Genomic DNA, 44378 nt, shown 5'->3' with positions numbered 1-44378 from the left:
CGCCACGGCGCTGCGCAGGTCGGCCGCTAGCGCAGGAGCCCGGCGAGCTACCTGGCGCCGGCTCCGCAAGGGGTGCGCCCGCCCCGGGGGCGTACTGCCGCCCCGGCCGACCTAACCGGCACCGCCTCCCCCTTCTTCTCGACCGCCTGCCTGCACGAGCCCTTTGGAGCCCGAACGATGTCGCACGTCCATTTCCCCGAGTTCAGCCAGTCCGCTCGCACCGTCGTCCTCGAGGCGGAGAGCATCCCCTTCCATGCGGATCCCATCCTCGCGGCGATCGACCGCCATAGCGAGGCGTGGAGCGTGTTTCAGGTCGCCCCCAACGGCGAGACCGCGATGCGCGCCGAGGACGATGCGGACGCTGCTCTGATGGCGCTGCTCGGCACGCCCTGCGCCACCCGCGCCGGTATGCTCTGCCTCGTCCGTCATCTGCGCTGGTTCGCTGCCGAGGAAGCGTCGAACGCTACCAGCCACGGCGACGCCTGGGCCATCGCACAGGCCCGTGAAAGCGACCTGTCCCGCTGCCTGGGCGTGGAGCCGGTCCAGCGCCTGCCCCTGGCTCTGCCGTCCGGACGGCTGATCGGGCCGACGATCGACCTCCGCCCGGCGCCGACGCCCGCGCGTCTCGCGCGCACCTTGGCCGTGGGTGCCGAGTTGCTGGCCGCCGTGGCGATCATTGGCGGCGGCGCTGTCCTCACAGGCCTCGCTTCGCTGCTCTGAGTAACCCGCCGATCGCAACCCATTCGGTCTATCGAGCTATCAAGTTAAGGAGACCACTTCCATGCGTGCAATCAAGCTACTGCAACGTGATCCTGCGAAGCCGACCCTGCGCGAACGGTTCGCGTTGATGAAGGCCAAGGCTGCGGGCCTCACGGCCGAGACAAGCCAGGGCCGCCGCGCGATGCTGGCCGGGTCCGTGGCCGCTGCGCTGCCGTTGCCGGCGCTCGCCGCTACCGTCCAGGTCGGCGACCGCGAGGCCGCATTCCTGGCGCTCGCCCCAAAACTCCTGCCGCTGATCCGCCGCGTCGGCCCCGCGCAGGCCGAGGCCCATCGCCTCTACAGCGCCGGGGATGCTGCGGCCGGGGATTATCCGGGCTGGACCCGTGAGGACACCAGTGCGGTCGATGCTTGGAGTGAGAAGGCCAAGGCAACACGGGACGCCAACGGATATTCGGAGGCGTGGACCTCGGCGAACCATCTCTGCATCGCCCTCGCGCGTCTGGCCGACCCCTACATCAACGAGCCGATGCAGACCCTTCCGGGTATCATGCTCAAGGCCGCGCTCAGCATGTGAGCCGCAGGCCGAGGCGGAGGCACAGCCCAGCACGGTAGACGAGCTTTGTGCGGTTGCGGAGCGCGAGCGCGAGGCCGCAGAAGCGGACGCCCTGAACGACGTGAGCCTAACGAGCGCAGTGTCCTCGGATCTGCGGGCCGCCATCGTGCGGCACGGCGAAGTCATGCAGGCGACGCAGCTTCGATACAACGAGACCGACGAGGAGTTCGACCGCGACGCCGCTGCACAGATCGAGGCCGAGTATGCCGTTGCTCACGCACCTGTTCGGACGCTGGCTGACCTCCGCGCCAAGCTGACGTACCTTGTGCCGATCATCATAGGCGACTTGGCCGATCATACGCACGGTGGGCACCTAACTGCGTTTCAGGAGGATGCGGACCGGCTGTGCCGTCAGGGACTGCCTGCGGGAGGCGGTGCCGCCGATCCCATCCTCGCGGCGATCCATGAGCACAGCGAGGCGCGAGCGGCTTTCACGGCATCCTGCAACCTAGCTGACGAGGTGTGGCGGAAGGAACATGGGCTGGACACGTCCGACGTTGCGATGGTGCCCGCGCGTGCGACGTGGGAAGCCGCTGGCGCCGCAGACACGAAGGCATGGAACGCGGTCTTTCAGACGCCTCCGACGACGCCCGCGGGCCTTGTTGCAGTGATGCAGCACGCCCAGCGCTGGGCGTCAGAGATGGACGGCGTGCATGGCGCTACGGCTCTCGGCGACATCCTCGGGGCCATCGCCGCGAACGCCGAGCGGCTGACGCTATCTCCGCTGGCCGACGAGCCCACCGAGACCGACGAGGAGGCGCAGATCCGGCTGGCGGCAACGCCTTTCACACCCTCTGACCTTCACGGCCCTTGTCCGGTGCCGTCCAACGCGGATTGGATCAGGGATGCGACCGTGACGCTGCCGTGGCTTCGGCATGGGTTCGTGATGGTCTGCTCAAGCCGGGAGCAACTGGCGGACTTCCTGCGCGATCAGCCCGAGAACGAGTTTCACGACCTGATCGCCGGTCTCGGTGTCGCACAACGCAACCTCGCACAGATGGCTCGCCTCGCCGGTGAAGCCCTGGAGCGGGTCACGATTGGAATGGCGATCCTGGCCGAGGAAGAACGACTGTCTGACAAGGGTGGAAAGGTCTGACCATGAGCAACGTCCTCACGTTCACCCCCCGGCCCAAAGTAGCTGTTCCCGTCGAGCCGGAGCCGATGGCGGAGGCGGAGGTTCGCGCCCGTCTCGGCGAGGCCCTGAAAACCGCCCTCGATGCCGCAGACCAAATCATCGCCGTTCTGGACCGTATAGACGGGGACGCGGGCGCCGAGGACGCTGGCGAGGCGGAGCCGGCTCCCATCGTGGCCGAACGAGTCGGCGCGCAGGTTGTGTCCCTGCGCGGGCCTGCTGTGGATCTCCGGCCCTCCGCGCCGGAAATCGTTCTGCAGGACATGCCGGCCGATCCCGACGTGCTCCCGTTCGCCCCGCTCCCGTGGCGCGGCGCTGGCAACGTGGTCGCTGCGGCTGGCGTGGCGCTTCTCAGCATGGTCGGGGGTCGCTGATGCCGACCGCCCTCCCCATCTCGGCCGGGCCTCGGCTGACGCTGCAACAGTCTGCCCGCTTCGGCTGGCTGATGATGCGGGAACGCTACCTGATGCGGCGACTGCAGCGAGCGGCACGGCGACAGGATCGCGTCGGCGTGGATCGCGGCGGCGGACGCCTGCTGCACTTCACCCGGCGCTGGCTCGCCTGCCACGCTGAGATTGCCGCGCTGCTCGGCGAGCCGGAGCGCGAGGATGCCGCTGCGGTGCGAGCCACGTTGGCAGGGTGCATAAAGTAACCCTCATAACCTGTTGTGAAGTCTCTATAATCCTAACTTGCTATCAAGATTGCGAGCCCGCGACATTGCTCCTGGGCTCGCAATCGTTCGTTCAGGATTGCTCGCCATCCTGTGCGCTCGGGATCGGATTGACAGCGTAGCTTGCGGGCTAGATGCGTCGAACGCTCACGGTCTGGATTGCGAGGTATCCCGCGTGCAAGTCATTACGATCGCGGCCCGGAAGGGTGGCGTCGGCAAGACCACCCTTTCCATGCACCTCAGCGTTTTGGCTTCGACGCCGGGCGCACCGGCCCTGTTGCTGGATACGGACCCGCAGCGGTCCCTTGCGTGGTGGCACCGGCTCCGCGAGGCCGACGTTCCAAACCTGATCGAGGCCGATGCGCGCGAGCTGCCTGAATTGATCAAGGCGGCTCGGCGAGAAGGGGTCGGCCGGGTCATCATCGACACGCCCCCGCACGCCGAGGACTCAATACTAGGTGCAATGCGGGTTGCCGATCTCGTCGTTGTCCCCACGCGGCCCGGCCCCCTGGATCTCGCCGCGGTCGCAACCACGCTTGGATTAGCAGAGCGCGTCGGCAAGGTGCCGCTAGCCGTCATCAATCATGCGCCGCCGCGTACCGGCTCGGGCGAGCCATCAATCGTTGCCGAGGCGCGGGCCGCGCTGATCGGAATGGGCGCCATCGTTGCTGAAACCGTCGTCGCCAACCGCGTGAGCATGTCTCATGCGATCCTCACGGGTTCGACGGTCAATGAACATGAGCCCGGTGGGAAGGCTGCTGCCGAAGTCGAGGCGCTGTGGCGCGAGATCGACGCCCTACTGTCCACCCCTGCGAGGAAGTCACGATGAGCGCCGCAAAGCCCCGCCCGACCCTTGATAGCCTCGCCAGCCGGTTCGCTCGGAAGGATGCGCTGGCCGCAGGTCCGCAGGAGACACCGGAAGCTGCCGCTGCCGCCCCTGCATCGGCGGCGTCCCCGCGCGAGGCGGTGAAGGACAGCCGCGTGCAAATCCTGACGCGCGTGGATGCTGCGACCCGGAAGCGCCTCAAGATGATAGCGGTTGAACAGGACCGGACCATTCAGGACATCTGCGAGGAAGCCATCAGGGATTTCGTCGCTCGCCATAGCAAGTGAACGGGACCACGCGACCGCTCGCTATCCTGCTATCAAGTCCACACGATCCCTTGCCATCGGCGCATCCAAGCTGTAACTTTCGATAATAGTTCTTCTCGAAAGTATCGAAGGGGGCAGGTCGGAAGGCCCGCGAAGAAATGAAGCCCGAGCTATATCCGGCCGTAAGCCGCCAGGTTGGCGACACACGCGAGGCAGGCGCGGGGTATCTCCATAACGGGGACACCTTGCCCGCCGAAGCCGCCGCGATCGTCCAGGCGTATCAGCGGGCGAGCAAGGCCGACGCGACGGTGCGGGCCTACACGGCGGATGCCCGCGTGTTTCAGGACTGGTGCGCTCAGTACGGGTTCCGGTCCCTGCCGGCGACGCCTGAGGCCGTGGCGGGGTTCCTCGTCCATGAAGCCGAGGCGGGGCGGTCTACCTCGACCATCGGCCGGCGCTGCGCTGCAATCCGGTACGCGCACAAGCTCGCCAGCCAGCCGGACCCAACCGACGATGAGGGCGTGCGCGCCGCGTCCAAGGGCATTCGACGGCGGATCGGCACGGCTCCGGTCCAGAAGGCTGCCGCAACCGCCGACATCATGGCCGCGATCCTGATGCGGACCCCGGACACCATGACGGGCAAGCGCGACCGCGCTCTGCTGGCGCTCGGGTTCGCGGGCGCCTTTCGCCGGTCCGAACTGGTTGCGCTCGACGTGGCCGACCTCCGCGAGGACACCGAGGGCCTGCGCGTCATGGTCCGGCGGTCGAAGGTCGATCAGGAGGGGCAGGGGTTCGAGAAGGCGATACCGCATGGCCGCTTCATTCGGCCGGTTGCCTTGGTGCACGAATGGCTCGACGCGGCCGGCATCACGGAAGGGCCCCTGTTCCGGCCCGTGTCGCGATCAGGGAACGTGCGCCGCCGGGGTTCGGCGGAGGATGTGGGAACCGAACCCCCGGAGCCTCGCCTGACCACGCAGGCCGTCGCCGACATCGTGAAGCGGTACTGCACAGCGGCCGGGCTCGACGCCTCGACGTTCGGAGCGCACTCGCTACGGGCTGGCTATATCACATCGGCGGCCGAGCGCGGCGCCGACCTCGCCCGGATCATGGATCAATCGGGACACCGCGACCCGCGCACGGTGGTCGGCTACATCCGGCGCGCGAACGCCTTCAAGGGGCACTCGGGAAGTGGGTTTCTCTAAACCGAAGCCTACGTCGGTTCCTTGGCTAGCGCGTCGAGGGCCTGAGCCAGCCCGCGGAACGAAAGCGGGATGGCGACCTCCTGGCCGGTGGCGTTCTTGAAGGTGATGCGGCCGGAACAGTTCGTGCCTCGCGAGCGACGCAGCGCATCCTCCCGCACGCTCGCCCCTGCAACGCAGCCGCTGGGCAGGCAGCGACGCGACGCCAACTCGAAGCCAACCGTGTCCTTCTCGTTGATCAACACCCGTACGCTGCCCGGCAGGGCAACGTCGGGCAGCGGGATGAGGGGAGCTGGGAGATCGAATTACAGTAGTTCGGTCCCGAGTGTCTTGAGCCACAGTTGCTTCCTAAGCAGCCCGCACGGTAGCGAGGAAGCGCCCCACCTCGGCAGCGAGGGTCTCAGCCTGACGCGACAGCTCAGACGCTGCGCCCAGCACCTGGCTCGCCGCAGCTCCCGTCTCCTCCGCCGCACCCGCCACGCCGGCGATGTTGCTCGTGACCTCGCCAGTTCCCATCGCCGCTTGGCTGACGTTGCGCACGATCTCCTGTGTTGCAGCGCCCTGCTCCTCGACCGCCGCCGCGATGGACGTTGCCACGCTGCTGATCTCCTGGATCCGCGCGGCGATGCCACCGATCGCCGTCACGGCTTGACCGGTGGACGCCTGGATGCGTGCGATCTGTCCCGAAATCTCGTCAGTCGCCCGCGCCGTCTGCGACGCAAGCTCTTTGACCTCGGCAGCGACAACCGCGAAGCCCCGTCCAGCCTCACCAGCCCGCGCCGCCTCGATCGTGGCATTCAGCGCCAACAGATTGGTCTGGCCAGCGATGGTGGAGATCATGCCGACCACGTCGCCGATGCGCGATACGGCCGTGCTCAACTCCTGCACCAAAGCGCCGGTTTGATCGGCCTCGGTGACAGCTTGTTGCGCGAGCGCTGCGGAGCCATCGACCTGGCGGCTGATCTCCTGCACGGACGATCCAAGCTCCTCAGCCGCCGCAGCGACCGTGTTGACGTTCGTAGCAGCTTCCTCGGCCGCAGCAGCCACTGTCGTGGACTGGCTAGCGGTCTCGGTTGCGGTGGCGGTCATGGTCTGGGCCGTGGCCTGCAGCTCGGTGGCCGAAGACGAGACCATGCCGATGATGCCGCCGACCGCCGCCTCGAGGCCGTCGGCCATCTGACGCATCCCGGTCTTGCGCTGCTCCTCGGCGGCGAGACGCGCCTGCGCCGTATCCGCCTCTAGCTGGCGAGTGCGGATCAGGTTGTCCTTAAACACCTGCACCGCCGCCGCCATTGCGCCGATCTCGTCGCGACGACGTACCCCAGGGATGGAAGTTGAAGCATCGCCGGATGCTAATTTACCCATTGCAGTCGTCATTTTCTCGATCGGTCGAGCGATGCCTAATATACTGAATATGATTGTTCCGAGAGACGCAATAAGGGTCAGTCCCATAGTCGAATAGGCTAATAATACGGCTGATGCGGCGTTATTAAGTCCCTCTACGGTACTGGCCTTTGCTCCATCCTTATTTAGAGCTACGTCTTGCTGCAATGCTTGTGTAGCTGTTGCATTCAATTTTCCCATCGCAGGGCTTACCATCAGAGATAAAGCCTCTGCTTTTTTGTTTTCTTTCATAAACATAACAATTTGCTGCTCTTGCAGTTCGTATTGTCTCCAGATCGATAAGAATTTATCGTAGAGTTCTTTCTCCTGAGCAGAGCTTATTAGTTTCTCATATGATGCTTGAAGGTCTGATAACCGTTTTTTGCTATCGCTGAGGGCTGCTTCGTTTTGATGAAAATCATCTGCCGAGTCTGAGGCAACAACAAAGCGATACATCTTTACGCGAAAATCCCGCGTAGCAGTATTTATTTCTTGAATTAAGTTCGTGGACGGCAACCAGTTGGTAGAAACGTCAGTCATATTAGCCTGAATGCTCGATAGCTTTGCGATACCAATCGCACCCTGACCGAGAGTAACAACCGCAAGGAACCCAATCGAACCCAGCAGAACCGTTTTTAGCGATAGGCGCATATCTGAACTCAGGAGCATACGAATTGCTGAAGCGGAAGTCATTATGCCGCTATATTTGGTTAAGCATCTATTAACAAAATAATAGCTTGTGCACAACAATTTGTCAAACGGTGCAATGACCCGCAATTTAATATCATGGGCCATTTTCAAACGAGAGATTTGTATTTCATAGAAGCGAGCCATTTATAGAAGTTTTCTTCAAAAAATCTACTTTTGCAAGGCGGTGGAACGATGTCTGCGGGTCCGCGATTGGGTGTTCCGAACTTGTAAGGAGCCCCCTGTGCATCGCCACCTGACCTCAGTCGCCTTTGTGACGCTCGCGCTGGCGGGCTCGGCAGTCGCCCAGACCACAGTCACCGGCAACCCGGCTCCCGACGCGAAATCAAGCGGCAAGTCCGGTGGTCAGGAGGCGGTTACACGTCCCAACACCGACAAGCCCGATGTCAATCACCCGGGGACAACCCGTGCGGCGACGAACGCCAAGCTGGAAGCAGGGGCCAACAGCTTCACGGAAAATGAAACGCATAAGCGCCTTGAAGATGCTGGCTACAAGGACGTGAAGGGTCTGAAAAAGGACGACAAGGGCATCTGGCGTGGCGACGCGATGCTCAACGGAAAGCCGGTCAAGGTCGGGCTCGACTTCAAAGGCAACGTCGCGGCTCAGTGAGCGCGACTGCCGGTTCTCTCGATCACATCAGGACACTCATCATGGCACAGCAAACCATTACCGCTCTTTTCGATGATTACGATGCAGCCAGCGCAGCCGTGGCTAAGCTTGAGTCGACTGGCATCCCGCACGGTGACATCAGCGTCGTCAGCAACAACGAGAAAGACCGCCACGCAGGTCGTGTCGGCGTTGGCAATCATGCCGGTACAGCGGATAAGGCGGAGAAGGCTGCAGGCACGGGTGCATCGCTCGGTACGGTGCTAGGCGGAGGAGCCGGCCTGCTTGCCGGTCTCGGCCTACTCGCCATCCCCGGCGTTGGACCAGTGGTTGCCGCCGGTTGGCTGGTGGCCACGCTGACGGGCGCCGGCATCGGTGCGGCTGCAGGCGGGCTCGTCGGCGGGCTGACGGGTGCCGGCCTCAACGAAGCCGACGCACACACCTACTCGGAGGGCGTCCGCCGTGGCGGAACACTCGTGACGGTGCGGGCTGATGAGGCTCATGCCGTAGCGGCAATGAACATCCTCGAAGAGCACGGCTCCATCGATGTCGACGAGCGTTCCAAGGGCTGGCAGTCGGAAGGTTGGACTGCTCCGACGGCGACCGCGACTGAAACGCCTGCGGCAGGGCTTGCCGATGGTCGGACGCGGGTCCGGGCCTATCCGACCACCTCAGTCTGAGTGACAAACCCTGCCGCTTTCTCACATGAGCGGCAGGGGCTCCGCCTCAATGCTCCGTGACATGCCGCGCTGCCCACTCGTCTGCCGTCAGTTCCGGGCCGGTGACGCAGAGCACGCCGTTCGCGACGATGTCGAAGGGGGCAGTATCACCATCATTAAAAGTGCCGCCGCGGTTGCCAATTCCGGCGGCACTCCGAAAGCTGTTGCCAGCATCACCGATCCTGCATCGTCAATCCGGTATCTCGGCCGCTAGCCAGAAGCAGTCGTCGATCGGTTTGGTGTAGCGGAGAGGCGCGGCGTTCTTACGGACGCTTTTCGAGGCCTGAGTAAGCGCATCCTCGATCGGTGCGCCCTCGATCATGAGCAGGATTGTTTCGCTGATGATTTCGGATCGAATATCGTCGGGCAAGCTCGTCGAGACGGCGCACGTCACAGTCGCTAGCAAGTCGTGGCCGTCCCCCCTCGGAGAAGCGGTCGCTAAAACTGATCCGCTTGGTCGTACCGGTTCAGGTTGCTTTGTCGCCTGGCGTATCGCCCGGGTAGTCCTACGACTGGATTTCGCCCGACGCCCTTGATCGTGGAATGCTGCCGCACAGGGCGAAACGTTGCGACCAGTAGGCGGGGAGCAAAATTTTTGAGGCTTGCTTCTCCAGACTCGGGTAGGCTTACCGCACTGCAAGCACGCCGGCTCCTGTAAAGGGCTCTCCCCAATTGCGACGCAGGATACTTTTGCCGAAATGGCGGCTTTCGCGGCTTTGGCCTTGGCCCTCGCACTCTTTCTTATCTCTTCGACACGCCGGTCTCGAAAACGGGCCGCACAGGTGTAACCAGCGTCGGTCTTAGGAAACGAACAAAACTTCTGCGGCCTGCCTTGCCAGATCCGTGTCGGCTTCCCGCAGAACTGGCATTTCGGTGGTTCAACTGGCTCGAACGGGGGCGCGTCTACGGCCCCCGCTTGCGCCGGCCCTCTCGCTGGTTCTGCCACCGCAGGGGCAGACACGGGCGCGAAAGTCCAAAGAGCCCGGAGCCCCGCAGCGTCTGCGGCGTGCGCCTTTGCCATAGCTGCCTGATAGGCCATTTGCTGTTGCGCCACGGCGGCCCACCGCGCTGCACGAGCAGCTTCCTCTTCAGCGGATTGAATAAGCCAATTGGCCTCAATTGGATTGCGAGGCATCATAACCGAAAGCCCTCCCATGTGGTGAGGGTCTTAGGATGCGATACTCAGTCGATATCGGCCATGACAGCCGTATGCTGTTCTAATCGTAGCGAGGTAACCTTGGGCACTGGCATGCTGCGCCGGACATTTGCCGGAGCCGTGAGGTGTCCAGTGACGCACTTTGGAGCTGATTTGAGACTTGAAATGTGATCTGCCGTTGCCGAGTGGGCGCGGTTAGATCACGTTGAGGGGATGGCGCCGAACGATCGTCCAGCGAATGAGAACGGGAAGCCGGTCGCGCCACGCTCGATGGCCGACCGGGTTGAGTTCGTCGTCTCGATTGTCTTGATAGCCGCGTGGTGCATTGCCGCTTGGTTATACTTGAAGCCGGAAGGATGGACGGCAATCGCGATCGGAATTACGATTGCCTTTGTCAGTTCCGTCGCCGCCGCCCTCTATCGCCTCGTCGTCCACGGGCGGGCCTAGGGCAGCATTCCGGCCCGCTGCGGCGCACGTCCCCGCAGAAATTCATCGAGCTTGTTGACGGGCGCGTTGTCGTTCGTTGGCGCCACGGGCCCGCGGTTATAGACAGGGGCCGCGGTCTCGGGCGCCACGTCGCTGACGGCGCCGAAAAGCCGGTTCACGGGTCCGGCCTGTGCGGTGCCGAGCGCACGGTCGATCAGGCGGTTGGACAGCCCTTCGGACCGCAACACCGAACTAGCGAGACGGCCCGCGCCGAACCCGGCCGCTGCGCTCGCCATCGCAGGCCCGGCGATGCCCGGTGCAAGGTTGGCAAGCTGCGGGGCGAAATGGTTGAGGCCCATCGCGGCACCCGCCGCACCGCCGGCCATCTGCCCAGCCTGCGTGAGCTTGGTCAGGGTATCCTTCGCTGCGATCCGCTCGGCTGTGCCCGAGGATGGCGGCTCTTTCAGGAAGCGCTGCCCGATCCGGGCAAGCTCGCCGAGGTCGCCACCACCCGTGTAGGCAGCGCGCGGACCGGAGTCCCGGCCGATCCGGTGCCGGTGTTCAACGCCATCGCCGACGCGGCGGCGACCGCTGAGGCGTACAGCCGGACCGCCCGCGAGTTCGCAGACCTCGGCGACGTGAGGGGCGTGCTCTACGCCGTGCGTTGCGCCAGCGCGGCAATCTTGTCCGCAGCCGACCTTACCGGCGAGCTGCGCCCCTCCCGACAGAACGGGGGGCAGCAGGCATGACCATCCAGCTATCCCGCCAGCAGCGCCGCACCATGCAACGGCTCGCCAACGAGGCTGACAAGGCAATCGAGGGCGACCGCCGATTTTTCGCTAGGCACCCGAGCCGGGAATACCGCGTCCGCCTAATTAGCAAGGCCGAGCAGAGGCAAACCGAACTCATCGAGGGCGGAACCTTCAACCTGACGGCTGCCACTCCGGCCGCCTTCATCGCCCTCAAACAGGTCGCCCCCGGCGTCCGCCTCAAGGTCGTCGTCTTCGGCCCCGCCGAGGCGATTGGGGAGGAGCTTGGCGAAGCCGACGCGCGGAATGTCTTCGAGGGGTACGCCGACAAGCACCCCCAGATCCGCGCGCAGGAGCGGATGATGCGGCTGGCTATGGCCCGGCCAGACAGCCCCTACCGCGACGGGGGTAAGCCATGACCCGCACCTGTCCGAGCTGCGCCGCGTGGCGCCCGTGGGGAACGCAGCGCGTCTCCCGCGGGGACGGCCCTGTCACTAACGAGCCGGTGGGCCAATGCCGCGCCCGACCGCCGACGATCGAACCCGAGAGCTTCAGCGGCACGAACGCGGACTGGCCCATCGTCGGAAGTGACGACTGGTGCCTCGATTACCGCCCCCATCAGAACCCCGTCGCGCGCCCCGGCGCGGCGCCTTCATCATCACGCCATGAGGGCCGCGAAGCATGACGGCGACCACAGCAGAACGCTACGTCCCGACCGGGGCCGCGAAGCAGGCGGTCGAAGGCCACGAGACCGAGATCTTGGGAGCCCTCGGCATCCCGTGGCGGGAGAGCCAGCGCGGCCACATCACCTGCCCGTTCCCCGGCCACGGGGGCACGGACGATTGGCGTTGGGACGCTAGCAAGCGCAAGGGCTACTGCACCTGCAAAAAGGGCTTCTCGATTTTCGATGCCGTCATCGAGATGGACGGCGGCGATATCGAGGGCGCTAAGCTCCGCTGTGTCGAAATCATCGGCCGTGACGACCTGATCCGCACCAAGAGCGGAGAGGACGGGGCATTCCAGAAGACCGACGCCGCGAGCCTGCTGAGCGCTCCGGCCGCCCGCCGCGACGACACGCTGCCCGGCGCCTATCTGGCGCACCGGCTCGGGGTCGAGGCCGCCGCCGTGCTGATGCCGACCACGCCCGTGGTCGGTTTCCAGGCGCTCGCGTACTTCGACCCGCCGAAGGGCAAGGGCACTGGCAAGCCCGTGAAGGCCGGCGAGTGGCCCTGCGCCGTGTTCGGCACCGTAGACGCGGAGAGGCGCCAGCACGCCCATCGGATCTACCTCGCCCCCGGCGGCAACGGGAAGGCCGACCTCGGAACGGATGCGTCCGGCTACACCCGCGACCCGAAGAAGTCGGCCAAGCGCGTCGGCGAGGATAGCACCGCCGGCCGCTCAGTTATCTGGGGTGATGTCGCCCGCGCGCCTTGGTGCATCGTCGCGGAGGGTATCGAGACGGCCGCAGCCGTCGCCTACGCCTTCCGCGTCGAGATCGAGGCCAGCGAGGTCGCGGTGGCGTCGGCGATCAATGCCGGCGGCATTGAGGCGTTCGCGCCCTGGCCCGCCACGAAGCGCGTCACCATTGCCGCCGACCGCGACGAGGCCGCCAAGATCACCCGGCCGACCCCGACCCGCAGGGGCGAGCGCGCCGCTCGAGTGTTCGGCATCCGCAACCGGGCGCGCGTCGCCACCGCCATCGCGATTGCAGGCACGCCCGGCACCGCTTCCGACTGGCTCGACGTTCATGCGGAACACGGCACCGAGGCCGTCCGCGCAGGCATCATCACAGCCGTTGCCTACGTCCCAACTCCGGAGGAGATCGAGGAGGAGCGCGAGCGGACCGAAGGTGTCGCGTCGCTGCGCCAGGTCGAGCGCGACTATCCGCTGCCGACCCTCGATAGCTTCCGCCTCGCCTACCAGCGCACCGAGGCTGGGCGGATCAAGGTCCACCAGTTTGTGAAGGTTGGCGACGAGATCGTTGCCCAGCCGATCGCGACACCGTTCGGCGTGGTGGCCCGGCTCCGTCATGCCGACGACGGCGACACCTACGGCCTGCGCCTTGTGGTCGAGGATATGGGGGGCAAGCGTCGTGAGATCGACGTGGACCGCGCCGCCTTCGCTCGCCAGGGCGCGGCCGACACCCGCGCGATGCTGTTTGAGGCCGGGATGCGGTCTGAGAATGACGGCGAGCTGACGGCCGTCAAAGCACTTAAGGCGGCCGACCCCGATGCGGAAATCGTCGTGTTCCGGCGTCCCGGCTGGCATGAGCTTGCAGGCGTCGAGGATCGATTTTTCGTCTGCCCGTCCGGCAGGGTAATCGGGGCGCCGGCCGACTCCCTGCCCGAGCTTTCGGTGAACGCTCGCATCCGCCCCGGCATTGCGACCGGCGGCACCCTTGAAGGGTGGAAGGCTGCCGTAGGCGCAGCCGCCAGCGTCCCCCGGTGCGAGCACTGGATCATCGGCACGATCGCCGGGTTCGCGGCGCCGCTGCTCTCGCTCGTCGGCCTCGATACGTGCGGGGTCAACCTCTCTGGCATCACCTCCGGCGGGAAGACGACGGCGCAACGGCTCGCAGTCTCGGTGTGGTGCCGGGCCGCCCTGGATCAGCGCGACAGCCTGTTGCAGAGCGCCAGGGCGACCGCGAACGGCGTCGAGATGATGGCCGCGCGCTCGAACGGCAGCGTCCTCGCGATGGACGAACTCGGCCACGTCAACGGCAAGGAGTTGGGCAAGATCATCTACTCGCTGGCCTCGGGTGTCGGCAAAGCCAGGATGACCGCAGACGCGCAGCTCAGGGCATCGCACACCTGGTCAACCTTCATCATCCTGTCGGCCGAGAAGTCGCTTGAGGAAAAGGTCCGGGGCGACGGTGGCGAGTGGTACGGCGGGATGGCCGCCCGCATCCCTGACATCGACATCTCAGGCGTCGATCGGGCCGTAGATCACGCCGTCATGGCGAAGATCCAGGCGGTAGACCGGAACTTCGGACACGCCGGCCCCGCCTTCGTTGAGGCCATGATTGAGGCCGGCATTCATCAGCAGGCGCAGACGATCCGGGCCGGCATCAATACCGCGGCGAGCAAGATCGCAGGCGAGGGCGCCGACGGCGCTATGGTGCGCGCCGCAAGCCCGTTCGCGATCCTGCTGACCGCCGGACGGATGGCGCGGCAGTTCGGGTTGCTTCCGGCGGGGATGGATATTGACGGCGCGATCCGGTGGGCGTGGGCGCGCTTCCAGAAATCGACGGATGCCGTCGCCTTGGACCCCGAGACCCAGGCCGTCACCAACCTGCGGGCTTGGGTCGCCGAGCGGTGGGGCTCTGACATCCAAGCCATCGACCCAGAGGAGGGCGCTCGGGCAACCAATCGGAACGCCCTCGGCTGGTACGACGACGATGCGGTCTACATTCCCGCGCACCGGATCCGCGTGGTCATGGCGGGCACGATCCAGGTCGTCCAGATCGCCCCCGACGTGTGGAGCCAGGTCTGCGTTCTCCGCGCTCAGTGCCGAGGCCCCAGCAACTGTCGCAGGCTCCAGGACTCGATGCAGCAGCTTGCCATGCCAGACCCAGACAACTCATCCCAGGGACACGACTGACCTGCGCCGCCTACCACCCAAGCCCGAGCGCCCGCGTATCCTCGCTGGGCGTGGCCGTATGCAGCTTTCCAATCAGCACCATCAGCGCCGCGAGTGCGGCCGCCCGCGGTTCCGTCGTTCCTGCCTTCGGCTGGTCGAGCGCTGCTGCGAAGGCCACCGATGCCACCACAGCCTCTGCGATCGCCATGTCGAGTGCGGGTACGACGACGACACGACGCTTCAGGCTCGCTGCCGTGCTGGACGCCGCTGAGGTCACCACTTGGCGCATCCCCAGCGTGCCGGTTTCCACGGCCGTCATCCATGGGAGCATGACCGTTTCGAGCAATGGCGGCAGGCCGGCGGTTTCCAGAAGGTGCGCCATCAACCTTTTGTCCCAAACTACCATTCGCTCGTTGGCACGCGCACTGTATCTGGCAAGGCGTCATGGCCAAGCTGAAACCGCATCAAGGACGCAGCCATGACTCCTCGCGAACGCGCCGCTTACAACGCTGGCCTCCGCGCTGCCATCCACGCCGCCCGCACCGCTGCGATCACGATGGAGACCGCGCCCGGTTCGACCGACGTGCGCAAGCAAGCTGCTGTCGCCGCGCTCTACGCCTTCGCCGAGAGTGCCGAGGCGCTGGCCCTCACATCAAGTCCGGACGCATCGTCCCGCTGCATTCCCGCTGAATTTGCAGCGGGAGAGACCATCTCTGATCTTGGTGTCAACACCACCGCAACCGTGTAGAATTGAGCATGACCACACGAGGCAAAGCATTCGAGCCAGGCCAGTCCGGCAACCCAGCCGGCAAAGCCAAGGGCACGCGTCACCGCACGACGCTGGCGATGGAAGCCCTGCTCGACGGCGAGGCCGAGGCGCTGACCCGCAAGGCGATCGAACTCGCCCTGGACGGCGACGGCCCAGCACTGCGCCTATGCATGGACCGCTTGTGCCCGCCCCGGAAGGATCGGCCTGTCACCTTCGACATGCCGGACATCCTGACGGCCAACGACGTGCGGACCGCCACGGGCGCTATCGTGCGGGCGGTCGCGGCCGGAGACCTCACGCCCGACGAGGCCGGCGCCGTTGCCGGCGTGATCGAGCTTCACCGCCGGTCGATCGAGACCAGCGACATCGCCGCCCGCCTCGACGCGATTGAGGCCCAGCTACAGTCCACCAAGGGAGCCCCGAATGCGTGACCTCAACCGACGCCTCGCCCGGATCGAGGAACAGGCCGCGGCACAGACCGGCACAGCCTTGGTCCGCATGTTCTTCGAGCCTCGCCCTTGTGACGACCCGGAAGCCTTCGCCCGTCAGTGCGATGCCGAAGCCGGAGCCGCGCAGGTCGTCGTCATCCGGTTCGTGAAGCCGGGCGATGTCATCCGAGAGGGAGCGCTACAGTGACCGATCCCGCCGCCGATCCCGCCTGCCTATTCGATGTGGTCGCCGATCGCGAGGCTGCACCCTTGGTCCCGCTCACGGGCGGCCAGGTGTCCGACTTCGTGCGGATCGAACTGCTGCGGACCCTACTGCACACGCAGTACGCCGTCGCCGACCTGATGAACTGCGTTCGCGCCTGCCCGGACGACAACGAGACCGCCGACAACATCGCGGGCGTGATCGGAGCGACGATGATGCACGCAGGCACCCTGCTCACGCGATTGCAGAACACGCGGGAGTGCCAGGGGCAGGGCTGATCTGCCAGGTCGTCGGTCTACAGCTTCACTTTCCGGATCGGGTACGCGGTCACGAAATGCGCGTCGCCGAGCGGGTCTTGGCGCCAGACGGACCGCACGAGGGGCATGCTTCGATCTGGCGCCATGATCGGCCCCTCGAACAGCATGACGATATCGCCGTCCTCATCAACGATCGTCTGGGCCGCGCCGCCGATCGTGCGATGGGTATAGAGGGCGTCGGCAAGGGCTTCCGGGTTGTCCAGTCGGAAGCCCCGTGAGGTGAAGAATTTTGCCTTCGATCCACCTACGGGATGGTTGAGATCGAGTAGGTAGTTGGTGATTTTCCGACGATCAATGTACCAGTGCTCGGGCCATTGAGGCGGGTTCTTCACAGTTCCGGACGCCGGATGAGTTGAAGCTGTTCCGGGCGCACCTTGCAGAGGGCGCCCTCCGGCTCCGCGAACTCAACCTCGTAGGCAGCGCCTTCGCGCCAGATGCCGACGATGGTCCCCTCGGAGCCAGCCGGGATCGTGTCGCCATCCAGACTCTTCGCCTCAACGGTCAGCACAACGCCATCGAGGTCCTGAAGGGCCTCCGCTCGATGCGAACTGTCGCGCAGCATGTAGAACGGTTCGAACGACATGGGCTGGAAACTACGCCTGATCCGATCGGTTGCAAAGCGCTGAGAGTGCCGGCTTCAGCACCTGCGCAGCCCTACTGTCCGCCGCCTTCCCTACGCGCTTTGACCGTGTTGTTGCTCTCATAGGCGGCCACGGCCGCCACCGGGATGCGGTACAGCTTCCCGTCCTCCACGAGGGCGCTGAAGGCGACTGGATTGAGCCTGCGCGGCGGGTAGGCGTAGGGGTCGATCATGATGCTTGCCGCCTCGCACGGATCATCCAGGCATCGCGGTCTGCGCGCGCCAGGGCCAACTCCCCCTGCAATTCTTCGATACGGGCGTGCATCTCGCCGGCATCGACGGCGGTCTCGATCAGGAGTTCCTGCGCCTCGGCGAGGGCTGCGCGCAACTCGGCGATCTCGGTCGCGAGCGCCAGGATCAAAGCCGTCGTCTCGTCGCTCATCCTTCAGCAACCCATCTGATCCACCGTGGACGCCGCCGCATCCGCGGCCAGCAGGTCGCTCGATCTGTTGCGGCGGTCCTGTTTGCCCCTTCAAGCAGGGCCGCCAATTTCGAGGCTTCAAGCGGGCCATAAGCCGGTGTGGCGGTTCCTGTTCCCCGCATCACCGACCTTCACGCGATCACCCGGCCCGAGGCTTCACGGGTACGATGCAGGGAACTGGCCCGCATCAACCTGTCATCGCGTACTCTGTCTGCTGAGCAGCCTGCCGGCGTTCGCGACCGCCGCGGCGCGCGTGCGTCGAGAGGCAGGCGACATAGCACCTCACGAAGTCCGAGACGCGTCCGTCATGTCGAACGCCCCCTGTGCGGCCATCGCATAGCTTGGGCCGCCTCAGTCTGCCACAGCACGCTTGCGGTGATGTTCGGGGAAAGGCGCAGGGTCGCAGGTAGGCCGTACTGGCTGGCGCTCCTGTGCATACGGAGTCATACGGGCGGCAAAATCCGATGAATTGGCCTCAGAATGAGGACAGCAGCGCAATAAAAGTGTAAGTTCGCAGAGTGAATGATCGAGATGTCAGAGCGGCAGTACTGAACTGGCTGGACGAGGTCCATGCCGGCCAGAACAACACGCTCATTGTCCAAGAGATGGGGATTTGGTCAGGCTCCGTACGGGTCGATGTCGCCGTCATAAATGGTGAACTGCAAGGCTTTGAGCTGAAAAGCGCCCGTGACACGTTAGAGCGGCTACCGTTCCAAGCCGATCTCTACAGCCAAGTTTTTGACCGTGTGACGCTTGTTGTCGCCGAGAAGCATGCGGAAAAGGCTTCTCGGATCGTTCCTGAGTGGTGGGGCCTTTCGATCGCGACGAATAGCGGTGGGACGCCTGTGATGCTTTCGCTGGGACGCGAGGCTGTTCGGAACCCGGACCTGAAACCTATTCAGATCGCACGGCTCCTATGGCGCCCCGAGGCTTTAGCGCTCCTTGATCGCCACGGCTTATCGAAAGGGTTCCGCAGCAAACCAGGCGACATCCTCGCCGGTCGGCTCGCCGCAGAGCTTCCCTTGGATATCCTACGAGATGAGGTGCGTGCCGTTCTTAAGGCGCGTTCCGGCTGGCTACGGAAGGTGGTTGCAGACGACCGAGGCATGCCGGTTGAACGCGATGCTGACCCAGGTTTCGCGGTTTCCTGACGATCCGACCCCTGCCTGCCCCGCAATCTGCTGGATGCGTTGATCCCCCCAGCATCCAGGCATCGGACCGAAGCTCGCATGTGCGATCAGCGCTTGTGCATGCCCATGGTACTGCACGGTCATGTGCTGACCTCGAACGCCTCGCGTCGTCACCCCCTTGCGGATGAACCAATCGTTCGGGAGCGCATAGCGCGGGGTCACGGTTGCATTTGCCATCGCATAGCCCGGCGGTTCGGTCAGATCGCGGTGCAACACCCCGTGATCCCCAAAGTGAAGCTCCGGGAATGAGGGTGCGACTGCGTTCCAGAGTTGCCAGCACCGCCGCGGCACTACGTTCGGCCCTGGATTGAGAGAACCTGCGTCTTTGGGCGCAGAGGAGGATACCAGCGTGACCGAGCGCCAGCCGGGCAAAGTGGCGGCGTTTTGCTGAAGCGCCCCAATGACGACAGGTGCGAGCAATCCTGGGGAGAAGTCGGCGACGTGGCCCGCATCAATCAAAAGATCGGTGTCTTGGGTGGGGTAGCCGAACTGTCCCAGCCATTGAGCGGCCGAGCCGAGCAGTTCCAGCGGAACCCTCAGCACCAGCCCTGGGCCGTACAGGTTGAGGGCTGCGGCTACGGCGGTGGGATAAGGCCCTACCGCCCCAACGTCGATGACCGGGATGACAGCCACTCCGGCATTCCCGAGCAAATTGAAGAGTGCGGTAAAAGCCAAAGCAGAACTGTCGCTTGCTGATCGAAAGGCGCCGTCTAACGCAACAGGCAACCCAGCCCAAGCGGCATTCAGATCAGTAGCAAAGGTAGCTGATACCTTCGACATAATCTGGAATATTGGAAATATTCTCAGTTTTTCGTTGGGTTGCAAGTTTGATAGTGCTTCCAGTTCTCCAGACTTTGCTTTGAGAATCGGAACATACTGAAACTGTTTCCCGGTTTGCCCGAGGTTAGTTGTGACGCCCACAGCACGCTTCCTGTCTGATTCGGACGACAGCATAGCGCAACCTGAGGATTGTCGAACAAGCTATATTCTCCAATCCCGTCAATCTGAAACTGTCCGTGATGCCGAACGCTCGCGTGCAGCTACCGCATGGCTCGCACCGGTTCCGCCACCCGCGCCGTTGCTCGCAAGGCTCTGGCGTGAAAGCGACCCTGCCGTTCCGGCAGCTTCTTTGACGGTGCCGCTGGCTTTGCTTTCCCCGAACTTAACACCCCCTTATCCGTGGGGCGCACGCTTTTGCACCCACCCCCCTCGACCGAGAGCCGGCGTCCGCGTCGCAACCACGCCTGCCATTCTCGGCTGATGATGCGCAGCAGGTTCGGATCGGACTTCCTTCCCTCGTGCCGCCGCTCCTGGATCGTCAGCAGGCCATCGCCCTCGGCGAGGCGGATCGCGGCCTGGGCCAGCCGGCGGCACACACCAGCACGCGCTGCGATGGCGTCGATGCAGAGCCCACACACGCCCTTGCCGGCTACCTCGTCGCCGACGATGCGCAGCACCGCGAGTTGCCCGGTCGTAAACCTGCTGGCGAGGGCCGGCGGCATCGGGCCGGAGCAGGCCAGCAGCCGGCGGCGGTCTCGCGAGGCTGATCTATCAGGCGAGACAGCCGCTCGCCGGGGCGGGAACAGGCTCGCCCGGCCGGCGGGGATGCCAACGGGCCGGATACCCTCTCGGATCGCGCTGCGGCGCCCGTGGAGGCGTTCGGCGAGCGCCTGGGCCTCCGTGTCGCCCAAGGCGCCTGACCCGTGCCCCTGCCACACCTGGCGCGATAGCTCGTCCATCTGCGCAAGCGTTCGCGCGCCGTCGATCGCGGCGGCTATGGTCGCGTGAAACATCGTCCTCGGTCCCTCACGGGCCGCGGGCAGGGTCCAGGCAAAGCCTTCCCGTTGACGGAAACACGTTCCGTCTTGACTCCCGAGGGGGAGCTATGGCTTGTGAGGGGAAGCGACTCGGCCCTCACAAGGCCTCAGGTTTCGACGGCGCCGCCCTGCCAGGGGTTAGGCGCCGTTGGCTTTTCAGGGGTCTATTCCGCGGCTTCGATCTCCTGATGCCGGCTCACGACTCGCCACAGGGCGCGCAGAGGCCGGACATGGCATGTCGGCCAGCCCGCACGGTTAAGTCAACGCCGCCCAGCCACTGAACCCGGCCAACTGCCCCTGGTGGACCTCACGCGAATAATGACGAGGCGCAATCCGGGCCTGTAGCTTCCGGCGATCATGCAATCGCCAGGGAGCTAGCTGATCTGCTGTAGCGGGGCCGCTAAGCGATGCAGCACCCAATCTGCTCCGCGAGGGCTCTGACTCTCTCTAAATTGTTGCGGCACCGAGTGGCACCTGCGGTCGATCCAATGGCGTCCAAGGCCGCGCCTCGCTCCCGATACCAGCGGGCGAGCGACAACAGGCGTGCTACGCGATCTCCGGCAGGTAGGCCCATCATCTCGACAGCGGTAGGAATGCGGTAGTTTCTCATGCTGCCCCGGCGTTAGGTCAGCGCTTCGGGATATGTCCCAGGAACGCCAGATCGCCCCGCACAGCCTGTTTGAGATGAGACCGCACCGCGCTCATCCGCTGGGACCGCGAGGATACTGCGAGTGATGATCGAGGTGAGTTTGAGCATGGCGTGGTCCTGAGCCGGTCGATAGCGTAGCAAAGACGTCTAGACTGTGATGCGGCATGCCGGACACAGGGAACAGTTGATCGCGCCGCTTTTCCTATGCCCTCCTATCCCGAAAACTCGGTTGGATCCGATTAGATGGAATGACAAATGGTATTGAGCACAAGCGCCAGCGATGGGTGATTGCATATTTTGTTTTGACTATCGCTATAGCTACTCCATCAATATCTGCGGAAAAGCCAGCAGGTGTTCTATCGCTGCGGAGATTTGAGTTACTTGATAATCTATCGGGATCTCAAAGCTCGTCTGAGCTAAATTTTTATCTTATGACCCTTACGGACAGCCTTTCACTTTCAAATCGATATCTTGAGAACGATCGGAAGCCGAGAATTTTCTGTTCTGACCAACCAATATCAATCGAGCAGCTTCGAGGCATTGTACGAGAACGGATTAAATCTCTGGCAAAGCTGGGACGGGACGCCGAACAAGCCAAGGAGCGAACTGGCGTGGTGATCGCTGTCATTCAGAAGCTGCGCGAAACGTATCCCTGCAAGTAGCCCCGTGCTGCAAAGATCAAGTTTGGTGTCCATGCGTTAAGCGCATAAAAATGTTAATTTATGCCGATTTCTATCTCTCCGGCACATGCGGCACCCATTCTTGCATGGACACAATCTCACGAAAGCGTGATGTCGTTGTCTAAAAACATATCTCCGACGTTGCTGGGATATTTCTGAGGCTTGAGATGGTCTAGGTCCTGGCTGTCCTAGCTCGGATTGTTCTCCGCGCCAGGGTGAGTGCCGCGTTCCCGACACCCATAAAAAGACCGCCGGTTGCAGACCATAATCCGAAGAAAAGTCGCCTTTGGGCACGTGCTTATAAGGCGGGGCATCATCGCTTCTACGCGCCTGCGTGCCGCTTGTACGGATGGTCAGCCGGCTGTTCCCCCTGAGGAGGAAGCTATGACTCAACAACATTTTCGTCTGAACAACGACGCCGAAGACGCCGAGGCAGCGCCGCGCAAACTCGATCTCGTAGCCGGACGCCGCGCCTTCATCCAGACTTTGGGGCTCGGCATTGCCGGCACCGCGTTGTTCGGCGCGGATGCCAGTCGCCCTGCCGCCGCCCAGTCCATCACCGATGCTGACATTTTTAATTTCGCGCTGAACCTTGAGTACCTCGAAGCAGAGTTCTACCTGCGTGCATCGGTTGGCCAGGGCCTCGCTGACGCGGAAGTCAGCGGCACTGGAACCCTCGGCCCGGTCTCTGGCGGCCGCGCAGTTCCGTTTCAGTCACAAGTCATAGCCAACTACGCCAACGAGATCGCTCGTGACGAGCGCCTGCACGTCAACACGCTGCGTGCAGCACTCGGCAGCAACGCCGTCGCTCGCCCGGCAATCGATCTCGGTTTCGCCTTCACCATCGCCGCGCGTGCCGCTGGACTTGCGGGTCCGAACGACACCTTCGACGCCTTCGCCAACGAGACGAACTTCCTGCTTGCGGCCTTTATCTTCGAGGATGTCGGCGTGACCGCCTATCACGGTGCTGCCCCGCTCATTAAGGATCCCGCAAACCTCTCTGGCGCCGCGGGCATCCTGGCTGTCGAGGCTTACCACGCCGGCATCATCCGTACGGTGCTCTACAGCCGCGGGCTATTCAGTCAGGCTCAGGCTATCTCCACCGCGCGCGACTCGCTCGACGGGCCTGGCAAGGCGGACGAGGGGATCGGTGATGCGACGACCTCGAAGCTCGTGCCGCTCGACTCGGCGGGCGTTGCTTATCAGCGTACACCGAAGCAAGTGCTCAGCATCGTCTACCTGAACGCTGGCGCTCAGCCGAACGGCTTCTTCCCGAAGGGCCTGAACGGCAACCTGCGTTAGAACGTCAAACGGTCGGAAGGAGCCATCCCGCTCCTTCCGGCACCTATCTCGGCGTAAAGGCTCATCGCCCCGCCACCATCCCAAAGAGTGCTACGCCGGCCGCCGAGACGACGTTGCCCCTGCCGCCCCATGGGAGGGGCGCGAACGGGATCACCGAGTACTCAGCCACCGAGACCGGCAGCGGGCGAGATCGACCGGTTGCTGACCGGCGCTCCGTGCCCCTATTCGAGCGCCATAATCCGATCCGACCTCGCCCTTCGCGTCGCCGCCCTGAACCCGCATCTCTACGATAAGGACTGCGTGGCGCTGGTCGATGCCATTCTCGGTCGCATCTCGGATGCGCTGTTGGCTGGTGATCGGGTGGAAATCCGTGGGTTCGGGTCGTTCACGGTGAAGGAGCGGCCTGCGCGACAGGGGCACAACCCAAAAACGGGGGCCCGGATCGTGGTGCCGGCCAAGACCGCGCTTGTCTTCAAGGCCGGCAAAGACATGCGGGACCGGCTGAACCCGGAGGCGAGGGCGACGGAGTCGTGAGCGACGATCCCTTCCACGAAGCAGCCGAAGCCCTACGCACGATCGGCCGGAACGTCGAGCCGACGGGCGACGACCTGGGCTTATGGCTGGTGGACGGGAAACAGCTCTGCGACGCTGATCTGCTTGCGCTCACCCGTCTTCTAGGGCTGCTGGCCGGCTCTGAGACGATCCATTGATGCCTCCTCACATGCGCCGCAGCCGGCTCCCCCTCTACCTGATCGGTGCAGGCCTCGTGCTCATGGTCATTGCCGAGACCTGGGTGCGGACGCTGTGATGGGCTCAGCTAGAACCGGCCGGATGGGGCGGACCGCGACAGCTACCGGCGACCGAAAACAGCGTTGCGCCGCCCCGCCCGCGCCCCTATCCCCGCCGGCCCACAGCCGACGAGACTAGCTGTTAGACTTCGCAAATGACGGGAATTGCTCAGCATTCGCGGCTACCAAGGTATTTTCTATCAAATGTATAGCCGGCGACCGCGCAAATAAGGCGATTTAGAGGATAGCGACACGTATATCATTTGGAACGGTTTACTGCGTGGCGGTCTTTCTTGTAAAACCGCCCATTGTTTTTTCTGGGTGATCACAGGAAAAACCATGCGTGTCATGAAAGATTTCTGCCGATCATGTGGCATAGAAATAATAATTTATGTTGGTACGGACTGTATGATCACGCAGGCCGCTCATAAGGATCGGAAACAGCATTGTAACTGCAAGTCGGATGAGAAGTGCCCGATGGTCACCTTGTCAATGGTAGCCCATGGGTGCGAACCGATGCCGCTGAAAGGGGCGCGTCCTAAGACCTTGCATCAGGATCAGCCTCGAGTTGATGGCAACGGACCGAAGCAGGGCTACGCTGTTGGATCTGCATCGACTACCGCAGGGCGCTGATGATTAACGCCCGCCGCGTCGAGGCGTCCGGCGACACCTGGATCCGGTACGGCAATCAGATGTTCCGGCGGAACCGACCGGGGCGTCCTGTTGGCGTTCCAGTGTGGCAGGCCGTACGATAGGCAGCAGGCCCGCCCCCCCCGACCTGATCGCGAGGGACGGGTGCCAGCTCGGTCAGCAGCGGTTCGGTCCTGAGCCCGGCTTGAAGGCACGGTGCCTCGGGTCAGTTACCAGCAGGTCAACGGGGCCGGGCTTTGAAACGCCTCGTGGCACACCGCTATTCCCTCGCGGCCGGCTTGCCCTTCGCCTGCATCTGCGCCTGAACCCTGTGGGCCATAGCCCTGATCCGGTCCTTGCTGGCGTGCCGGTCGTACCCTCGTGCAACCAGCCCATCGACCAAGCGGCGGGAAATTACCACGACCGCTTTGCTATCGAGCACGAGCACGTCGAGGTAGGCCGCCATCAGCACGGCCGACACGTCATCGCGCTCGGGCGTCTTGGCCTCAGCCAGCTTCGCCCGATAATTGGCTTGGTAGTCCTGCTGCTTCTGCTTCCGGCGCCGGTATCGCGCCAGGTCCTGCTGATCGTGCCAGTCCATCGCACAAGGCTCCTCTGTCGCTTGTGCTGATGGATCATCGCCAGAACGTAGAAAGTCGGGAGCGAAAAACGTGACTCTACGTACTTTAACCTCGGCCTGACTACAGTCCGTCGATATGCTCTTGGCAGCCCCCGAAAACCCGGTGAGCACACCCGGTTTCGGTCTTGGTATCTTATAGGGGGTGATCGGGTGAGATCACGGGGTGAGCATAGGCGGTGAGATTGACGCTGGGCATGGTCCACGAACAGGCAGCCGGTTACCCCAACAGCGCAAGGAGCTCGTCGTCGGTTGGAGACTGCCTCTCATCGATCCCGTGGCGGTCCCATCGGATGACACCATGGCCGAGGTGGATCGCCTGGGCGCCGCAAACCCGCATGAACGTCAGTAGGGACATGCTGCAATAAGCTGCCGCCTGCGACCGGCGCATGAGGCGCGGCCAGTTGGGGAGGGGTTCGCGCTCGCGCGTCGCAACAGGGGCAAACAGCAGCGAAGCCAAGAGCGAGGCGTAAGAGTCTCACAAATGAACCCCAAGATCGATTTTAAGGCCCATACAGCGGCAAAAGATTGAGGCCGGCGGTGTGGCTCCCAAAAGCCGCCCAAAGCCGCCCACGGGCCTCTAATGCGAAAATCAGGCGCTTCGAGCGCTGACTCGGCTTGACGGCCTGAGGGATTTCGGTAGGCTACCGGTTGGACCAGCGAATACTGGTCCAGAAACGACAAAAGCCGGGGTTCAGAGCCCGGCTCTTGTCTCAACCGCACTGGCTCCGAAAGGCTTGCGGCTGTCGTGGCAACAACACGCACTCTATGCGTGCTCGACTGCTTGTCAAGTTTTTCGGGCCCTTTTTGGGACCCCGATCAATGGCAAAAGCTCGACGTACCCCCTGCCACCGCCTCACCTACGAGGAGGCCGTGCAGGTCCATCTCCGCCTCATGAGTCATGAGATGTACAGCCGGATTGCGGCTGATTACGACGTGAACCAGGGGAGGGTCGCCGACGTGAAGTTCGGCCGCCTGCACCTCGGAAGCTACGACGAGGCGGTTCGCCGCCGGTCTACTTGAGGAGGCGGCAAAATGGCTAAATCGCCTCCGCCCAGGCAGACTTCTTCGAAGGTCTCCACGCTCGCTTCAAAGGTACTGTCTGGTTCTGTGAACCCGACGAAGGCACAGGTGAAAACCCTTGCCGCCTGTGCCTTGGGGCAGGATCAAACCAAGGGGCAGAAGCCCCGATAGTAAGTTACCCGCCGGGTAACGAACGAAAGGCACCCCTGGTAAGGGCGTGCCTTTCTTATTGGCGCATACAACTTCAGTCACGGGTCGGGAAGGGTTTAAGCTCGCGCGTCATCGCGCCGGCCGACGAGGCGGAACACGAGTATCCAGGGCGTCCAGCCACTCGTCGATCGAGCGAGCGCCGGGCTCCCCCTTGCGGCGGTCAATCCATCGGTCGAGGTCACGGCGGTCATACCGCTGCACGGTGTCGGTGCCGAACCGGATCGGGCGCACGTCGCATTCCCGCTGAAAAAGGACCGCCGAGAGGCCGCAGTACGATGCCGCCTGCGCCCTGGTGAGTAGGCGCGCGGCGGGAAGGGGCACCGCCTGCCGCGTCATACTCAACTGAACACGCTGTTGCAGTCCGAGACGATCCGCAGGAGGTGGTTCGCTAACATGATGATCTCGAACGCTTCGTCGGGATCATCGAGAGCGACCCGCCGATGCGACTGCGGGTTCTTGTAGGCAGCGATAGCGCCAGCGAACAGCGCGGACCGCCCTTCCTGCTCTGCAAGGGGCGCCTTCTTGTCCCTGAGATTACCCTTTTTCGGGTCGAACGCGGTGCGCATCAGGTGCACCCCGATCTCGGTGGCCGGCAGGTTGGCTGCCTCTCGGACAGCGATCTCAACCGCCTTCATGGCCTCGAACACCGCCGTGTCGTACTTCCCGCGGTGGAACAGGCTCCACACGTCCTCACGGATAGCAGGGTGCAACGCCTCCTTCGGCAGCATGCGAGTGCTCAGGCCGAGTTGTGGTTGCGCCGCGATCCGCCGCCCCTTCCGGCTGACCTGTCGGTTCGTCGGGTGGAACTCCTCGCCGCCACCCGTCAGGTTGACCAGAACCGGCATGAGAAGTCCTTCCCTCTCAAGCCAGGCCCATGCTTCCGCGATGGCTTCCTTGACCTCGGGGTGGCGATCGGCTGGGTACGGACTCCTGGAGCCAAGCCGGCCATCCGCGTACTGAACAGTCGCGAAGGCGAACCCGAGGAAGGTTTGAAGGGCGAGAGGCATCCCTGGCATTGTCGAGGGTCGCGCCAGGGTCGGCAGCAGCCTCAAACCGATCTCGTCCGGCTCCAAGGCCAGAAGTATGTCGGCTTCGTCAGGCAATCCCTCGAAGTGCATGCCCGGCTCTATCCCTCCGCGCCGCCGTCGTTCTCGCTCGTAAGTTGATCGGGGCGCAGGCCCTCGTCCGGCTTGGCGTCCTGTCGGTCTCGAAACCTGACGCCGGCCCCGCCTCCGTTCTCGGGCGTGAACTCGATCCCACCGGCCTCAAGGGCCTGCCGTAGGTCGTCGGTCGTTCGCTCCCGAGCGGGACGCTTCCCTGTCTCAAAATCCGCAATCGTCGCCCGAGACACCTTGCTCTCGCGGGCAAGGTCTTCGCGCGTCCAATCCAGCAGCGCCCGTGCGGCTCGGCACTGAGCCCCAGAAATAGGTTTTTCGTCGTAAATCATAAAAAACAGCTTGCTGCGGACCTGATATCAGATTATATAACTGAAATCAGACGAACCGCAAGGCCACCCGATGCGCTACGCCAACCTCATCCCTCACTCGCACATCGCCCGCACTGCCGATCCGCGCCTGACCGCCGATGCCCGCCGCGCTTTCATCATCACGAAGGCCGCCGTCGTCGCCTCGACCGAGAGCGCCAAGCGCTTCGCCGCCACCGTCGCCCCGCTGGTCAACCGCGACGGCACGTTCGACCGCTTCGCCATCATGCGTGCTGCCATCCGTTCGGCCCAGGCCCGCATGGAAGTGACCGGCGACGCCTGGGGCGTGTGCATGTCCTACGCGCTCAAGGGCGCCTGGGCCGCCGCCAAGGCTTCCCGTGCCTACCGCGCGCACTGAGGTCGGACCGATGGCCTCCGACCTGATCCGCTCCCCTGCCGTCCGCCTGCTGCACGCCCGGCAGGATCACGCGATCTGCCTGCGCCTTGCGGCATCCTACCGCCAGCGCATCGCGGCCGGCGAGACCGACCAGCGCGCGGCCCATGCCTGGGCGCTTGGCAACGCCCGCCGCTGGCGCCTCGTCGCCGCCGAACTGAGCGAGGCGCGCTAATGGCCGCCCTGCCCCGCCGAACCGTCCTCGGCGCCTTCCTCGTCGTTGTGTCCTCGCGGGTGCCGGCCATAGCCTTCGACCGGGTGCTGCCGGCGATCCGTTGGGCCGAGAAAGCCGATGCTGCCTATCTCGCCTCGGGCCGTGTCGCGGCCGATCTCGCCGACGCAGGGTTGCCGATGCCCGCCGGCTGGCGCGCATACCGGGCTTCCCTGGCCCATGTGCGTTGGCTGGCCCGCCTCGACCTCTACGCCCTGACGCCGACTACGCCCGAGACCGCCGCGGCGCTGGCCGCCTATCACACGGCGCGGGGCGAGCGGGCCGGTAGCGCAGGCGCCCGCCGAGCTGCCCGCCGCCGGCTCCGCAAGGTGTTCGCCCGCCCCGGGGCCGTGCTGCCGCCCCGGCCGACCTAACCGGCACCGCCTCCCCCTTCTTCTCGACCGCCTGCCCTCACGAGCCCTTTGGAGCCCGAACGATGTCGCACGTCCATTTCCCCGATTTCAGCCAGTCCCTTCGCCCCGTCGTCCTCGACGCGGAGCGCATCCCCCTCCATGCGGACCCCATCCTCGCGGCGATCGAGCGTCATTCCGAGGCATGGAGCGTGTTTCAGGTCGCCCCCAACGGCGAGACCGCGATGCGCGCCGAGGACGATGCGGACGCCGCTCTTATGGCGCTGCTCGGCACGCCCTGCGCTACCCGCGCCGGTATGCTCTGCCTGATCCGCCATCTGCGCTGGTTCCTGGCCGAGGAGGCATCCAACGCTGACAGCCACGGCGATGCTTGGGCCATTGCGCAGGCCCGTGAGGCCGACCTGTCCCACTGCCTGGGCGTGGAGCCGGTCCAGCGCCTGCCCTTGGCCCTGCCGTCCGGCCGCCTGATCGGGCCGACGATTGATCTGCGCCCAGCGCCGACGCCCGCGCGTCTCGCGCGCACCCTGCCCGTGGGTGCCGAGCTACTGGCCGCCCTCGTCGTCATCGGCGATGGCGCTGTCCTCACGGGCCTCGCCTCGCTGCTCTGAGTAACCCGCCGATCGCAACCCATTCGGTCTATCGAGCTATCAAGTTAAGGAAAACACTTCAATGCGTGCAATCAAGCTACTGCAACGTGATCCTGCGAAGCCGAGCCTGCGCGAGCGGTTCGCGTTGATGAAGGCCAAGGCCGCGGGCCTCGCGGCCGAGACGAGCCAGGGCCGCCGCGCCATGCTAGCCGGGTCCGTGGCCGCCGCCCTACCGCTGCCGGCGCTCGCCGCAACAGTACGGGCCAGCGCTCGCGAGGCCGAGTTCTTGGCGCTCGCCCCCAAACTCCTGCCACTGATCCGCCGCGTCGGCCCCGCGCAGGACGAGGCCCATCGCCTCTACAGCGCCGGGGATGCTGCGGCCGGGGATTATCCGGGCTGGACCCGTGAAGACACCAGTGCAGCCGATGCCTGGAGTGAGAAGGCCAAGGCGACGCGGGACGCCAACGGATATGACGAGGCATGGGCCTCGGCTAACACACTCTCCATCGCCCTCGCGCGTCTGGCCGATCCCTACGTCAACGAGCCGATGCAGACCTTACCGGGCATCATGCTCAAGGTCGCGCTCGCCGATTTGAGCGAATGGTGGGGTGAGAGCGCCTTGACCGACGTGTCCCGGCTCGCGGCCGAGCACTTCGGCCTGCCCGCCCCGGAGCCGTTTTTTCAAGAGCTTGTAGAGGCCGGCGTCGAGCCGGACGACGAGGACGAAGACGACGACGCTACCTCCGCCACTTCGCCGATTGCCTGAGGGGAGCGCGCATCATGACCAAGCTCAACAACGCTCGCCCGCAAGCCCAGCCGGCCGCCTCGCACGCCGATCAACGCGACCGGGCCGCTCGCCTCCGCGACACCGCCGGGCGGTTCACCAAAAGCCAGGATGGCGCATCTCCGGCCCCCGTCAGCGACAGGCAGGACGCTCCCGATCCCGCCCTTGCAGCGATCCAGACGCACGTCGCGGCCAGCGCTGCTTTCTTAGAGGCCTGCAACCTTGCTGATGAGGCGTGGCGCCGTGAGCAAGGCCTGGATACGTCCGAGGAAGCGATGGCGTCCGCTCGTGCGGGTTGGGAGGCTGCGAACCACGCGGAAGTGATGGCGTGGCACGCGGTAGCCGAGACGCGGCCGACGACCTTCGCGGGGTTCGCGGCGAAGGTCAGACATCTGCAAAAATGGGGCATCGAGAACGACGCGGCGGAAGGTGCTCCGTCTCTCGAAAGCGTTCTGGAAGCCGTGGCTGCGGATGCAGAACGGTTAATCCAATCCCAGCCTAGTCCAGGCGATCGGCCCGCCACTGTCGAGGGCTCGGCACCCATCGACTTCAAGGCGAATGATCCTGGCGTCCCGCTCCGTAGCGCGGAAGAATGGGCTGGTATCTCGCAACACGCGCTCGGCCTGTGCGTCGCCGATCGCCTTCTCCGCATGGAGAAGCCCGAAATGGTCTCCTTCGTTGAAGGGATCGTGTCTGAGACCGGAAAGATTGAGCCGCTCCTCGACTTGATGGGGCTGGTTCGGGATACGCGGGAAGCGATGGAGGCCCTGGCTGATATGGCGAGGGCAACCGAGGCCCGGCTATTCATCGCCACATCCGCTGTGATCGTTTCGCCCACATCCACGGAAGCTTGACGATGAGCAACGTTCTTACATTCGCCCCGCGGCCCAAAATGGTCGCTCCCGTCGAGCCGGCACCGATGGGGGAGGCGGAAATCCGCACCTGCCTCGGCGAGGCCCTGCAAACCGCCCTCGATGCTGCCGATCACATCATCGCCGTGCTGGATCGCATGGAGGGTGAGATTAAGGCCGAGAATAGCGCCGACGCTGCGCCTGCTTGTGTCGCACCTGAGAGCAGAGTCGTGTGGTTGCGCAAAAATGATAGTGTCCGCGAGGCAGAAGCGCCCGAGACCGCCGCGACAGATGTAGCCGCTGCGCACGCAGGCCCCTCATGGGGCGCCCGAGGGAACATTGTTTCAGATACCAGCGGGGCGCCGCTTGATATGGTGGCGGGAGGGGGGCGCTAACGATCTGCTGATCGCGAGGTGCCGGATCACTGCGGCGAGGCAATCGCTTGGTTCAGGGCCTCGCGGATCGACAGGATGAAGTCTCTATCCTTTGTCTGTAGAGCGCGGCGTTCGCCAGCGTTGGTGACAAGATTGAGGGTGTATTCGTTCTTCCCCTTGATAATTGCGAACAGGCCCAAAGCAGCCATGCCGAGGCCAATCAAAGCTGCGGCGACCTGGCCAGTCGTAAGAAAGCCTACGCCAATCAAAAGGAAGACGGCACCGATCACCTTGTCGGCACCGAAACGGTTCTCGCTAATCGAGAAAGAACTGAGCGCTCGGATCGGGTAGGTCACACCATTGATGACAGCTTTGGCGCTGTCGATCCGAACGCCGCGGTCATCAAGCAGGTAGGGTGAGGACATGACTCGCCGCGGATCTGCAAACTAAGGTAGCGCCACCGTAGATTGCCGCCCTACTCATAGATGTATCCCCTCGGTCACACTCTCACCGCGCTCTACGCTTTATTCCGACAGGACGTTTCTCCGAGTCCGCAACGGATGGTTTGCGGACCTTCAATCGGAACGGGCACTCGGTCTCAACGTCGTGCCGCAGCGCGTTCGAGTCGGGCGGCAGTGTCCTTCGTGATGGCACTGCCATGTCCGAAGCAAACCGCCTGCGGGGCGAGGGCAGCAAGCTTGCGCTGGCTCCGCCGTCCCTCTCCCTCGTCCTCGAAGCCGACAGGATCGCCGAGGCCCAGGTTGTTCATGAACACGTCGCCCGCAATAAGCAGCCGTTGGCCCTGCCACAGGAACCCGACCTGACCCGCACAGTGGCCTGGGAGATGAACCGCCCGCAGGCCGCCCGCAAGCGGCAGCGTCTCACCGTCTGCGATGTGCTGGTCGATGCGGAACGGCTCCATGCGCTCATCCGGCTTCCAGACGAGGCGGAACAGGAGGCTCGGCAACCAGCCGCGACCCGGTGTCATGGTCCGGAACGGGCCGCCACTCTCAGCCAAGGGCACGTCAGCAACGTGCATGTAGGTTCGCGCGCTGGTCGCCCGCACGAGTGCGGCGGCACTACCGATGTGATCGGGATGACCATGTGTGAAGACGAGGTGCTTGAGGTCGTTCGGCTTGCGCCCGAGCTTGCCGACCGCTGCCAGCACGGTGTCTGTCTTGCCGGGGAAGCCCGCGTCGATGAGGACGAGGTCCGGCCCGGCATCGAGCAACACCGCGTTGGCATTGCCCATCGGCACGAGGTAGGCGCCGTCGATGATCTTTTTCAAGGTCGTGATCCGATACGCTTGCGGCGGCTTGCTCGTAGCCCGGACGCGAAGGTCCGAGAAGGGTCGAAAGCGGAAGCCATTAGCGGCTTTGGCCCATCCCAGCTTGGTGTTCACCGGGCAGTCCATCATCAAGACCCGCCCCGGCTCGCGCGCACCAGACCGCTACGCGGCTGCTGCCGTAGGCATATAGCTCGAAACGCCCTAAGCAACGTACTTTGCTATCACGCTAAGGATGCACGCTCCTACGGATGAAGTTCACTATGCCCGTACCGCGCTTGTGGCGTTGCGCGGTACGGCGATTAGGCGACTGGAGGCTTGCCGTGCTTGGTGAGCACGTCGTTGATGGCTTCGGTCATCACGTCCTGAAGGGTACGCTCGCGATCAAGGGCGACCATCTTGAGTGCCTTCCAAGCTTCGGGACGGGCTCGAACCAAGATGCCCTTGCGCCCATCGGCTTGCCGGGCGGGAGCGCTGTTCCCGGCAGCTTCGGTCTCGCGCGATGGCTCTGTCGTGCTGGCCCCCGTCTCGGCTGCGACCTCGACCGGCTTTGCGGCGAGCCTGGACCCCAGGTTTGCGAAGCTCGGCTTCTTGCTCAACGCTTTTTCCCTTCCTTGATCCTGAGCGCTCGGCGGGTCTCCTGCCACAGGTCGCTGACCTCTGAAGCGGCGGTGCTGCCGGGCTCGAATTCTCCGACTGCCTGCCCGCTCGCCAGCGCGTGAGCGAACGCAGCCCTCGTAGTGATCTGCCCGGCCCATGGGGTCGCGCCCATCCCGAACAGCGCTTCGCGCGCCTCGGTCACGACATGGGCCGGCGTGATGCCTCGACGCGGCGGGGCCGAGTTGATGACGGGCAGGACCGGCTTGTTGATGGCCCGCGCCATTTCGAGGGTCGCGGCGACGGCGGCGATGTCGAACACCGCCGGCCGGAATGGGATCACAGCGAGGTCTGCGACCCGGAGTGCCGCGGCGATGTCGGCGGTGTTGTGAGGCGGGGTGTCTATGAAGACCCAGCCAACCCCGTCGCGCTTTGCAGCCTCAATCGTCTCAGGTAGGTCGCGCGCCTCGCACTTCACGAGGACGGGCGTCTCTGCCTGCCGGAGTTCATGCCATAGGGCGAGGCTGCCTTGTGGGTCCGTGTCAATCAGGACGGCGGGCGCGTTTGGCGCATCGGCGTAGACCGAGAGGTGAGCGCAGAGCGTGCTCTTCCCGCTGCCGCCCTTCCGGCTCGTGAAGGCAACAACCTTCATGGCTGCCCACCGACGAGCGGCCCCCAGGACGTGCAATCGAGATCGGGCGGCTGCGTGCCCTTGCTCTCGATGCGAACACAGTAGGTCATGCGGTGCGTCCAACGATCATGGAGGCGGTAGCTCGCGCTGCTGCTGCCGGCGACGACCTCGTACCGCCATAGGTAGGCGTTCGCTATCGCAGCGACGGCACCAATGCCGATGATAGCCAGTGCGATGACTCGCAACGCTCGTACCCCTGTACCTCGCTGCGCACCTACCGCAGCATCGTGAAACAGAAGTAAAGCCGTTTCCCCGTTCATCGGCAGGCCCGTATTTTTGTACGTTGCTATCATCGTAGCGCCGTAGATACCTATTGCGCTGCGCCCCTATCGGTCGTAGCTTTCGATAAGTGGTGTTCTCGAAAGTATCGCAAGGGCAGACCGAAAGGGCCGTGAAGGAATGAAGCCCGAGCTATACCGCAGCCGAGCAAGTCGCCAAGTTGGCGACATGAATGCAGATGCCAGCTTGGCGCCTGCATCGGACGTGGCCGCCAACATGGCGCCGACGTTGCACGGCGTGGCAGCCACATCGCCCAGCGGTCTCGCCAACTTGGCGACTCCTGCTAGCCTCCCCGCCGAGGCCGCTGCGATCGTCCAGGCGTATCAGCGGGCGAGCAAGGCCGACGCGACGGTGCGGGCCTATACCGGCGACGCACGGGTGTTTTAGGATTGGTGCGCTCAGTACGGGTTCCGATCCCTGCCGGCGACGCCGGAGACCGTAGCTGGGTTCCTCGTCCACGAGGCGGAGGCTGGGCGGTCGGCATCGACCATCGGCCGGCGCTGCGCCGCGATCCGGTACGCGCACAAGCTCGCTGGCCAGCCGGACCCGACCGACGACGAGGGCGTGCGAGCGGCGAGCAAGGGCATTCGACGCAGGATCGGCACGGCACCGACCCAGAAGGCTGCCGCGACCGCCGACATCATGGCCGCGATCCTGATGCGGACGCCGGACACCCTGACGGGCAAGCGCGATCGGGCGCTGCTGGCGCTTGGGTTCGCTGGCGCCTTCCACCGGTCTGAGCTTGTCGCGCTCGACGTGGCGGATCTGCGCGAGGATGCCAAAGGGCTGCGCGTCATGGTGCGCCGGTCCAAGGTCGATCAAGAGGGGCGCGGGCTCGAAAAGGCTATTCCCCACGGGCGTTTCATCCGGCCCGTTGCACTAGTGCGGGAATGGCTCGATGCCGCTGGGATCACGGAAGGCCCCCTGTTCCGGCCGGTGTCGCGGTCGGGGAACGTGCGCCGTAGGGGTTCGGCGGAGGATGTAGGAACCGAACTCTCTGAGCCTCGACTGACAACCCAGGCCGTCGCCGACATCATCAAGCGGTACTGCACGGCTGCCGGGCTCGATGCCTCGACGTTCGGGGCGCACTCGCTGCGGGCCGGCTACATCACGTCAGCCGCCGAGCGCGGCGCCGACCTTGCCCGCATCATGGATCAGTCGGGACACCGCGATCCGCGAACGGTCGTCGGCTACATCCGGCGCGCGAACGCCTTCAAGGGGCATTCGGGGAGCGGGTTTCTCTAACCCAAAGCCTACGCCGGTTCCTTGGCCAGCGCATCGAGGGCCTGGGCCAGCCCGCGGAATGAGAGCGGGATGGCGATGTCCTGGCCGGCGGCGTTCTTGAGGGTGATGCGTCCGGGCTCAGCCGAGCCGCGCCAACGGCGCAGCACATCCTCGCGCACGCTCGCCTCCGCCACGCAACCGCCAGGCAAGCAGCGCCGCCAGGCCAGCTCGAAGCCCACCGTGTCCTTCTCGTCGGCCAGCACCCGTACGCTGCCCGGCAGGGCGACGTTAGGCGGCAGGATCGCGGTGACCTGCAATGGCTCGCTCGCCGAGATCCGTCCGATGGCGATCTGCGCGATCGGCTGGGCCTGACCCTGCACCTGCATGGTCTGGGCCGCCTCGCAGATCCGCACCGGCTTGTCGCCGCCGCCGCGCTGGCAACGCAGCACCCAATCGCCGAAGCTCGCCGTGGTGCTGCCAGGCTCCGTCGGCACCGGGGCAGGTTTAGCCGTAGCCGCCGGCGCCGGTTTGCCGCCCTGTGCGAGGGCGAGCGCGCCTGGAAGCGCGGCAGGGCCGGCGCAGAGCAGTCCGAGGGCTACGAGGCGGGTGGCGATCGCAGGCATGACGGGATCTCGGTTCGATTGAAATAAGAACGGCCCACGCAGGAGGATGCGTGGGCCGTGATGTTGTCTGATGGTCCGGTCCTAGAACCGGACGTTGAAGTTGCCCTTGACGCCGTGGTCCTGGGCACGGGGGCCGACCTGGCCGGTGTAGTTCAGCCCGATCGTGGCCGCCGAGGTCACCTGCCAGTCGAGGCCGGCCGAGGTCACCAGCGCGTCCCGGTCGATCGGCACGCCCGAGGCGATGAAGCTCGGCCCACCCGCGCCGAAGCTCAGAAGCGCCGCCGGCACCACGTCGCCGAAGGCCCGGCGGTAGCCGATCAGGCCGCGGGCGACGAGCGGACGGTTGTCCCCGAACGCATCGCCGAGCACGAACTGGCCCTGGAGGCCGGCGGTGGCGGTTTGGATGTCGTAGTCGCGGCCGGCCACCGTCAGCGCCGCGATCCCGCCCTGCTCGGTCAGGCCGTCGCGACGGATGTGGATCGCCGCCCCGCCCGCGAACGGCTCGACGTAGCCGGTCGCCGTGCCGATGCGGTAGCCGACCTCGCCGAAGCCCTGCACCGTCTCGCCGCCGGCCTTGCCCGACAGGCTCTGCGAGAAGCCGGGGAACGCGGCCGTCCGTCGTGCCGCCAGCTCGTTGCCGGCATAGGCTGCACCGAGCCGGACCTGGAGCGGTCCGACCGGGCCGCGGGCGTAGACCGCCCCGTAGGCGCTCTCCACCGTACCCGAGGACAGCCGGCCGGTGACGTCGAACCCGGTGAAGCTGTAGCCGCCGGCCACGCCGACCCGCCACGCCGACAGGTCCGCACCGGCGCCCGTCAGGCCCGACAACGCAGTCTCGGCCCCGAGCACGAAGCCGCTGGTCTGGCGCGACAGCCCGGCGGCGTTGCCGTTCGAGGCGGTGTTGCCGAAGGCGCCGAACGCCTGGCCCCAGACTGCGTAGGCCGGCACCACGAGCTGCGTCGGCACCGCCGAGAGCGTGGGTGCGCGGCCCGGCAGGTCGGCGGTGTAGGTCCCCGGCAGGGTCGAGCCCGGCGCGAAGCGCTGGCCGACGCTGCCGGGCGCACCGAAGCCGCCGGCAAAGCCGTTGCTCTCGCCGAAGCGCAGGTGATCGAGGATGGTCTCGCGCACGAACGTGGCGCCCTCGAACATCGTCGTCACCGCGCTGGCGTAGACCTCACCCGACAGAGCATTGAACGCCTGGCGTGACTGCGCAGCCGAGAGCACCGCGATCGCGTCGTAGATCGGCGTGCCGACTCCGAGCGCCTGGGCGGCGGCGGCGACGTTGGCCTGGTTGCGGGTCTGCGCCGTGGCGCCGAAGGCCAGGTCGTTGCGGGCGAGGCGCAGGTAAGCGTCGTTGGCGTCGTAGGTCAGGAACGGCGTCAGGAAGGCGAAGTTCGAGGTCACGCCCGCGAACCGCCCGGTCAGGCCGCCGGCCGCCGTCAGGATGGTGTAGCGCGTGCTCGGCGCATACGCCCCCGTGCCGGCGGTGACCTGAACCGTGCCGCCCTGCAGCGTGGCGGTGCCGGTGCTCGCGATGCGGTCGGACTGCCCGGCCGCATTGGCATCGACCCGGTAGATCGACTGGCTGGCAAACAGCACGTTGCCGTTGACGGTCAGCGTGCCGAGGCTGCCGACCGCGGTGCTGGTCCCCGGCGCGACGATCGCACCGGATTGGGCGACGAGGCCGCCGATGGTCCCAGTGCCGCCGACGACCGCAGCGTTGGCCACGGTGACCACCGTGTTGGCGAGGCGGCCGTTGACCACGAACCCACCCGTGGCGACCGTGGCCGGGCCCGAGAGGGTGCCGGTGCCGGTGTAGGTCAGCGTGCCGGCACCCTGCTTGACGAAGCGGCCGGTGCCGTTCAGCGCGCTGCCGAGCGTGGCGTCGGCGGCCTGATCGATCACCAGCGCCGCGTTGTTGGTGATGGCACCCGAACCGAGCCCGGCGGCTGCCGTCACGAGTGTCCCCGCGCCGACCGTGGTGCCGCCCGAGTAGGTGTTGGTGCCGGTGAGCGTCAGCGTCCCGGTGCCGAGCTTGGTCAGGCTGGTGGCCGAGCCGCCGTCGACGATCGTGCCGGCGTAGGCCGTCGAGCTGTTGTCGCCGTTGGTGGCGAGCGCGCCGTTGCGCAGGATCGCCCCACCGTTGCTGCCCGAGAGCGAGCCGACGGTGAACGCCGTGCCGCCGAGATCGACCGTGCCGTTGTTGGTCAGCCCGGTCACCCCGGCAAGCGGGCCGGTGAGGACGAAGCTGCCGCCCGCCGCATTGGTCACCGCCCCGGCGATCCGGCCCGACGCGGTGATCGCGCCGGCGTTCGTCACTGCCCCGTTGATCGTGCCGGAGGTGGCCAGGCTGCCGCCGGTCACCGCCACCGCGCCGTTGATCGTGCCGGTGTTCGTCGCGGTACCGGCACTGTTGGAAAGCCCGCCGTTCAGCGTGCCGGCATTGCCGAACCCGCCGGCGTTGGCGACGCCGCCGTTGAGCGTGCCGGTGTTGGACAGCGTCCCGGCATTGGAGACCGGCGCGGAGGCCGTGGTCCAGGTGCCGGTGTTGGTCAGCGTGCCGCCGGCGTCGTTGCGGGCGTTGCCCTGCCACAGGCCGGCATTGCTCACGCTGCCGGTGTTGGCCGTGAGGTTGCCGGTCCACGCGCCGGTGGTGCGGTTGGCGATCGTGCCCGGGGCGGCGTTGCTCACGTCGGCGTTGTAGCGGCCGTCGTTGACCACGCTGCCGGTATTGGCCAGCGCGTCGGTGATCGTGCCGCCCTGCGCCACCGCGATCGAGCCGGAATTGACGATCCCGGCCGGCGCCGTGAGGCTGCCGCCCGAAGCCACCGTCAGGCTACCGGCATTGGTGAGCAAGCCGGCGATCCCGTAGGCGCCCGAGCCCGTGACCGCCAGCGTGGCGCCACCGGCATTGCGGAACGTGCCATTGCTTGCCACGTTGCCCGTCACCGTGAACGTGCCGGCGTTGTTGGCGATGGCCCCGTCGATGCGCCCGGCCGACGCCGTCACCGTGCCGGTGTTGCTCAGCCCGTCCGCGATCGTGCCGGAGGTGGTCAGCGTGCCGCTGTTGGCGACCCCGCCGTTCAGGCTGCCTGTGTTGTTGGTGCTGCCCGCGTTGGTCAGAGCGCCCGCCACGCTGCCGCTGTTGGCAAACGTCGCGGCGTTGGCCACCGGGCCGGCGAGCGAGCCGGTGTTGGCCAGCGCGCCGGCCGACACCGTGGTGGTCCCGGTGTAGGTGTTGGCCCCGGACAACGTGAACGTGCCGGTCCCGACCTTGATCAGCCCGCCGGTGCCGGAGATCGTGCCGGCATAGGTGGTCGAGGCGTTGCTTCCGCCGGTGGTCAGGATGCCCGAGGCCAGCGTCACGCTGCCCGCGCCGGCGAGCGAGGCGATGGTCTGGTTGAAGCTCGCCAGGTCCATCCGCGCCCCGGGCGCGATGGTCACCGTGGAACCCGCCGAGAACGCGTTGACCGCGCCGGCCTGCAGCGTCCCGGCGTTGATCGCGGTCGCGCCGGTGTAGCCGTTGGCGCCCGACAGGGTCAGCATGCCGGCCCCGACCTTGGTCAACGCGGTGGCACCCGTGATCTGTCCGGCATAGGCCGACGACGTGCCGTCCGAGCCCGTCTGCAGCGTGCCGCCGTTGGCGATCGTGGCGGCCGCCGTCGAACCAGCCAGCGAGCCGACGCTCAGGCTGTTGCCGCCGAGGTCGATCGCGCCGTCATTGGTAAGGCGGCCGATGCCGGTGAGCCCACCGGTCACCGTGAACGTGCCGCCGGCCTGGTTGGCGACATCGCCGTTGATCTGGCCCTGCGCGTTCACCGTCCCGGCGTTGCTCAGCGTGCCGTTGACGATCCCGGTGGTGGTGAAGGTCCCGGCCAGGATCGCCGCGGCGCCGTCGATGGTGCCGGTGTTGGTGGTGGTGCCGGCCAGGTTGGTCAGCCCGCCGCCGATCATGCCGGCGTTGGTCAGCGTGCCCGTGTTGGCCGCCGTCCCAGTGATCGTCCCGGTGTTGCCGGCCGAGCCGGCGTTGCTGAGGTTGCCCGTCACCGTGCCAGCGTTGGCGAAGGTCGCGTTATTGGCCACGTTCGAGCTGATCGAGCCGCCGCCGGCGATGACGAGCGTACCCGCCTGCACCGTGGTGGCGCCGGTGTAGCTGCTCGCCCCCGTGAGCGTCAGCGTGCCCGCCCCGAGCTTGACCAGGCCGATCGTTCCGCCCGTGCTGGTCAGCGCGTTGGCGATGGTGGCACCGACGTTCGTGTCGACGTTGACGAAGCTCTGGCCCGGCGTGGTGAAGGGGTCGCCGGTGAGGTTGAGCGTGCCGGTGCCGGCAAGCTGGAAGCCGTCCACGGTGAACTGCAGCCCCTGCAGGTTCTGCGCGCCCGCCACCGTGACCGTGCCGGCCGTCGTGCCGAAGATCCCGACGCCCGAGCGCCAGACGTCGTTGACCTGCCCGCCCGGCAGCGTCGTCCAGTTCGTGGTGGTGGAGTTCCAGGTCCCCGTGCCGCCCTGGGGACCGGCCGTGGCGCCAGTGGTGTCGGTGCCGTCGAAGTACTGCACTGACTGGTTGCCGTTGGTCAGCAGCACGTTCACCTGGTTCGGGATGGTGGTGTAGACCAGCGCTGAGGTGCCGGCGCTCGGCGTGGTCACCGTGCCGAACCCGCCCGTCAGTGTGCCGCCGTAGTTGTACAGCTGGTAGGCGCCCGAGACCGGTGCGGTCGCCGCGTTGCTGGCCGCCACGAGGTTGAGCGTGCCGGCGAGCGCCAGGTTACCGCCGACGTTGATCAGGTCGTTGCTCGCCCCGCCGACGAAGCCCGGCGCGCCGAGCTCGTACAGCGAGGTCGAGGCCGCGTTCAGGGTGTAGTTGCCGGCCACCGTCAGCGTGCCGGGCGAGTTGCCAGCCGAGACCGTGCCGCCGTTGACCACTACTGAGCCGGCGATGGTGCCCGAGCCGTGCAGCGTGCCGCCCGTGTTGACGTTGACGACCGCCGCGTTGCCGGCCGTGTCGCCGAACACCGCACCCGTCGCACCGGGCCCGCCCACCGACAAGATGCCGGCGTTGACATTGGCCGTGCCGGTGAACTGACCGTTGGTCGCCGAGTTCGTGCCGTTGAGGATCGTCGTGCCGCTGCTGTTCTGATTGAGCACGCCCGCGCCGGTGACGGTGTTGGCGAGCGTGATCGCACCGGTGTTGGTGAGGTCCAGCACGCTCGGGCCGTTGCCGCCGTTCGCGGCCGCGTTCACGATCGCGATGTTACCGGTCAGCGTGCCAGGCATGTCGCCGATCACCAGCGTGCCGCCATCGATCTGCACCGCATTGGCGCCGGCGCCACCCGTGGTGGCGATGGTGCCGTTGTTGGTGAGCCCCGCCGTACCGGTGCCCGCCACCCGCAGGCCGATCGCCCCCTGCACCGTGGTGCCGGCCGCCACCGTCGCGGTGTTGCTTGCGCTGTTGCCGGTCAAGAAGATGCCGGTGTTGCCCGCGCCGCCGGCCGCGATGGCGCCGTTGGCAGTGACCGCCACCGCACCCGTCGTCCCCGTCGCCATCACGCCCGACCCGTTCGTCGTTGTGATCGCCCCCGCCGACACGGTGACCGTACCCGCGCCTGCCGTGATTGCCCGAACGCCGGCGGCGACCGTGCTGACAGCGCCTGTGGAGTTCACAAGGATGGTGCCGGCACTTGCTGCGTTGGCAATCTGCGCGTCGATGCCGATGCTTCCGGCCGCCGTCGTTGTGATTGTGCCAGCGCCTGTTACCGAGACCGCGCCAGTGCCGGCGCCCTGAGAGTAGGCGCGCACACCCTGGTTGCGAGACAGGATCGACCCGTCGGCAGCAACGGACAGGGTCCCGGAACCGGTTGCCGTGGCGAAGATACCGGATTGCGGCGCAGTTCCACTCCCGATCGTACCGCTCACGGAGGTCGTCACGGTGACGTTGCCGGCGCCTCCGCTCGACTGGGCAACGATTGCGTTCGTAAAGGCGCCACCCGTCACCGAGATCGCACCCGTATTGCTCACGGAAATACCTCCCGTACCGGACGTGATCGCGTTGATGGCCGTTCCGCCCGTCGCACCGGTTGCGTGCTGCAAGGCTGCCGCGTTGTTGACAGTAATCAACCCGCCAGAGTTGGTCGCGTTGATCGCGGTGGCACCCGCCCCACTCTGGATCGTGCCGCCTCCGGTGTTGACGGTGACCGCCCCGGCATTGGCCGTCGCGTTGATCGCAGTACCGCCCGCAGTGACGTTGCCGACCGCAATCGGTAGGCTCGCCGTGCCGACCGTCACATTGCCGCTTCCGGCCGTCGTCGCGTTGATGCCGGTCGTTCCGGCGGTCACAGTTCCCGAACGGGTGATCAGAACATTCCCAGCATTGCCTGCTCCGGTGATCGCTGCATCAATACCGATCGTGCCACTCGTCCCGCCTGTGCCGGCGACAGTGATGGCCGTGTTACCGATACCGGGACCTGCACCGGTCTGTCGGACGTAGATGCCTGCCTGCCCCGTGCCCGTCACGGTGCCCACCCCGTCGATGCTGATAGTGCCCGTACCGCTCTGGGTCGTGCTGATGCCGCGGCCGGAGTTGGTGCTGATGGCCCCGCCCGCCACGATGCTGATCGCGCCGGCGCCGCTCACTGTGACGTTGATGCCGTTCGAGGCGCCTGCAACAGGCCCGAGAGGGTTCGCTGCGGTGCCAAGCGTAACGCTACCTGGGCCGTTGTCGGAATGAATACCCTCCTCGGTCATACCGGTAATCGAGCCGTTCCCCGTGATGAGGAGGTCGCCCGTACCCGTGCCGTTACCGGAGAAAATGCCGTACTGACCAACGATAGTGCCTGTGTTCGAGATCGTGCTGCCGGTTCTCACATAGATGCCGCTGGCGCCGCCATTACGACCCGTGATTGTGCCGGTGTTGTTGACCGTTCCGCCGTCGACCCGGACGCCGTCCTCGACACCCGATGACGTCGGGGTAATCGTGCCGTTGTTAGTAAAAGTCGCGCCGCCGGCGACGTAGACGGCGTTTGCGTTGCTGCCCGCATCGAAGGGCAAACCGGCTGTTGTGAGCGTGCCACCCGATCCCAGCACGAGCGTGCCGGCGTTCGCCTCCAGTGTCACGCTATTGAGTGCGCCGGTGAGCGTCTGCGTACCTGGACCGATCTTGGCGAGCACGCCGGTTGTATTGCCGTTGATCGTGCCGGCGTAGGTGCCGTTCGTGGTGTTGTCGCCGCCCACCGTCAGCGTCGTGCCGGCGGCGATGTTGATCGTGCTGCTGGCGTTTCCTCCCGCAAGCGAGCCGATCGTCTCGCCGGTCTGGGTCTGCAGCGTCGCCGCCGTGCCCGCGGTATTGCCAAACGTCACCCGGCTGATGTCGGCGAGGGCGGTACCCGCTGCGTTGTTCAGTACGAGAGTGCCGGCATTGATCGTCGTCGTGCCAGTGTAAGTGTTGACGCCCGTCAGCGTAATCGCGGCGTCAGCTCCGCTGTTGGCGATAATAATGTTACCGGGCGTACCAGCGACAACGTTGGAGAAAACACCAGAAAATATTGAGTTGTTTCCAGCGAGATCAATGGTGTTAGTCAATGCATTCGTGAGGGTGAAGCTTTGTGCGTAGGTTGCACCCACTTGGTCGAGTTGGAGCGTGCCCCCCTCGAACCGAGGATTGAACGTTACATCAAGATTACTGGTGAGGTAGACGTTGCCCGCACCGGTGATGTTGTTGGCGGAGATGACGACGAGCCCGTTGCCCGTCTGGACGCCGGCCGTCAGGGCGGTGTTGCGCGCACCGGCATCGACGTAGGAGCCGCCGCCGCCGCCGCTGGCTCCCCGACCAGGGTTACCGTCGCCGCCGCCACCGCCGCTATAGCCGCCGCCACCGCCGCCGCCGTCATAGCTGCCGCCGCCGCCGCCGCCGAAGCCGCCATCGCCGCCGAAAGTCCCGCCACTGCCGCCCGCGAGACCCGCCCCGTAGCCGGCGCCACCGAAGCCACCGCCTTGGGAGTTCGTGACGCTCGCGCCGCTGGTCGTTGCCGGCGGTGGCGGTGGTGCGGGTTATTCGGCAAGCACGGGCGGTGGGGCCGGGCAGGCTACGACGGACGGTGAAGCCGGCGTGAGTGAGAATGGCCTCACCGGCGGTGCCGCCGGTACGAATGGCG

The 44378-nt window shown here is 65.5% G+C and carries 51 protein-coding genes and 1 pseudogene; 31 read left to right on the top strand and 21 right to left on the bottom strand.

From position 1 onward, the window contains the following. Positions 1 to 177: 177 nt before the first annotated feature. From MKK55_RS28960 to MKK55_RS28925, 8 genes are all read left to right on the top strand, one after another. On the top strand, positions 178 to 720 hold the full coding sequence (locus tag MKK55_RS28960) for a hypothetical protein (RefSeq protein ID WP_243939148.1): 543 nt from the start codon (positions 178 to 180) through the stop codon (positions 718 to 720). A 61-nt stretch (positions 721 to 781) separates the two neighbouring features. Next, a complete protein-coding gene (locus tag MKK55_RS28955) occupies positions 782 to 1294 on the top strand; it encodes a hypothetical protein (RefSeq protein WP_243939147.1) in 513 nt (170 codons plus the stop codon). Positions 1295 to 1412: 118 nt separating this feature from the next. After that, complete coding sequence (locus MKK55_RS28950; RefSeq protein ID WP_243939146.1) at positions 1413 to 2429, top strand: hypothetical protein; 1017 nt, start codon at positions 1413 to 1415, stop codon at positions 2427 to 2429. A gap of 2 nt (positions 2430 to 2431) precedes the next feature. Continuing rightward, the gene (locus MKK55_RS28945; RefSeq protein ID WP_243939145.1) at positions 2432 to 2839 is read left to right on the top strand and encodes a hypothetical protein; all 408 of its coding nucleotides are present in this window, start codon (positions 2432 to 2434) and stop codon (positions 2837 to 2839) included. Beyond that, on the top strand, positions 2839 to 3117 hold the full coding sequence (locus MKK55_RS28940) for a hypothetical protein (RefSeq protein WP_243939144.1): 279 nt from the start codon (positions 2839 to 2841) through the stop codon (positions 3115 to 3117). The genes MKK55_RS28945 and MKK55_RS28940 overlap by 1 nt, the downstream gene beginning before the upstream one ends. Before the next feature lie 193 nt (positions 3118 to 3310). Beyond that, positions 3311 to 3964, top strand: coding sequence for a ParA family protein (locus MKK55_RS28935; protein WP_243939143.1), 654 nt, complete (start codon positions 3311 to 3313; stop codon positions 3962 to 3964). Next, entirely contained in the window at positions 3961 to 4248 is a 288-nt protein-coding gene (locus MKK55_RS28930; protein WP_243939142.1) for a ribbon-helix-helix domain-containing protein, read from the top strand. Before MKK55_RS28935 ends, MKK55_RS28930 begins: the two co-directional genes overlap by 4 nt. 137 nt (positions 4249 to 4385) lie before the next feature. After that, on the top strand, positions 4386 to 5429 hold the full coding sequence (locus tag MKK55_RS28925) for a site-specific integrase (RefSeq protein WP_243939141.1): 1044 nt from the start codon (positions 4386 to 4388) through the stop codon (positions 5427 to 5429). 8 nt (positions 5430 to 5437) lie between these two features. Here MKK55_RS28925 and MKK55_RS28920 read toward each other — a convergent pair whose 3' ends face one another. Further along, positions 5438 to 5689, bottom strand: a complete 252-nt coding sequence (locus MKK55_RS28920) for an invasion associated locus B family protein (RefSeq protein WP_279596417.1) — start codon at positions 5687 to 5689, stop codon at positions 5438 to 5440. A gap of 85 nt (positions 5690 to 5774) precedes the next feature. Continuing rightward, positions 5775 to 7460 carry a methyl-accepting chemotaxis protein gene (locus MKK55_RS28915; protein WP_243939150.1) on the bottom strand — a complete coding sequence of 562 codons (1686 nt, stop codon included), beginning with the start codon at positions 7458 to 7460 and terminating at the stop codon, positions 5775 to 5777. A 280-nt stretch (positions 7461 to 7740) separates the two neighbouring features. On the opposite strand from MKK55_RS28915, the gene MKK55_RS28910 reads away from it, so the two are divergent. Both MKK55_RS28910 and MKK55_RS28905 read left to right on the top strand, forming a co-directional pair. After that, entirely contained in the window at positions 7741 to 8127 is a 387-nt protein-coding gene (locus tag MKK55_RS28910; RefSeq protein ID WP_243939139.1) for a hypothetical protein, read from the top strand. A gap of 41 nt (positions 8128 to 8168) precedes the next feature. Continuing rightward, on the top strand, positions 8169 to 8804 hold the full coding sequence (locus MKK55_RS28905; RefSeq protein ID WP_243939138.1) for a hypothetical protein: 636 nt from the start codon (positions 8169 to 8171) through the stop codon (positions 8802 to 8804). 229 nt (positions 8805 to 9033) lie between these two features. Here MKK55_RS28905 and MKK55_RS28900 read toward each other — a convergent pair whose 3' ends face one another. Continuing rightward, the gene (locus tag MKK55_RS28900; protein WP_243939137.1) at positions 9034 to 9213 is read right to left on the bottom strand and encodes a hypothetical protein; all 180 of its coding nucleotides are present in this window, start codon (positions 9211 to 9213) and stop codon (positions 9034 to 9036) included. 999 nt (positions 9214 to 10212) lie between these two features. Between MKK55_RS28900 and MKK55_RS28895 the strand changes: the two genes are divergently transcribed. After that, the gene (locus MKK55_RS28895; protein WP_243939136.1) at positions 10213 to 10446 is read left to right on the top strand and encodes a hypothetical protein; all 234 of its coding nucleotides are present in this window, start codon (positions 10213 to 10215) and stop codon (positions 10444 to 10446) included. On the opposite strand, the gene MKK55_RS28890 is transcribed toward MKK55_RS28895, so the two are convergent. Beyond that, complete coding sequence (locus tag MKK55_RS28890; RefSeq protein ID WP_243939135.1) at positions 10443 to 10784, bottom strand: hypothetical protein; 342 nt, start codon at positions 10782 to 10784, stop codon at positions 10443 to 10445. The two genes, MKK55_RS28895 and MKK55_RS28890, sit on opposite strands and share 4 nt — an antisense overlap. Here MKK55_RS28890 and MKK55_RS28885 point away from each other — a divergent pair. The 3 genes from MKK55_RS28885 (at position 10770) to MKK55_RS28875 (ending at position 14774) form a co-directional block, all read left to right on the top strand. Further along, the gene (locus tag MKK55_RS28885; RefSeq protein ID WP_243939134.1) at positions 10770 to 11174 is read left to right on the top strand and encodes a hypothetical protein; all 405 of its coding nucleotides are present in this window, start codon (positions 10770 to 10772) and stop codon (positions 11172 to 11174) included. The genes MKK55_RS28890 and MKK55_RS28885 overlap by 15 nt on opposite strands. Then, a complete protein-coding gene (locus MKK55_RS28880; protein ID WP_243939133.1) occupies positions 11171 to 11593 on the top strand; it encodes a hypothetical protein in 423 nt (140 codons plus the stop codon). Before MKK55_RS28885 ends, MKK55_RS28880 begins: the two co-directional genes overlap by 4 nt. A 262-nt stretch (positions 11594 to 11855) precedes the next feature. Beyond that, on the top strand, positions 11856 to 14774 hold the full coding sequence (locus tag MKK55_RS28875; RefSeq protein WP_243939132.1) for a DUF927 domain-containing protein: 2919 nt from the start codon (positions 11856 to 11858) through the stop codon (positions 14772 to 14774). Between the two features lie 10 nt (positions 14775 to 14784). Here the strand turns inward: MKK55_RS28875 and MKK55_RS28870 are convergent, their stop codons facing one another. Further along, complete coding sequence (locus tag MKK55_RS28870) at positions 14785 to 15135, bottom strand: hypothetical protein (RefSeq protein ID WP_243939131.1); 351 nt, start codon at positions 15133 to 15135, stop codon at positions 14785 to 14787. 96 nt (positions 15136 to 15231) lie between these two features. Here MKK55_RS28870 and MKK55_RS28865 point away from each other — a divergent pair, with 96 nt between their 5' ends. The 4 genes from MKK55_RS28865 to MKK55_RS28850 are packed head-to-tail and all read left to right on the top strand — an operon-like array spanning position 15232 to position 16451. Beyond that, the gene (locus tag MKK55_RS28865) at positions 15232 to 15501 is read left to right on the top strand and encodes a hypothetical protein (protein WP_243939130.1); all 270 of its coding nucleotides are present in this window, start codon (positions 15232 to 15234) and stop codon (positions 15499 to 15501) included. Between the two features lie 8 nt (positions 15502 to 15509). Further along, positions 15510 to 15953, top strand: coding sequence for a DUF5681 domain-containing protein (locus MKK55_RS28860; RefSeq protein WP_243939129.1), 444 nt, complete (start codon positions 15510 to 15512; stop codon positions 15951 to 15953). Further along, positions 15946 to 16158, top strand: a complete 213-nt coding sequence (locus MKK55_RS28855) for a hypothetical protein (RefSeq protein ID WP_243939128.1) — start codon at positions 15946 to 15948, stop codon at positions 16156 to 16158. Before MKK55_RS28860 ends, MKK55_RS28855 begins: the two co-directional genes overlap by 8 nt. After that, positions 16155 to 16451: a hypothetical protein gene (locus MKK55_RS28850; protein ID WP_243939127.1), complete on the top strand. Its 297-nt coding sequence runs from the start codon at positions 16155 to 16157 to the stop codon at positions 16449 to 16451. The genes MKK55_RS28855 and MKK55_RS28850 overlap by 4 nt, the downstream gene beginning before the upstream one ends. Positions 16452 to 16468: 17 nt before the next feature. On the opposite strand, the gene MKK55_RS28845 is transcribed toward MKK55_RS28850, so the two are convergent. From MKK55_RS28845 to MKK55_RS28830, 4 genes are all read right to left on the bottom strand, one after another. After that, complete coding sequence (locus tag MKK55_RS28845; protein WP_243939126.1) at positions 16469 to 16822, bottom strand: DUF6883 domain-containing protein; 354 nt, start codon at positions 16820 to 16822, stop codon at positions 16469 to 16471. Further along, the gene (locus MKK55_RS28840) at positions 16819 to 17073 is read right to left on the bottom strand and encodes a DUF4926 domain-containing protein (protein WP_243939125.1); all 255 of its coding nucleotides are present in this window, start codon (positions 17071 to 17073) and stop codon (positions 16819 to 16821) included. Before MKK55_RS28840 ends, MKK55_RS28845 begins: the two co-directional genes overlap by 4 nt. Positions 17074 to 17144: 71 nt before the next feature. Beyond that, positions 17145 to 17303: a hypothetical protein gene (locus MKK55_RS28835; protein WP_243939124.1), complete on the bottom strand. Its 159-nt coding sequence runs from the start codon at positions 17301 to 17303 to the stop codon at positions 17145 to 17147. After that, positions 17300 to 17512, bottom strand: a complete 213-nt coding sequence (locus MKK55_RS28830; protein ID WP_243939123.1) for a hypothetical protein — start codon at positions 17510 to 17512, stop codon at positions 17300 to 17302. The genes MKK55_RS28835 and MKK55_RS28830 overlap by 4 nt, the downstream gene beginning before the upstream one ends. A gap of 557 nt (positions 17513 to 18069) precedes the next feature. Between MKK55_RS28830 and MKK55_RS28825 the strand changes: the two genes are divergently transcribed. Next, positions 18070 to 18702: a sce7726 family protein gene (locus MKK55_RS28825; protein WP_243939122.1), complete on the top strand. Its 633-nt coding sequence runs from the start codon at positions 18070 to 18072 to the stop codon at positions 18700 to 18702. Here the strand turns inward: MKK55_RS28825 and MKK55_RS28820 are convergent. Then, positions 18628 to 19695 (bottom strand): beta family protein, encoded by a 1068-nt coding sequence (locus tag MKK55_RS28820; RefSeq protein WP_243939121.1) that lies wholly within the window; start codon positions 19693 to 19695, stop codon positions 18628 to 18630. The two genes, MKK55_RS28825 and MKK55_RS28820, sit on opposite strands and share 75 nt — an antisense overlap. 86 nt (positions 19696 to 19781) lie before the next feature. Beyond that, the gene (locus MKK55_RS28815; protein ID WP_243939120.1) at positions 19782 to 20534 is read right to left on the bottom strand and encodes a hypothetical protein; all 753 of its coding nucleotides are present in this window, start codon (positions 20532 to 20534) and stop codon (positions 19782 to 19784) included. 1737 nt (positions 20535 to 22271) lie between these two features. Between MKK55_RS28815 and MKK55_RS28810 the strand changes: the two genes are divergently transcribed. From MKK55_RS28810 to MKK55_RS28800, 3 genes are all read left to right on the top strand, one after another. After that, positions 22272 to 23189 carry a ferritin-like domain-containing protein gene (locus MKK55_RS28810; protein WP_243939119.1) on the top strand — a complete coding sequence of 306 codons (918 nt, stop codon included), beginning with the start codon at positions 22272 to 22274 and terminating at the stop codon, positions 23187 to 23189. 234 nt (positions 23190 to 23423) lie between these two features. Then, entirely contained in the window at positions 23424 to 23723 is a 300-nt protein-coding gene (locus MKK55_RS28805) for an HU family DNA-binding protein (RefSeq protein WP_243939149.1), read from the top strand. Then, a complete protein-coding gene (locus tag MKK55_RS28800) occupies positions 23720 to 23899 on the top strand; it encodes a hypothetical protein (RefSeq protein ID WP_243939118.1) in 180 nt (59 codons plus the stop codon). The genes MKK55_RS28805 and MKK55_RS28800 overlap by 4 nt, the downstream gene beginning before the upstream one ends. Before the next feature lie 988 nt (positions 23900 to 24887). On the opposite strand, the gene MKK55_RS28795 is transcribed toward MKK55_RS28800, so the two are convergent. The 3 genes from MKK55_RS28795 to MKK55_RS28785 form a co-directional block, all read right to left on the bottom strand. After that, complete coding sequence (locus tag MKK55_RS28795; protein WP_243939117.1) at positions 24888 to 25208, bottom strand: hypothetical protein; 321 nt, start codon at positions 25206 to 25208, stop codon at positions 24888 to 24890. 1607 nt (positions 25209 to 26815) lie between these two features. Continuing rightward, positions 26816 to 27595: a TIGR02391 family protein gene (locus MKK55_RS28790; protein WP_243939116.1), complete on the bottom strand. Its 780-nt coding sequence runs from the start codon at positions 27593 to 27595 to the stop codon at positions 26816 to 26818. Between the two features lie 8 nt (positions 27596 to 27603). Next, entirely contained in the window at positions 27604 to 27924 is a 321-nt protein-coding gene (locus MKK55_RS28785) for a multiprotein-bridging factor 1 family protein (protein WP_243939115.1), read from the bottom strand. Positions 27925 to 27994: 70 nt separating this feature from the next. Here MKK55_RS28785 and MKK55_RS28780 point away from each other — a divergent pair, with 70 nt between their 5' ends. The 7 genes from MKK55_RS28780 (at position 27995) to MKK55_RS28750 (ending at position 31553) form a co-directional block, all read left to right on the top strand. Next, positions 27995 to 28318, top strand: coding sequence for a hypothetical protein (locus MKK55_RS28780; RefSeq protein ID WP_243939114.1), 324 nt, complete (start codon positions 27995 to 27997; stop codon positions 28316 to 28318). 10 nt (positions 28319 to 28328) lie between these two features. Further along, on the top strand, positions 28329 to 28529 hold the full coding sequence (locus tag MKK55_RS28775; protein WP_243939113.1) for a hypothetical protein: 201 nt from the start codon (positions 28329 to 28331) through the stop codon (positions 28527 to 28529). Then, entirely contained in the window at positions 28529 to 28939 is a 411-nt protein-coding gene (locus MKK55_RS28770) for a penicillin-binding protein (protein ID WP_243939112.1), read from the top strand. The genes MKK55_RS28775 and MKK55_RS28770 overlap by 1 nt, the downstream gene beginning before the upstream one ends. Before the next feature lie 62 nt (positions 28940 to 29001). Further along, a complete protein-coding gene (locus MKK55_RS28765; protein ID WP_243939111.1) occupies positions 29002 to 29544 on the top strand; it encodes a hypothetical protein in 543 nt (180 codons plus the stop codon). A 61-nt stretch (positions 29545 to 29605) separates the two neighbouring features. Then, positions 29606 to 30289, top strand: a complete 684-nt coding sequence (locus MKK55_RS28760) for a hypothetical protein (RefSeq protein WP_243939110.1) — start codon at positions 29606 to 29608, stop codon at positions 30287 to 30289. Between the two features lie 14 nt (positions 30290 to 30303). Beyond that, positions 30304 to 31161: a hypothetical protein gene (locus MKK55_RS28755; RefSeq protein WP_243939109.1), complete on the top strand. Its 858-nt coding sequence runs from the start codon at positions 30304 to 30306 to the stop codon at positions 31159 to 31161. A gap of 2 nt (positions 31162 to 31163) precedes the next feature. After that, on the top strand, positions 31164 to 31553 hold the full coding sequence (locus MKK55_RS28750; protein WP_243939108.1) for a hypothetical protein: 390 nt from the start codon (positions 31164 to 31166) through the stop codon (positions 31551 to 31553). 26 nt (positions 31554 to 31579) lie between these two features. On the opposite strand, the gene MKK55_RS28745 is transcribed toward MKK55_RS28750, so the two are convergent. The 4 genes from MKK55_RS28745 to MKK55_RS28730 form a co-directional block, all read right to left on the bottom strand. Beyond that, positions 31580 to 31957 carry a DUF6232 family protein gene (locus MKK55_RS28745; RefSeq protein ID WP_243939107.1) on the bottom strand — a complete coding sequence of 126 codons (378 nt, stop codon included), beginning with the start codon at positions 31955 to 31957 and terminating at the stop codon, positions 31580 to 31582. A 173-nt stretch (positions 31958 to 32130) separates the two neighbouring features. Continuing rightward, the gene (locus MKK55_RS28740; RefSeq protein WP_243939106.1) at positions 32131 to 32934 is read right to left on the bottom strand and encodes an MBL fold metallo-hydrolase; all 804 of its coding nucleotides are present in this window, start codon (positions 32932 to 32934) and stop codon (positions 32131 to 32133) included. A 185-nt stretch (positions 32935 to 33119) separates the two neighbouring features. Continuing rightward, the gene (locus MKK55_RS28735; RefSeq protein WP_243939105.1) at positions 33120 to 33416 is read right to left on the bottom strand and encodes a ribbon-helix-helix domain-containing protein; all 297 of its coding nucleotides are present in this window, start codon (positions 33414 to 33416) and stop codon (positions 33120 to 33122) included. Next, complete coding sequence (locus MKK55_RS28730; protein ID WP_243939104.1) at positions 33413 to 34066, bottom strand: AAA family ATPase; 654 nt, start codon at positions 34064 to 34066, stop codon at positions 33413 to 33415. Before MKK55_RS28730 ends, MKK55_RS28735 begins: the two co-directional genes overlap by 4 nt. A gap of 960 nt (positions 34067 to 35026) precedes the next feature. Here MKK55_RS28730 and MKK55_RS28725 point away from each other — a divergent pair. Beyond that, positions 35027 to 35629 (top strand): site-specific integrase, encoded by a 603-nt coding sequence (locus tag MKK55_RS28725; protein ID WP_243939103.1) that lies wholly within the window; start codon positions 35027 to 35029, stop codon positions 35627 to 35629. 8 nt (positions 35630 to 35637) lie between these two features. Here the strand turns inward: MKK55_RS28725 and MKK55_RS28720 are convergent, their stop codons facing one another. The 3 genes and pseudogenes from MKK55_RS28720 to MKK55_RS29440 all read right to left on the bottom strand — a co-directional run. Continuing rightward, entirely contained in the window at positions 35638 to 36231 is a 594-nt protein-coding gene (locus MKK55_RS28720; RefSeq protein ID WP_243939102.1) for an invasion associated locus B family protein, read from the bottom strand. Positions 36232 to 36312: 81 nt separating this feature from the next. Further along, on the bottom strand, positions 36313 to 43584 hold the full coding sequence (locus MKK55_RS28715; RefSeq protein WP_243939101.1) for an autotransporter-associated beta strand repeat-containing protein: 7272 nt from the start codon (positions 43582 to 43584) through the stop codon (positions 36313 to 36315). Positions 43585 to 43626: 42 nt separating this feature from the next. After that, positions 43627 to 43848: pseudogene (locus MKK55_RS29440) on the bottom strand (autotransporter-associated beta strand repeat-containing protein); the annotation flags it as partial. On the opposite strand from MKK55_RS29440, the gene MKK55_RS29180 reads away from it, so the two are divergent. Then, a complete protein-coding gene (locus MKK55_RS29180) occupies positions 43849 to 44325 on the top strand; it encodes a hypothetical protein (RefSeq protein WP_279596411.1) in 477 nt (158 codons plus the stop codon). It abuts the pseudogene before it with no gap. The last annotated feature ends 53 nt before the right edge of the window (positions 44326 to 44378 follow it).

It is taken from the genome of Methylobacterium sp. J-059 (genome assembly GCF_022829485.1).
In the GTDB taxonomy this organism is placed as follows: Bacteria; Pseudomonadota; Alphaproteobacteria; order Rhizobiales; family Beijerinckiaceae; genus Methylobacterium.
This window is presented reverse-complemented; position numbering and strand designations above follow the sequence as displayed.

What these genes read in the sequence shown, in the direction of transcription:
- MKK55_RS28960 (WP_243939148.1), top strand. Translation starts at nt 178, where the DNA reads ATGTCGCACGTCCATTTCCCCGAGTTCAGCCAGTCCGCTCGCACCGTC.
- MKK55_RS28955 (WP_243939147.1), top strand. Translation starts at nt 782, where the DNA reads ATGCGTGCAATCAAGCTACTGCAACGTGATCCTGCGAAGCCGACCCTG.
- MKK55_RS28945 (WP_243939145.1), top strand. Translation starts at nt 2,432, where the DNA reads ATGAGCAACGTCCTCACGTTCACCCCCCGGCCCAAAGTAGCTGTTCCC.
- MKK55_RS28940 (WP_243939144.1), top strand. Translation starts at nt 2,839, where the DNA reads ATGCCGACCGCCCTCCCCATCTCGGCCGGGCCTCGGCTGACGCTGCAA.
- MKK55_RS28930 (WP_243939142.1), top strand. Translation starts at nt 3,961, where the DNA reads ATGAGCGCCGCAAAGCCCCGCCCGACCCTTGATAGCCTCGCCAGCCGG.
- MKK55_RS28925 (WP_243939141.1), top strand. Translation starts at nt 4,386, where the DNA reads ATGAAGCCCGAGCTATATCCGGCCGTAAGCCGCCAGGTTGGCGACACA.
- MKK55_RS28915 (WP_243939150.1), bottom strand. Translation starts at nt 7,460, where the DNA reads ATGCGCCTATCGCTAAAAACGGTTCTGCTGGGTTCGATTGGGTTCCTT.
- MKK55_RS28905 (WP_243939138.1), top strand. Translation starts at nt 8,169, where the DNA reads ATGGCACAGCAAACCATTACCGCTCTTTTCGATGATTACGATGCAGCC.
- MKK55_RS28895 (WP_243939136.1), top strand. Translation starts at nt 10,213, where the DNA reads ATGGCGCCGAACGATCGTCCAGCGAATGAGAACGGGAAGCCGGTCGCG.
- MKK55_RS28885 (WP_243939134.1), top strand. Translation starts at nt 10,770, where the DNA reads ATGGTTGAGGCCCATCGCGGCACCCGCCGCACCGCCGGCCATCTGCCC.
- MKK55_RS28890 (WP_243939135.1), bottom strand. Translation starts at nt 10,784, where the DNA reads ATGGGCCTCAACCATTTCGCCCCGCAGCTTGCCAACCTTGCACCGGGC.
- MKK55_RS28880 (WP_243939133.1), top strand. Translation starts at nt 11,171, where the DNA reads ATGACCATCCAGCTATCCCGCCAGCAGCGCCGCACCATGCAACGGCTC.
- MKK55_RS28875 (WP_243939132.1), top strand. Translation starts at nt 11,856, where the DNA reads ATGACGGCGACCACAGCAGAACGCTACGTCCCGACCGGGGCCGCGAAG.
- MKK55_RS28870 (WP_243939131.1), bottom strand. Translation starts at nt 15,135, where the DNA reads ATGGCGCACCTTCTGGAAACCGCCGGCCTGCCGCCATTGCTCGAAACG.
- MKK55_RS28865 (WP_243939130.1), top strand. Translation starts at nt 15,232, where the DNA reads ATGACTCCTCGCGAACGCGCCGCTTACAACGCTGGCCTCCGCGCTGCC.
- MKK55_RS28860 (WP_243939129.1), top strand. Translation starts at nt 15,510, where the DNA reads ATGACCACACGAGGCAAAGCATTCGAGCCAGGCCAGTCCGGCAACCCA.
- MKK55_RS28855 (WP_243939128.1), top strand. Translation starts at nt 15,946, where the DNA reads ATGCGTGACCTCAACCGACGCCTCGCCCGGATCGAGGAACAGGCCGCG.
- MKK55_RS28840 (WP_243939125.1), bottom strand. Translation starts at nt 17,073, where the DNA reads ATGTCGTTCGAACCGTTCTACATGCTGCGCGACAGTTCGCATCGAGCG.
- MKK55_RS28835 (WP_243939124.1), bottom strand. Translation starts at nt 17,303, where the DNA reads ATGATCGACCCCTACGCCTACCCGCCGCGCAGGCTCAATCCAGTCGCC.
- MKK55_RS28830 (WP_243939123.1), bottom strand. Translation starts at nt 17,512, where the DNA reads ATGAGCGACGAGACGACGGCTTTGATCCTGGCGCTCGCGACCGAGATC.
- MKK55_RS28820 (WP_243939121.1), bottom strand. Translation starts at nt 19,695, where the DNA reads ATGCTGTCGTCCGAATCAGACAGGAAGCGTGCTGTGGGCGTCACAACT.
- MKK55_RS28815 (WP_243939120.1), bottom strand. Translation starts at nt 20,534, where the DNA reads ATGTTTCACGCGACCATAGCCGCCGCGATCGACGGCGCGCGAACGCTT.
- MKK55_RS28810 (WP_243939119.1), top strand. Translation starts at nt 22,272, where the DNA reads ATGACTCAACAACATTTTCGTCTGAACAACGACGCCGAAGACGCCGAG.
- MKK55_RS28795 (WP_243939117.1), bottom strand. Translation starts at nt 25,208, where the DNA reads ATGGACTGGCACGATCAGCAGGACCTGGCGCGATACCGGCGCCGGAAG.
- MKK55_RS28790 (WP_243939116.1), bottom strand. Translation starts at nt 27,595, where the DNA reads ATGCACTTCGAGGGATTGCCTGACGAAGCCGACATACTTCTGGCCTTG.
- MKK55_RS28785 (WP_243939115.1), bottom strand. Translation starts at nt 27,924, where the DNA reads ATGATTTACGACGAAAAACCTATTTCTGGGGCTCAGTGCCGAGCCGCA.
- MKK55_RS28780 (WP_243939114.1), top strand. Translation starts at nt 27,995, where the DNA reads ATGCGCTACGCCAACCTCATCCCTCACTCGCACATCGCCCGCACTGCC.
- MKK55_RS28775 (WP_243939113.1), top strand. Translation starts at nt 28,329, where the DNA reads ATGGCCTCCGACCTGATCCGCTCCCCTGCCGTCCGCCTGCTGCACGCC.
- MKK55_RS28770 (WP_243939112.1), top strand. Translation starts at nt 28,529, where the DNA reads ATGGCCGCCCTGCCCCGCCGAACCGTCCTCGGCGCCTTCCTCGTCGTT.
- MKK55_RS28765 (WP_243939111.1), top strand. Translation starts at nt 29,002, where the DNA reads ATGTCGCACGTCCATTTCCCCGATTTCAGCCAGTCCCTTCGCCCCGTC.
- MKK55_RS28760 (WP_243939110.1), top strand. Translation starts at nt 29,606, where the DNA reads ATGCGTGCAATCAAGCTACTGCAACGTGATCCTGCGAAGCCGAGCCTG.
- MKK55_RS28755 (WP_243939109.1), top strand. Translation starts at nt 30,304, where the DNA reads ATGACCAAGCTCAACAACGCTCGCCCGCAAGCCCAGCCGGCCGCCTCG.
- MKK55_RS28750 (WP_243939108.1), top strand. Translation starts at nt 31,164, where the DNA reads ATGAGCAACGTTCTTACATTCGCCCCGCGGCCCAAAATGGTCGCTCCC.
- MKK55_RS28745 (WP_243939107.1), bottom strand. Translation starts at nt 31,957, where the DNA reads ATGTCCTCACCCTACCTGCTTGATGACCGCGGCGTTCGGATCGACAGC.
- MKK55_RS28730 (WP_243939104.1), bottom strand. Translation starts at nt 34,066, where the DNA reads ATGAAGGTTGTTGCCTTCACGAGCCGGAAGGGCGGCAGCGGGAAGAGC.
- MKK55_RS28725 (WP_243939103.1), top strand. Translation starts at nt 35,027, where the DNA reads ATGGCCGCGATCCTGATGCGGACGCCGGACACCCTGACGGGCAAGCGC.
- MKK55_RS28720 (WP_243939102.1), bottom strand. Translation starts at nt 36,231, where the DNA reads ATGCCTGCGATCGCCACCCGCCTCGTAGCCCTCGGACTGCTCTGCGCC.